The 57671-nt window shown below is 28.3% G+C and carries 55 protein-coding genes and 4 tRNA genes (2 of these 59 only partly in view); 45 read left to right on the forward strand and 14 right to left on the reverse strand.

What is annotated here, in order from left to right; genetic code table 11:
• A protein-coding gene (locus HCG70_RS17750) for a lysoplasmalogenase (RefSeq protein WP_082423953.1) crosses the window boundary here: on the reverse strand, positions 1–141 show its 5' end (the start). The gene continues 543 nt to the left of window position 1, outside the view; the window shows 141 of its 684 coding nt (coding positions 1–141); the start codon lies at positions 139–141; the stop codon falls past the left edge of the window.
• 420 nt (positions 142–561) lie between these two features.
• Between HCG70_RS17750 and HCG70_RS02080 the strand changes: the two genes are divergently transcribed.
• A complete protein-coding gene (locus HCG70_RS02080; protein WP_042399732.1) occupies positions 562–963 on the forward strand; it encodes a pyridoxamine 5'-phosphate oxidase family protein in 402 nt (133 codons plus the stop codon).
• Between the two features lie 50 nt (positions 964–1013).
• On the opposite strand, the gene HCG70_RS02085 is transcribed toward HCG70_RS02080, so the two are convergent.
• Entirely contained in the window at positions 1014–1340 is a 327-nt protein-coding gene (locus HCG70_RS02085; protein ID WP_042399729.1) for a helix-turn-helix domain-containing protein, read from the reverse strand.
• Positions 1341–1690: 350 nt separating this feature from the next.
• On the opposite strand from HCG70_RS02085, the gene HCG70_RS02090 reads away from it, so the two are divergent.
• The 18 genes from HCG70_RS02090 to HCG70_RS02175 all read left to right on the forward strand — a co-directional run bounded on the left by HCG70_RS02090 (position 1691) and on the right by HCG70_RS02175 (position 17584).
• Positions 1691–2368, forward strand: coding sequence for a flagellar brake protein (locus HCG70_RS02090; RefSeq protein WP_042399726.1), 678 nt, complete (start codon positions 1691–1693; stop codon positions 2366–2368).
• A gap of 239 nt (positions 2369–2607) precedes the next feature.
• A complete protein-coding gene (locus HCG70_RS02095; RefSeq protein WP_221697438.1) occupies positions 2608–3009 on the forward strand; it encodes a MerR family transcriptional regulator in 402 nt (133 codons plus the stop codon).
• 45 nt (positions 3010–3054) lie between these two features.
• Positions 3055–4020, forward strand: coding sequence for an alpha/beta hydrolase (locus HCG70_RS02100; RefSeq protein ID WP_042399720.1), 966 nt, complete (start codon positions 3055–3057; stop codon positions 4018–4020).
• The gene (locus HCG70_RS02105; protein WP_221697439.1) at positions 4013–5431 is read left to right on the forward strand and encodes a condensation domain-containing protein; all 1419 of its coding nucleotides are present in this window, start codon (positions 4013–4015) and stop codon (positions 5429–5431) included. Before HCG70_RS02100 ends, HCG70_RS02105 begins: the two co-directional genes overlap by 8 nt.
• Before the next feature lie 14 nt (positions 5432–5445).
• The gene (locus HCG70_RS02110) at positions 5446–5691 is read left to right on the forward strand and encodes an acyl carrier protein (protein WP_052330704.1); all 246 of its coding nucleotides are present in this window, start codon (positions 5446–5448) and stop codon (positions 5689–5691) included.
• Positions 5684–6241 carry a 4'-phosphopantetheinyl transferase superfamily protein gene (locus tag HCG70_RS02115; RefSeq protein ID WP_042399717.1) on the forward strand — a complete coding sequence of 186 codons (558 nt, stop codon included), beginning with the start codon at positions 5684–5686 and terminating at the stop codon, positions 6239–6241. The genes HCG70_RS02110 and HCG70_RS02115 overlap by 8 nt, the downstream gene beginning before the upstream one ends.
• Complete coding sequence (locus tag HCG70_RS02120) at positions 6228–7754, forward strand: AMP-binding protein (protein WP_042399714.1); 1527 nt, start codon at positions 6228–6230, stop codon at positions 7752–7754. Before HCG70_RS02115 ends, HCG70_RS02120 begins: the two co-directional genes overlap by 14 nt.
• Positions 7755–7987: 233 nt before the next feature.
• Positions 7988–10138, forward strand: a complete 2151-nt coding sequence (speC, locus tag HCG70_RS02125) for an ornithine decarboxylase (protein ID WP_042399711.1) — start codon at positions 7988–7990, stop codon at positions 10136–10138.
• 33 nt (positions 10139–10171) lie between these two features.
• Positions 10172–11206, forward strand: a complete 1035-nt coding sequence (locus HCG70_RS02130; RefSeq protein WP_042402344.1) for an XdhC/CoxI family protein — start codon at positions 10172–10174, stop codon at positions 11204–11206.
• A gap of 268 nt (positions 11207–11474) precedes the next feature.
• Positions 11475–12791, forward strand: coding sequence for a uracil-xanthine permease family protein (locus HCG70_RS02135; protein WP_042402343.1), 1317 nt, complete (start codon positions 11475–11477; stop codon positions 12789–12791).
• Positions 12792–12862: 71 nt separating this feature from the next.
• Entirely contained in the window at positions 12863–13660 is a 798-nt protein-coding gene (locus HCG70_RS02140; protein WP_042402342.1) for a xanthine dehydrogenase family protein subunit M, read from the forward strand.
• Entirely contained in the window at positions 13650–14108 is a 459-nt protein-coding gene (locus HCG70_RS02145) for a (2Fe-2S)-binding protein (protein ID WP_042402340.1), read from the forward strand. Before HCG70_RS02140 ends, HCG70_RS02145 begins: the two co-directional genes overlap by 11 nt.
• Before the next feature lie 2 nt (positions 14109–14110).
• Complete coding sequence (locus HCG70_RS02150; RefSeq protein ID WP_042402338.1) at positions 14111–16390, forward strand: xanthine dehydrogenase family protein molybdopterin-binding subunit; 2280 nt, start codon at positions 14111–14113, stop codon at positions 16388–16390.
• A 145-nt stretch (positions 16391–16535) separates the two neighbouring features.
• Positions 16536–17105 carry an NTP transferase domain-containing protein gene (locus tag HCG70_RS02155; protein WP_154821265.1) on the forward strand — a complete coding sequence of 190 codons (570 nt, stop codon included), beginning with the start codon at positions 16536–16538 and terminating at the stop codon, positions 17103–17105.
• Positions 17106–17222: 117 nt separating this feature from the next.
• Positions 17223–17297 (forward strand) — tRNA-Glu (locus HCG70_RS02160).
• A 3-nt stretch (positions 17298–17300) separates the two neighbouring features.
• Positions 17301–17374, forward strand: a tRNA-Gly gene (locus tag HCG70_RS02165).
• 52 nt (positions 17375–17426) lie between these two features.
• Positions 17427–17503 (forward strand) — tRNA-Arg (locus HCG70_RS02170).
• 5 nt (positions 17504–17508) lie between these two features.
• Positions 17509–17584: transfer RNA gene (locus HCG70_RS02175), tRNA-Lys, on the forward strand.
• 185 nt (positions 17585–17769) lie between these two features.
• Here HCG70_RS02175 and HCG70_RS02180 read toward each other — a convergent pair.
• Positions 17770–19473 (reverse strand): ammonium transporter, encoded by a 1704-nt coding sequence (locus HCG70_RS02180; RefSeq protein WP_221697440.1) that lies wholly within the window; start codon positions 19471–19473, stop codon positions 17770–17772.
• A gap of 245 nt (positions 19474–19718) precedes the next feature.
• On the reverse strand, positions 19719–21812 hold the full coding sequence (locus HCG70_RS02185) for a glutamine synthetase III (RefSeq protein WP_221697441.1): 2094 nt from the start codon (positions 21810–21812) through the stop codon (positions 19719–19721).
• A 379-nt stretch (positions 21813–22191) separates the two neighbouring features.
• On the opposite strand from HCG70_RS02185, the gene glnA reads away from it, so the two are divergent.
• The 4 genes from glnA to HCG70_RS02205 all read left to right on the forward strand — a co-directional run bounded on the left by glnA (position 22192) and on the right by HCG70_RS02205 (position 26356).
• Complete coding sequence (glnA, locus tag HCG70_RS02190) at positions 22192–23505, forward strand: type I glutamate--ammonia ligase (RefSeq protein ID WP_042402326.1); 1314 nt, start codon at positions 22192–22194, stop codon at positions 23503–23505.
• A gap of 57 nt (positions 23506–23562) precedes the next feature.
• Positions 23563–24132: an ANTAR domain-containing response regulator gene (locus tag HCG70_RS02195; protein WP_042402323.1), complete on the forward strand. Its 570-nt coding sequence runs from the start codon at positions 23563–23565 to the stop codon at positions 24130–24132.
• 190 nt (positions 24133–24322) lie between these two features.
• Positions 24323–24832, forward strand: coding sequence for a hypothetical protein (locus HCG70_RS02200; protein WP_195952442.1), 510 nt, complete (start codon positions 24323–24325; stop codon positions 24830–24832).
• Positions 24833–25156: 324 nt separating this feature from the next.
• Entirely contained in the window at positions 25157–26356 is a 1200-nt protein-coding gene (locus HCG70_RS02205) for a PAS domain-containing sensor histidine kinase (RefSeq protein ID WP_221697442.1), read from the forward strand.
• Positions 26357–26388: 32 nt separating this feature from the next.
• On the opposite strand, the gene HCG70_RS02210 is transcribed toward HCG70_RS02205, so the two are convergent.
• From HCG70_RS02210 to HCG70_RS02230, 5 genes are all read right to left on the reverse strand, one after another.
• Complete coding sequence (locus HCG70_RS02210; protein WP_154820653.1) at positions 26389–26922, reverse strand: permease; 534 nt, start codon at positions 26920–26922, stop codon at positions 26389–26391.
• Positions 26919–27404: a hypothetical protein gene (locus tag HCG70_RS02215; RefSeq protein WP_042397904.1), complete on the reverse strand. Its 486-nt coding sequence runs from the start codon at positions 27402–27404 to the stop codon at positions 26919–26921. Before HCG70_RS02215 ends, HCG70_RS02210 begins: the two co-directional genes overlap by 4 nt.
• 147 nt (positions 27405–27551) lie before the next feature.
• The gene (locus HCG70_RS02220; protein WP_042397902.1) at positions 27552–28496 is read right to left on the reverse strand and encodes a patatin-like phospholipase family protein; all 945 of its coding nucleotides are present in this window, start codon (positions 28494–28496) and stop codon (positions 27552–27554) included.
• A 65-nt stretch (positions 28497–28561) separates the two neighbouring features.
• A complete protein-coding gene (locus HCG70_RS02225; RefSeq protein ID WP_221697443.1) occupies positions 28562–29125 on the reverse strand; it encodes a chromate transporter in 564 nt (187 codons plus the stop codon).
• Positions 29122–29664, reverse strand: coding sequence for a chromate transporter (locus HCG70_RS02230; RefSeq protein WP_042397896.1), 543 nt, complete (start codon positions 29662–29664; stop codon positions 29122–29124). The genes HCG70_RS02225 and HCG70_RS02230 overlap by 4 nt, the downstream gene beginning before the upstream one ends.
• A gap of 628 nt (positions 29665–30292) precedes the next feature.
• Between HCG70_RS02230 and HCG70_RS02235 the strand changes: the two genes are divergently transcribed.
• The 7 genes from HCG70_RS02235 (at position 30293) to HCG70_RS02265 (ending at position 38476) form a co-directional block, all read left to right on the forward strand.
• Positions 30293–31099, forward strand: a complete 807-nt coding sequence (locus HCG70_RS02235) for a cation diffusion facilitator family transporter (protein WP_042397895.1) — start codon at positions 30293–30295, stop codon at positions 31097–31099.
• A gap of 253 nt (positions 31100–31352) precedes the next feature.
• Complete coding sequence (locus HCG70_RS02240; protein WP_042397892.1) at positions 31353–33854, forward strand: ABC transporter substrate-binding protein; 2502 nt, start codon at positions 31353–31355, stop codon at positions 33852–33854.
• 1 nt (position 33855) lies between these two features.
• Positions 33856–34779 (forward strand): carbohydrate ABC transporter permease, encoded by a 924-nt coding sequence (locus tag HCG70_RS02245; RefSeq protein WP_078061312.1) that lies wholly within the window; start codon positions 33856–33858, stop codon positions 34777–34779.
• An 18-nt stretch (positions 34780–34797) separates the two neighbouring features.
• Positions 34798–35640: a carbohydrate ABC transporter permease gene (locus tag HCG70_RS02250; protein ID WP_042397889.1), complete on the forward strand. Its 843-nt coding sequence runs from the start codon at positions 34798–34800 to the stop codon at positions 35638–35640.
• Positions 35641–35646: 6 nt separating this feature from the next.
• Positions 35647–36951: an efflux RND transporter periplasmic adaptor subunit gene (locus tag HCG70_RS02255; RefSeq protein WP_042397886.1), complete on the forward strand. Its 1305-nt coding sequence runs from the start codon at positions 35647–35649 to the stop codon at positions 36949–36951.
• Complete coding sequence (locus HCG70_RS02260; protein WP_195952946.1) at positions 36948–38174, forward strand: ABC transporter permease; 1227 nt, start codon at positions 36948–36950, stop codon at positions 38172–38174. Before HCG70_RS02255 ends, HCG70_RS02260 begins: the two co-directional genes overlap by 4 nt.
• Positions 38175–38227: 53 nt before the next feature.
• Positions 38228–38476, forward strand: coding sequence for a DUF1653 domain-containing protein (locus HCG70_RS02265; RefSeq protein WP_042397880.1), 249 nt, complete (start codon positions 38228–38230; stop codon positions 38474–38476).
• Positions 38477–38743: 267 nt separating this feature from the next.
• Here HCG70_RS02265 and HCG70_RS02270 read toward each other — a convergent pair whose 3' ends face one another.
• Positions 38744–40969 (reverse strand): CotH kinase family protein, encoded by a 2226-nt coding sequence (locus tag HCG70_RS02270; RefSeq protein WP_221697444.1) that lies wholly within the window; start codon positions 40967–40969, stop codon positions 38744–38746.
• A gap of 19 nt (positions 40970–40988) precedes the next feature.
• Positions 40989–41354 (reverse strand): VTC domain-containing protein, encoded by a 366-nt coding sequence (locus HCG70_RS17325; protein ID WP_260457715.1) that lies wholly within the window; start codon positions 41352–41354, stop codon positions 40989–40991.
• A gap of 190 nt (positions 41355–41544) precedes the next feature.
• Between HCG70_RS17325 and HCG70_RS02280 the strand changes: the two genes are divergently transcribed.
• The 11 genes from HCG70_RS02280 (at position 41545) to HCG70_RS02330 (ending at position 52649) form a co-directional block, all read left to right on the forward strand.
• The gene (locus HCG70_RS02280; protein WP_042397875.1) at positions 41545–42219 is read left to right on the forward strand and encodes a response regulator transcription factor; all 675 of its coding nucleotides are present in this window, start codon (positions 41545–41547) and stop codon (positions 42217–42219) included.
• Positions 42220–43473, forward strand: a complete 1254-nt coding sequence (locus HCG70_RS02285; RefSeq protein WP_055274973.1) for a cell wall metabolism sensor histidine kinase WalK — start codon at positions 42220–42222, stop codon at positions 43471–43473.
• A gap of 226 nt (positions 43474–43699) precedes the next feature.
• The gene (locus HCG70_RS02290) at positions 43700–44209 is read left to right on the forward strand and encodes a DedA family protein (protein ID WP_042397869.1); all 510 of its coding nucleotides are present in this window, start codon (positions 43700–43702) and stop codon (positions 44207–44209) included.
• A 227-nt stretch (positions 44210–44436) separates the two neighbouring features.
• Entirely contained in the window at positions 44437–45141 is a 705-nt protein-coding gene (locus HCG70_RS02295; RefSeq protein WP_154820657.1) for a response regulator transcription factor, read from the forward strand.
• On the forward strand, positions 45116–47368 hold the full coding sequence (locus tag HCG70_RS02300; RefSeq protein ID WP_042397863.1) for a sensor histidine kinase KdpD: 2253 nt from the start codon (positions 45116–45118) through the stop codon (positions 47366–47368). The genes HCG70_RS02295 and HCG70_RS02300 overlap by 26 nt, the downstream gene beginning before the upstream one ends.
• A 205-nt stretch (positions 47369–47573) precedes the next feature.
• The gene (locus tag HCG70_RS02305; RefSeq protein WP_055291866.1) at positions 47574–48758 is read left to right on the forward strand and encodes a cation:proton antiporter; all 1185 of its coding nucleotides are present in this window, start codon (positions 47574–47576) and stop codon (positions 48756–48758) included.
• 192 nt (positions 48759–48950) lie between these two features.
• Positions 48951–50624 carry a hydroxylamine reductase gene (gene hcp / locus HCG70_RS02310; RefSeq protein WP_042397857.1) on the forward strand — a complete coding sequence of 558 codons (1674 nt, stop codon included), beginning with the start codon at positions 48951–48953 and terminating at the stop codon, positions 50622–50624.
• 193 nt (positions 50625–50817) lie between these two features.
• The gene (locus HCG70_RS02315) at positions 50818–51363 is read left to right on the forward strand and encodes a hemerythrin domain-containing protein (protein ID WP_042397854.1); all 546 of its coding nucleotides are present in this window, start codon (positions 50818–50820) and stop codon (positions 51361–51363) included.
• Positions 51364–51379: 16 nt separating this feature from the next.
• Positions 51380–51565 (forward strand): DUF1858 domain-containing protein, encoded by a 186-nt coding sequence (locus tag HCG70_RS02320; RefSeq protein ID WP_221697445.1) that lies wholly within the window; start codon positions 51380–51382, stop codon positions 51563–51565.
• A gap of 148 nt (positions 51566–51713) precedes the next feature.
• The gene (locus tag HCG70_RS02325) at positions 51714–51905 is read left to right on the forward strand and encodes a ferredoxin (protein ID WP_042397849.1); all 192 of its coding nucleotides are present in this window, start codon (positions 51714–51716) and stop codon (positions 51903–51905) included.
• A 129-nt stretch (positions 51906–52034) separates the two neighbouring features.
• Positions 52035–52649, forward strand: coding sequence for a DUF488 family protein (locus tag HCG70_RS02330; RefSeq protein WP_042397846.1), 615 nt, complete (start codon positions 52035–52037; stop codon positions 52647–52649).
• A gap of 59 nt (positions 52650–52708) precedes the next feature.
• Here the strand turns inward: HCG70_RS02330 and HCG70_RS02335 are convergent, their stop codons facing one another.
• Entirely contained in the window at positions 52709–53149 is a 441-nt protein-coding gene (locus HCG70_RS02335) for a globin domain-containing protein (RefSeq protein WP_042397844.1), read from the reverse strand.
• A gap of 151 nt (positions 53150–53300) precedes the next feature.
• On the opposite strand from HCG70_RS02335, the gene HCG70_RS02340 reads away from it, so the two are divergent.
• Positions 53301–53696, forward strand: coding sequence for an Rrf2 family transcriptional regulator (locus HCG70_RS02340; RefSeq protein WP_042397842.1), 396 nt, complete (start codon positions 53301–53303; stop codon positions 53694–53696).
• Positions 53697–53900: 204 nt separating this feature from the next.
• Here the strand turns inward: HCG70_RS02340 and HCG70_RS02345 are convergent, their stop codons facing one another.
• Both HCG70_RS02345 and HCG70_RS02350 read right to left on the reverse strand, forming a co-directional pair.
• Positions 53901–55265 (reverse strand): MATE family efflux transporter, encoded by a 1365-nt coding sequence (locus HCG70_RS02345; protein WP_042397838.1) that lies wholly within the window; start codon positions 55263–55265, stop codon positions 53901–53903.
• A gap of 20 nt (positions 55266–55285) precedes the next feature.
• Positions 55286–55717, reverse strand: coding sequence for a MarR family winged helix-turn-helix transcriptional regulator (locus HCG70_RS02350; RefSeq protein ID WP_221697446.1), 432 nt, complete (start codon positions 55715–55717; stop codon positions 55286–55288).
• A 246-nt stretch (positions 55718–55963) separates the two neighbouring features.
• On the opposite strand from HCG70_RS02350, the gene HCG70_RS02355 reads away from it, so the two are divergent.
• The 3 genes in view from HCG70_RS02355 to HCG70_RS02365 are tightly spaced (at most 20 nt apart) and all read left to right on the forward strand, a layout consistent with a single transcriptional unit that may run on beyond the window.
• Positions 55964–56716, forward strand: coding sequence for a DeoR/GlpR family DNA-binding transcription regulator (locus tag HCG70_RS02355; protein ID WP_042397834.1), 753 nt, complete (start codon positions 55964–55966; stop codon positions 56714–56716).
• Positions 56716–57621: a 1-phosphofructokinase gene (pfkB, locus tag HCG70_RS02360; protein ID WP_221697447.1), complete on the forward strand. Its 906-nt coding sequence runs from the start codon at positions 56716–56718 to the stop codon at positions 57619–57621. The genes HCG70_RS02355 and pfkB overlap by 1 nt, the downstream gene beginning before the upstream one ends.
• Positions 57622–57641: 20 nt before the next feature.
• A protein-coding gene (locus HCG70_RS02365) for a fructose-specific PTS transporter subunit EIIC (RefSeq protein ID WP_221697448.1) crosses the window boundary here: on the forward strand, positions 57642–57671 show its 5' end (the start). The gene runs 1902 nt beyond the window's last position; 30 of the gene's 1932 nt are visible here — the first part of the coding sequence; its start codon is at positions 57642–57644; its stop codon lies off the right edge, out of view.

Genomic DNA, 57671 nt, shown 5'->3' on the forward strand with positions numbered 1-57671 from the left:
AGCTGTAATTGAAATAAGCAAAAAGCATAGGCTACAGAATATTTTTGAGATTAATCTAAAATTGGTGCTTTTTAAAAATGTTGAATAAATTAATATTCCAAGACAGAGAAATCCCAAAAGAATAGAAATATAGGTGATCATGGAAGGCCCTCCAGTGAAATAATTCTTATAGAATATATTATTTAGTAAAAAAGGGTTTTGATACAGGTAATTTAGTCAGAGATTAGATAGTTTTATCTAATCTTTTTTTATAAGAAAAAAGTAAATAAAGTGATGGAATATACTATATATACTTTAAATATTAAGGTAAAGGTTATAGAGATTTTAAGAAATTATAATTGAAATCTGTGTATGGACCAGATAATAATATAATTTTATAGTTGATAGAAGAAACTAGATTACTTCTAGGAAACTATATTACTGAAAGGTACTTATGCCACTTTAAAGTGCGTTCTTCTCACTGCTTGGAATAATAGATATAATACAAATATAGGAAGTGGCCACCAATAATAAAATTTCTAAATTATTAATAGTATTTTCAGTGATTAAGGAGATAAAGATATGAGAGAAGTAGTTGAATTTTTACAAGAAAACCCGGTACAATACTTAGCAACAATAGGAAGAGACGGAAAAGCAAAGTGCCGTCCATTTATGTTTTGTTTTGAAAAAGATAATAAATTATGGTTCTGCACAAATAATCAAAAGGATGTATATAAGGATATACAAGTTAATCCTAAAATTGAAATTTCGGTTTCAAGTCCTAGTTATGCTTGGATAAGATTAAATGGGGAAGCGGTATTTGAAGATAATAAGGAAGTTAAAGAAGGATGTATGTCTAATCCAATTGTCAAAGGACAATATAATAGTGCTGATAATCCAATATTCGAAGTATTTTATTTAAAAGATGCACATGCTGTTATTGCTGATTTTTCAGGAAATCCACCAAAGGAATATAACCTTTAATTAATAAAAAAACAAAGTGATGCTTTTATAAGTGTCACTTTGTTTTTTTATTATATATTTTTAGATTTATAGTTCTCACCCCAGGTATACATAGCATCTAGAATTGGCTTTAAACTATAGCCTGTTTCGGTAAGAGTATATTCAACTTTAGGAGGTATCTCAGGATAAACTTTACGCACTAAAAGACCATTAGCCTCCATATTTCTAAGGTGACTAGTAAGTACTTTTTGAGTAATTCCAGTTACTGATCTCATTAGTTCATTGAATCTTTTAGTTCCAGTTAATAAATCTCTAATAATTACAACAGTCCATTTATCACTTATAAGGGATAATGTAGTTTCTACTGGACAAGCTGGTAATGGTTTTTCGTTTGACATAATAAAGCCTCCTAAAAGTATATAAAAGGATGTATAGATATTTATATACCATAATTTATTAATTTAATTTTATAATATATTAAGTATGGATTCAATAATCCACAAGAAATAATAAAATAACATAATGAGTATTGCATTTTTAGGACTTTAATATTCACAATTTTGCTAATTGATATATTAATAAGCTATTAACATTTATTTCCTTGAATTTGAATGTACTACTACATAGATATATTATAAATAAATTATTTGATTGTATATTTAATGATAATATATAATAAAAATGGAATAAATTATAATTTAAAGGTAAAATGGGTAATTATATTAGAATAAAAGAGGTAGGGGGAATTATGTTAAGCTTATTTAATAAGAATTCGATTAAAAATATTGATAAGTCGATTAAAAAATATGAACAGCAATTAAAAAATGATTTAAATTTATCATTAAGAGTAAGATATAATGGGAGGCAATACACAACATATGTTGAAAGCTTTGATGAGAGAGAAGTAATTTTTAGATGTCCAACAGATGAATATCAAATAGTTAGATTTAAAGAAGATACTATAATTAGGATAGAATTTATATCATCAGAGTCACTATATACAACAGAATTATTAATCACAAATAAAATAGTACGAGGACAAATAGTATATTATAGGGGAGAAATAAATTCACAAATACAAGAAAAACAACGAAGAAAAAGTAATAGATTACCTTTAATATTAGATTTAAAATATACTATATTACCAGCAGAAAGTGCAAAATATAGTGCTAATACTATTGATATTAGTTCAGGTGGGATGTTGATTGAGACCGATGAAAATATAAAAAGTAAGGATATACGGGTGTTATTCAAAATAGAAGGACAATCATACTCATCAAAAGCTAAGATATTAAAAAAAAGAATTAGTTATAAAAATGATACATATCTTTATAATATTAAATTTATAGGATTAAATAATAGACATATAAATCAGATTCATAAGTATGTAGCAGATAATCTTCCAGAGTCTAAAAAAGATAAATAAGAAAATAAAATTACATATTAGCATAGAAGAGAAAATAGTTAATAAAATTATTTTCTCTTTTTTATTGAAAATATTTGATAATCAAAGTAAAGGTTTAGATGACAAAAAGTATTAAAGTATTATGGATATTTCCTAGGAAATTTATCGAAAAAATCATTAATTTGATGATTAAGGAAAGAATATATTATTTGACATAGAGTACACTCTACCACTTATAATGAACTAATGGGAGGGATAAAATGGAATATTTGATTAAAGATGCATCAAAAAAACTTAATATTTCAATATATACTCTTAGATATTATGACAAAGAAGGATTAACACCATTTGTAAAAAAAGGTGAAAATGGTGTAAGAAAATATACAGAAGAAGATTTAGAATGGATAAGACTGCTTATGAATCTTAGAGATATTGATATGCCTATTTCAAATATAAAAGAATATATTCAATTATATCTACAAGGTGATAAAACTATAGATGAGCGCAGAGATTTAATGTGTAGGTATACAGAATATATAAAAAAGAAAATCGAAAATACAATAAATAATTTAGAAATGGCAATACGAAAACTAAAGCAATATGATTCTGCAGTAGCAGATATATTGGATGATAAAGATTTATTTGAGTTTAATAAAAAATAATATAAGTAAATTTTGGCCAAAATTTCACTAATTGAGAGGTGTAATTTGATAAGGAAATTATTAATTGGTGGAGTAGTATGTTTTACAGTAGGAGAAGTTGCAATAGCCTCATACTTACTAAAAAGAACTTTAGTAAGGGGAAGGGCTGATGTTGAAAGAACAAAAAAGATGTCAGGAACTAATTGGGTTAAGTATATTCCTGAAATTAAAAAGAGGAAAGATTGGCTTATTAATCAAGAACATAAAGACGTTTATGTAAAGTCAAATGATGGCTTAAAATTACATGGTATATTATTTCCTAAAAACGATTCAAAAAAAATAGTTATTTGTTTACATGGATATTCAAGTAATGCAGGAATAAGTGACCATGCTGCTATATCAAAATTTTATTTAGATATGAATTTTAATATTTTAATGATAGATGCTAGAGCTCATGGAAGAAGTGAAGGAAAGTATATTGGTTTTGGATGTTTGGATAGATATGATTTATTATGTTGGATAAGTTATATTATAGAAAGATTTGGTGATGACTGTGAAATACTATTACATGGTATTTCAATGGGAGGAGCTACGGTATTAATGGCAAGTGGACTTGAACTTCCTAACAATGTAAAGGGCATTATATCTGATTGCGCATTTACTTCAGCTTGGGAAGTATTTGTTGATGTTTTAAAGGACATGTACCATATACCACCGTATCCAATAATTAATATAGCAAATAGTATTAGTAAAAGTATTGCTGGATATGGATTAAATGAATGTAATTCAGCTGAAGAAGTAAAGAAAGCAAAGGTTCCAATACTATTTATACATGGTGATAATGATACCTTTGTTCCATGTAGTATGAGTAAAGAAATATATAAAAATTGTGCTTCGCCAAAGGCATTACTTATAGTTAAAGATGCAGGACATGCTGAATCTTACTATAAGGACACAATAAATTATGAAAAAAAAGTTAAAGATTTTATAGAAAGATACTTATCAAATAAGGAAGTGATTATTAATGATTAACGAAATGACAGAGAAAAAATTATATCCATTAACATATGCACAAAAGCTACACTTTTTTACATTGAGATATTGTCCTAAAAAGCAAGTATTGAATATAGGTACAAGCTTAACTATAAAAGAAGATATTAACTTTGATATTTTAAAGGAATCTATATATGAAGCCTATTCAAGATGTGAATCTATGAGGCTTAGGTTTGTTACTGATTCAGAAGGAAATGTATTTCAATATGTAGCAGACAAGGAAGAACGAGATATTGAATTTTTTGATTTTTCATCATGGAGAATGGAAGATGCTGAGGCTAAAATGAGAGAGTGGACAGAAACTCCATTTGATAGAGAAGATAAGCCATTAAATAGGATAGTAATGATTATTACTCCGGATAATTATAAGGGAATATATTTATTAGTAGATCATATGACTATGGATGCTCAAAGCTTAATAGTTTTTATGAAGGATATAATTGAAATTTATTGCCATAAGAGATATGAAGGTGTAGAATATCCCCAAAATATGGCTTCATATATAAATCAGCTAGAAAAAGATTTAGAATATGAGGCAGGTTCTAAATTTAAGGAAAGAGATAGAGTGTTTTTTGAAAAGTTAATTGAAATGTCAGAACCGATTTACAATGATATTAATGGAATAGAAAGATTATTAGAAGAAAGACATAAACGTGGTGATGATAGTGTAAGAAATGTTACTAATGTAAGTGATAATGTAGATGCTAATATTACAGTATTTAGTTTAGAAGCAGAGCCATCACATAGATTAATAGAGTTTTGTGAAAATAATAAAGTACCGATGGTTTGTTTATTAATTATGGGTCTTAGAACTTATCTTCAGAAATTTAACTATCAAGATGATGTTTCAATAATGAGTACAGTAGCAAGAAGAGCTACAATATCAGAAAAGAAAAGTGGTGGAACAAGAGTGCATTGTTTCCCATGTAGAACAATTGTTAATAAAGAAGAAACATTTATGGAAGGCATAGAAAAAATACGAGAAGCTCAAAACAACCTGTTTAGACATGCTAATTATAATCCTGTTGAGTACTTAAATTATAGAACAAGCTTTTATAATAATGAACCAGGTCAAACTTATGAGCCACTTAGTTTAACTTATCAGCCTTTAACTATGAAAGACGTAAAACAAAGAACTGGCCAAACTATAGATTTTAGTGGTATTGATTATAAAACCAATTGGTATTCGAATGGAGCTTGTGCACATACTCTATATTTAACAGTAATGCATAGATCAAATGATAATGGATTGAACTTTAGTTTTGAATATAAAACCGGAAGAGTTACGCCAGAAAAATTAGAGTATATGTATTATTATATATGTAAGATTTTATTTGAAGGAATTAAAAATCCTTATAAGAGTATTGGGGAAATAATTGAAAGTGTATAAGTGTGGAGGTTATTATGATATTTAATAAAGTTAAAGATATATTAAGTGATTATATAGATATGGATAGTAATGAAATTAAGTTAGAAACAAGATTAGCTGAAGATTTAGGATTAAATTCTTATGAATTTATGAGTGTTATAGGAGAAATAGAAGAGGAATTTGATGTAGAGCTAGATGAAAGAGAAATAGTTAAACTTATTTCAATAGCAGATTTACTAGATTATATAAGTAATTTTAAAGAAGAAAATGTATTTGCATAAAGTAGTTAATTTAGATAAAAATCTTTCAAAGGTACAAAAAAACAAAGAACTTCATAAAGCTGCATTTAATTTATTAGAAGAAAATTTAATAAAAGAGTTTCGTTTAAAGAAAGAGGACCTGAAGTATATGATTGGTTTAAATGGAAAGCCATGTTTAAAAAAAGGTTCTCCTTTTTTTAGTATCAGTTATTGTGATAATATTGTTGTTTGTATTATAAGTGAAAGAAATGTAGGTATCGATATTGAGGATATTAAGGAAGCTAATAAATTTATAGTAAATAAAGCATTAACACAAAAAGAAAAAATTCAATTAAGTTCTTTAAACATGGATAGAAATGAATATTTTTTTAGAATATGGACTTTGAAGGAAGCATTGTTAAAAAATATAGGTCATGGATTATCTTATGGTATTAAAAATATTGAATTTGATATTAAAGATGATATTGATTGCAACTTAAATGGATTTAGGTTTAAACAAGAAAAGGTAAGTATAAGGGATAAAGAATATATAATATCTATAGCTTGGGGGGATATTGATGAACGATATTAAAAATATGAAAGATATAATTAATTATGCAGCAAGTAATTATGGTGATAGTGTAGCATTTAAATATAAAATTAGTAAAAAAGAGATTGAAACTAGAAGTTATAGGGATTTAAAAGAGGATAGTGAAACTGTAAGTAATGCATTAAAGTCTTTAAACATGTTAGGAAAACATGTGGCAATAATAGGTTCTACATCTTATGAATGGATTATAAGTTACTTTGGGGTTGTGAATTCTGGTGGGGTGATTGTTCCCATAGATGATAAATTACCAGTAAGTGATGTGTGTGAACTTATAGAAAGGTCTGACTCAGAAGTTTTAATATATGATAATAATAGAATAGATGTAGCTAAAGCAGTTAAGGAAAAATGCCACAAAATAAAACATATAATTTCAATGACAGAAAGTCTTAATAATGAATTTGCTTTATCATTGAATGAAATAATGGAGGATAATAGGGGTCCATTTTCAATGGATATTGATAATGAAAAACTTTGTACAATATTATTTACATCAGGTACTACAGGAAAAAGTAAGGGGGTAATGCTTAATCATAGAAATCTTTCTGATAATGCAACAGTTTGTGATATGCAACTTAAACCAGGAACCGTATCAATGACAGTATTACCTATCAATCATGTTTTTTGTTTTACTATGGATATATTAAAGGGCATATATTGTGGACTTTGTATATGTATAAATGATTCTATGATAAGATTTTCTAAAAATTTAAGTTTATTTAAACCAGAAGTAATGTGCCTTGTGCCTATGGTAATAGAAGGATTGTATAACAAACTTATGGATGCTAGTGTGATGTTACCTAAAAAGCTTATTGCAGGGGCTGCTTTAGGAGGAAAACTAAAAACTATTTATAGCGGTGGTGCATATTTGAATCCAAAGTATATTGATGGCTTTAAGGCGTTTGGAATAGATGTAATACAAGGCTATGGTATGACTGAATGTTCTCCTGTAATAAGTACTAATCTACCTGGAAAAGTAAAAAAAGAATCTGTAGGGCAACTTGTAGCAAATTGTGAAGCTATAGTTGTAGATGAAGAAATATACGTAAAAGGTTCAAGTGTCATGATGGGATATTATAAAATGCCTGAAGAGACAAAAGAAACATTAGTTAATGGATATCTTAAAACAGGGGATTTAGGTTATATAGATGAAGATAATTATCTTTATATAACTGGAAGAAGAAAAAATCTTATAATTTTAGCTAATGGTGAAAATGTATCGCCAGAAGAATTAGAAAATGGACTTTTAGAGAATAGAATGCTTAAAGAAATTGTAGTTAGTGAAGAGAAAGATGTAATTAAAGCAGAGGTATTTCCAGATTATGATTATTTAGACAAAAAGAAAGTAAAAAATGTTCAAGAGGAAATTCAAAATATTGTTGATAAATATAATAGGGAATTACCAAGCTATAAAAGAATTAATAAAGTATATATAAGAAAAGATGAGTTTGAAAAGACAACGTCTCAAAAAATTAAAAGACAATATGTGAAAAAATAATAAGTAGAAGTAAGCTAGGTGATTAATCATCTAGCTATTTTTATAAAATAATGTAAATGATTATAAATATTTGACCAAAATTAAAATTATTTTTTATATATTGAGTTTATATCATTTACTTTGAAAAATGCTAACTATATAATTATGATGATAATTAATAAACTATATTATAATATATTTTACTAATTAGGTAAATTATAAATATATAAACTAAAAAGATTGGGGGAATAGGCATGAAATCATTAAAGATTGCTTGTACCGAAAGAACTAGAAATTACTTTTTTACAGATAGGGAGACCATAGAAGTTGGTACAACTGATTATACTGATGTAGCAGCTGCTGTAGTAAATGAAAGTGATATAGAAAGTATAAATGATATATATGATACAAGATTTGGAATAGAAATATTTGTATTAGCAGAAACAGATGAATTTGATAATGAAATTAAAAATAAAGTACATAAAATAATACAGATCAATGAATTGAATGAGGAAGAATTTAGTAAAGAGTTAAATAAGGTTGCAGATAAATATGAAGAAGAGATATTGCCACCATTTTTTGATGTTTTAAGTGAATATTCAAGAAGAGGAAATTTACAGTTTGCATGTCCAGGGCATCAAGGTGGTCAATATTTCATGAAGCATCCAGCTGGAAGAGCTATGTATGAATTCTTTGGCGAAAATATATTTAAATCAGATATATGTAATGCGGATGTTGACTTAGGAGATTTATTAATACATGAAGGTCCAGCTATGTCAGCTCAAACTTATGCTGCTAAAGTATATAATGCAGACAAGACTTATTTCGTAATGAATGGAACAAGTACTTCTAATTCAGTAGTAATAAATGCAATAGTTTCTCCAGGAGATTTAGTTTTATTTGATAGAAATAATCATAAGTCTATATATAATTCAGCATTAGTTTCAAATGCTGGAAAGCCAGTATATTTAGAAACTTCACGTAATCCTTTTGGATTTATAGGAGGAATAGATGCTCACTGTTTTGATGAAAAATACTTAAGAGAAGAAGCAGCTAAAGTAGATAGTGAAAAAGCTAAGGAAAAAAGACCATTTAGATTAGCTGTTATACAACTTGGAACTTATGATGGAACTATATATAATGCAAGACAAGTTGTTGATAAAATAGGGCATCTTTGCGATTATATATTATTTGATTCTGCTTGGGTTGGATATGAGCAATTTATACCAATGATGAGAGAGTGTTCACCATTATTATTAGAGTTAAAGCCTGATGATCCAGGAATATTAGTTACTCAATCTATTCATAAGCAACAAGCAGGGTTTTCACAAACATCTCAAATTCACAAAAAGGATAGTCATCTTAGAGGACAAAAACGTTATGTAGATCATAAAAGATTTAATAATGCTTATATGCTATATGCATCAACAAGTCCATTTTATCCACTATTTGCAGCATTAGATGTTAATGCAAGAATGCAAGATGGAGAGGCAGGAAAGAAACTTTGGGCAGATTGTATAAAGGTTGGAGTTGAAGCAAGAAAAGATGTATTAGAAAGATGTGAATTATTAAAACCATTTATACCTCCTGTGGTTAATGGAAAGCCATGGCAAGATTATCCTACAGAAGAAATAGCGAATAATATAGAATTCTTTAAATTCTATCCGGGAGAAAAGTGGCATTCTTTTGAAGGATATGGAGAAAATCAATATTTTGTAGACCCTAATAAGTTTATGTTAACAACTCCGGGAATAGATGTAGAAACTGGTGAGTATGAAGAGTTTGGAATTCCAGCAACAATACTTGCTAATTATTTAAGAGATCATAGAGTTGTACCTGAAAAAAATGATTTAAATTCAATATTATTTTTATTAACACCAGCAGAAAGTACTTCAAAAATGAAAGGTCTTGTGGATCATTTAGTAAGATTTGAAAATCTTATAAAAGAAGATGCTCCATTAAATGAAGTTTTACCAAAACTTTATGCTAAATATGAAGAACGTTATAAAGGATATACAATAAGAAGATTATGTCAAGAAATGCATGATTTTTATAAGAAAAATGATGCAAAAACTTATCAAAAATTATTATTTAGAAAAGATTATTTGCCAGAATATGTAATAAATCCAAATGAAGCCAGTATTGAACTAAAAAGAAATAATGCTAAGTTAGTTCCATTAAGTGATATAGTTGGAGAAATAGCATTAGAAGGAGCTCTTCCTTATCCACCAGGAGTATTTTGTGTAGTTCCAGGTGAAAGATGGAATAATGTTGCTCAAAAATATTTTTCAATTTTAGAGGAAGGAATTAATAGATTCCCAGGATTTGCGCCAGAAATTCAAGGTGTTTATCTTGAAAAAGAAGATGGAAAAATAAGAGCATATGGATATGTTTTAGATAAATAATAATTTAAATATAATAACTTCCGGGGGGCAGGTATGAAAAGGAAATTTTACAAAGTAGTAAAAGAAAATTTATTGAGTAAAAAAGATTTATTTATATTTACAATTTTAGAATCCGTTAATGATTTAGATATAGGTAAGAAAATATTAAAAGTTGATAATGAATTTATATTTGAGGATGAAAGAGATAGAGAAAAATATAAAGAGATTATTGAGAATTTAGATTTAAAAGAAACTAACAAAGTATTTGATATTAATAACTCTTATAAAATAATGCTAGAACAGATTGCATCTAAGCCTAAATTAGTTATTTGTGGTGGTGGACATATATCTTTAGAGTTATATAAAGTCGCAAAAATGTTAGATTTTAATGTTATAGTAATAGATGATAGAGAGGAATTTGCAAATACTGAAAGATTTCCATCAGCAGATAAGGTAATATGTAAGAAATTTAATGAAGCTCTTGAAGAGATAAACTATGATAATAATTCCTATTTTGTGGTTGTAACAAGGGGACATAGAGCAGACCAAATATGTATTGAATCAATTTTAAATAAAGAATATAAATATTTAGGTATGATAGGTAGTAAAGCAAAGGTAGCTAATTCAGTAAGACAGTTAGTGGAAAAAGGATATAGTTCAAAAGAAATTGAAAAAATTCATGCACCTATTGGATTAAATATAGGAGCTCAAACGCCTGCTGAAATTGCAATAAGTATAGCAGCGCAAATTATAGAAATAAAAAATAAAAGTAATTTATCAAATGTAGATGAAAAAATATTAAATACTATTAATGAAAGCAATAAAAAGATGGTATTGGTAAGCATTTTAGATAAAGTAGGTTCATCTCCTAGAGGAGTAGGTGCAAAAATGCTAGTTACAGATGATAAGAAATTGATCGGAAGCATTGGTGGTGGAAGTGTAGAAAATGCTGCATACGAAAAAGCTTTAGAATTAATAAAGCAAGAAAAATCATATATTGAAAGTTATGATTTATCTAATTCAGTAGCAGCAAAGTTAGGGATGGCTTGTGGTGGAACCATAAAGGTACTTTTAGAATATATAAAGTAAAAAACGAAAAATAATCTTAAAAATTAAATTTTTTCTGAAAAAGCAAAAGACAAACTATTAAAGGTAGTTTGTCTTTTAATTTTTGTGTTTTTGCCGTTAAAATATATTTTTTAACCTAAAAATTTCAAAAAAAGCTAAAAATAAATATATTTTTATACACAAATTAGAAAAAGTATGATAGAATCATGAAGTAGGATTTACGTACATTAAATGCACGAAAAATAAAAAATATTCGCGATTTATATTAATACTTATAGGGGGATTTAGGATGAAAACAGGAAGTATTTATGAATTAGAAGGAAGGGTACCTTTAAAACAAGCTATTCCATTAGGTATTCAACATGTATTAGCAATGTTCTTAGGAAATGTATCACCACTTATTATAGTATGTGGGCTTTTAGATATTCCATTAGAAACAAAATCAATGTTAATCCAAAATTCAATGTTTGTTGCAGGGATTGCAACATTAATTCAATTATATCCATTTTTTAGAGTAGGAAGTGGATTACCTGTAGTTATGGGAACAAGTTCAGGATTTATAGGAACACAAAATGCTATAGGTGCAACGTATGGATATTCCGCTATAATGGGAGCTTCATTAGTTGGGGCAGTATTAGAAATGGTTTTGGGATTCTTCATTAAGCCATTAAGAAAATTATTTCCACCTATAGTAACAAGCTTGGTTGTTATTTCAATAGGACTTTCATTACTTCCGGTAGGTATTAAATATTTTGCTGGTGGAGCTGGTTCAGCTGATTTTGGATCACCAAAACATTTAATAGTTGGAACAGTGGTAATTTTAGTAATAATAGTATTACAAAACTTTACTAAAGGGTTTATAAAAACATCAGCTATTTTAATAGGAATAATAGTTGGATACATATTATCAATAGTAATGGGAATGGTTGACTTTACAGCTGTAAAAGAAGCTTCATGGATAAGTTTACCTAAACCATTTGCTATGGGATTTGAATTTAGGTTAGATGCAATTATTTCAATGGCAATAATGTATATTGCAACTACAGTAGAAACAATTGGGGATATTTCTGCAATAGCAGTAGGTGGACTTGATAGAGAAGCAACTGACAAAGAATTATCAGGTGGTGTAGTTGCTGATGGAGTTTCAAGTTTTATAGCAGCTATCTTTGGAGTTGCTCCAAATACTTCATTTAGCCAAAATGTTGGACTAGTTGCTGTAACTAAAGTTGTAAATAAATTTGTTATTATGACTGGGGCAGTATTTTTAATATTAGCTGGATTTTTCCCAAAATTGAGTGCAGTACTTTCAGTAATGCCACAATCAGTTCTAGGAGGAGCAGCAGTTATAATGTTTGCTATGATATTTGTAAGTGGATTACAGTCATTATTTAGAGAAAAGTTAGATGGTAGAAACGGCTTAATAGTTGCATTAGCAATAGGAATTGGTGTTGGAATAGGTAATGTTCCAGAAGCCTTAGCACAATTACCAACTTGGGTTAGCAACATATTTGCACAAAATGGTATAATAATGACATTCGTTATAGCAACAATATTAAATTTAGTATTACCAAAAGATAAGGTAGAAAATAAAGCAGTAAGTGTATAAAAAATATAAAAAGGGCTTATATCGAATAATTTGATATGGCCCATTTGTTATGTCTATAGGAGGAGAAAAAATTGTTTACGATTAGGAATTATGTAGTAGCAAAAAGTTTAGAAGAAGCTTATGAACTAAATCAAAAAAAGAACAATGTTATTTTAGGGGGAATAGGCTGGTTAAAGATGGGTGGAAGAAACATTCAAACTGCCATTGATTTATCAGAATTAGGATTAGACAAAATAGAGGAAGACGAAGAATATTTTAAAATAGGCTGTATGTGCACATTAAGACAGTTAGAAGTTAATGAATCTTTAAATTCTTATTTTAATGGGATAATAGCAAAATCAGTTATACATATAGTTGGAGTTCAATTTAGGAATTGCGCTACTATTGGTGGAAGTATTTATTCAAGATTTGGATTTTCAGATATATTAACAGCACTTTTATCATTAGATACATATGTAGAATTATTTAATGGTGGAATTATTCCTCTTACTAAATATAGAGACATGCCTTATGATAATGATATTTTAGTAAGAATTATAATAAAGAAAGATAATAGAAAGGCTGTTTATTTAACTCATAGAAACAGTGCAACTGATATTCCTACTTTAGCAGTTGCTATATCTAGATTAGATAATAAGTGGAATATTGTAATTGGAGCTAGACCTCAAAAAGCTATGAATGTAAATGCAACAGAAATTTTAAGTGAAGTTCCAACACAAAAAGAAATTGATGACGTAGTTAAATATGTTATAGAAAATGTTAAATTTGATAGTAACATGAGAGGAAGTAAAGAGTATAGACAAATATTAGCTAAGGTATTTATAAACAGAGGAATTTCTGAAATTACAGGAGGAAGTTATGGAAATTAAACTATGGATAAATAATAAACTTTTTCAAGACAATGTAGAAGCAGATATGTTATTAATTGATTATGTAAGAAGTAAGGGCTTCTTTAGTGTAAAAAGAGGATGTGAAACTGCAAATTGTGGTTTATGTACAGTTCATTTAGAGGGAAAACCTGTTTTATCATGCAGCACTCTTGTTATGAAGGCAAATGGAAAGAAAGTGACTACTCTTGAAGGATTAAGAGAGGAAGCAGAAGAATTTGGTGCTTTTATGGCAGATCAAGGAGCAGAGCAATGTGGATTCTGTAGCCCAGGATTTGTGATGAATGTATTAGCGATGAAAAATGAATTGGTTAATCCAACGGAAGATGAAATTAAGCATTATTTAGCTGGGAATCTTTGCAGATGTACAGGATATATGAGCCAATTAAGAGCAATTAAGAATTTCTTAGAAGCTAAAAAGGAGGACTAATAATGAAATATGTTAATAAAGGTATAAGAAAAAAGGATGCTATGTCATTACTTACTGGTAAGCCGGTTTATACAGATGATATAGCTCCAAGTAATTGTTTAATAGTTAAAGTACTTAGAAGTCCTCATGCTCATGCTTTAATAGAGGATATAAATGTAAGCATAGCAAGTAAAGTTCCAGGTATAGAATGTATTTTAACTTATAAGGACGTTCCACAAAAAAGATTTACAACAGCCGGTCAATCTTATCCTGAACCAAGTCCATATGATAGATTGATTTTAGATAAGAGACTTAGATGTGTAGGAGATCCTGTTGCAATAGTTGCTGGGGAAAATGAAAAGGCAGTAAATAAAGCATTAAATTTAATTAAAGTTAAATATGAGGTTTTAGATGCAGTATTAGATTTTAGGGAAGCTATAGATAATGATATTATAGTTCATCCAGAAGATGATTTTATTGCATTAAATGACTGGATTAATGTAGATAAAGATAGAAATATATGTTCAAAGGGTGACTTTGCTTATGGAGATGTAGAAGAAGAGTTAAATAAATGTGCTCATATAATAGAACAAACTTATCATACAAAAGCAAATAGCCAAGCTATGATGGAAACTTTCAGAGCATTTACAGAACTTGATACATATGGAAGATTAAATATAACAAGTGCAACTCAAGTTCCTTTCCATGTAAGACGTATATTATCAAATGCATTAGATATTCCAAAGTCTAAAATAAGAGTAATTAAACCGAGAATAGGTGGAGGATTTGGTGCAAAGCAAAGTGTTGTTGCTGAAATATTCCCAGCGATAGTTACAATGAAAACTGGAAAACCAGCAAAGATAGTCTATACAAGAGAAGAAAGTATGACTAATGGTAGTCCAAGACATGAAATGGAGATAAAGGTTAGATTAGGAGCAGATGAAAATGGTATAATAAAGGCCATTTATATGTATACTTTATCTAATGCAGGAGCATATGGTGATCATGGACCGACTACTGTAGGATTATCAGGTCATAAATCAATGCCTCTTTATAATGGAGCAAAGGCTTATAAATTTGAATATGATGTTGTTTATTCAAATACTATGGGAGCTGGTGCTTATAGAGGTTATGGCGCAACTCAAGGATTGTTTGCTTTAGAGTCAGCTGTAAATGAACTTGCAGATAAGCTTAATATCGATCCTATTAAACTGAGAGAAATGAATATGGTTGCTGAGGGGCAAATAATGCCTGCATATTATAATGAACCGGCCAATAGTTGTGCATTAGATAGATGCTTATCAAGAGCTAAAGAAATGATAGATTGGGATAATAAATATCCTTGTAGAGATATGGGGAATGGCAAGGTTAGATCTGTTGGGGTTGCTATGGCTATGCAAGGGTCAGGGATATCGTCAGTAGATACTGCGGCTGTTGAAATAAAGCTTAATGATGATGGATTCTATACATTAATGATTGGTGCAGCTGATATGGGAACAGGATGTGATACAATATTAGCTCAAATGGCAGCTGACTGCTTAGAATGTGATATAGATAATATAATTGTACATGGTGTTGATACAGACCAAAGTCCATATGATACTGGTTCTTATGCATCTAGTACTACATATATAACAGGTGGAGCTGTTATTAAAACTTGTGAAAAGATGAGAAAAAGAATTATTGAAGAAGCATCAAAGGCACTTGGATGCTCAATTGATAATTTAGAGTTTGATGGGAAAAAAGTATTTTCACTAGTAGATGAAAAGGAAATAAGTTTAATTGATATAGCAAATAATACTTTAGTTGGCGGATTTAATACTATAAGTGAAAGTGAATCACATTATTCAGAAGTTTCACCACCTCCATTCATGGTTGGAATAGTTGAAACTGAAGTAGATAAGCTAACAGGAAAAGTTGATATAATTGATTATGTAGCAGTAGTGGATTGTGGAACTGTTGTAAATCCTAATTTAGCTAGAATCCAAGCAGAAGGAGGAATAGCGCAAGGAATAGGTATGGCACTTTATGAAGATATTACTTACACTGAAAAGGGTAAGATGAGAAATGATTCATTCCTTCAATATAAAATACCTACAAGACTTGATGTTGGAAACATTAGAGTTGAATTTGAATCAAGCTATGAACAAACAGGGCCATTTGGAGCTAAGTCTATTGGAGAGATAGTTATTAATACGCCATCTCCAGCTTTAGCACATGCAGTATACAATGCAACAAAAGTTAATATAAGAACACTACCAATAACATCTGAAAAAATAGTTATGGGAATGATTAATAAATAGTTAAGAGTTAAGAGTTTTGAGTTAATAGTTTAGGAATAAATTTAGATTGAGCTGAATTTGAAAATATATATTTTTAGAAATTCCGATAGGAGTTTCATCCCTAACTATTAACTCTTAACTATTAACTAAATTAAAGGTTGGTTTTATGAAGATAAATTTAATTTTATTGGCTGCTGGTAATAGTAGGAGATTTAATGGAAATAAGTTGCTTGCTTTATATAAGGGTAAACCTATTTATATGCATGTAGTCGAAAAGGCACTTAATCTTGAAGTTAATAAAATAATATGTGTAACTCAATATGAAGAAATAAGAAAAAATTTAAAAAATACTAAAATTAATGTTGTAATGAATGATAATAGTGATTTAGGAATTTCTAGTTCTATAAAGCTAGGAATAAGTTTTGATAAAAATGCTGATGGATATATGTTTATGGTATGTGATCAGCCTTTCATGTCTTTAAAAACATTAAATTTAGTTAAAGATACATTTATTAATAGCGATAAAGGTATAGTTTGCGTGGGAAGTGGAAATAATAAAGGTAATCCAGTTATCTTTTCTAAAAAGTATATTAATGAATTATTATCACTTGAAGGGGATATTGGTGGTAAAAAAATAATAAAGGGGCATTTAAATGATTTTCAACTTGTAAATATTAATGATGAAATTGAGTTAGTTGATATAGATACTCAGGAAGAATATGTTAAAATTCTTTGATAAAAATGTTTACATTAAAATCTTTTAAATTTTTTATAAAAATTTTTGAAAATAGTGTTGACTTTTGTCTAAAAACACTGTAATATACAAAAAGTAGTCAGCAGTACATGTTGATCTGGCCCCTTGGTCAAGCGGTCAAGACACCACCCTTTCACGGTGGTAACAGGGGTTCGATTCCCCTAGGGGTCACCATATGCGGGTATCGTATATCGGTAATACTCCAGCCTTCCAAGCTGGAAAGGTGGGTTCGATTCCCACTACCCGCTCCATTTTAAAGTATTATAAACTAATAGAAATATGGAGTTAATAATATCTTAATTTGCGTGTTTAGCTCAGCTGGATAGAGCAACGCCCTTCTAAGGCGTGGGCCAGGAGTTCGAATCTCTTAACACGCACCAGTTTTGGTTTACTAGCTCAGTCGGTAGAGCACTTGACTTTTAATCAAGGTGTCCGGGGTTCGATTCCCCGGTAAGCCACCAAAAAAGAAACTCAATTGAGTTTCTTTTTTTATTCTGTAGATTATTAACATACAAATGTTAATTGTTAAATTAAGCTTGTGGATTATATTTAATGGCATGTGGATAAAATGCAATATTATATGTAAAAAAATAGTAGTAGATAAATAAAAAAAGAACTGTATCAAAATTGATACAGTTCTATATTTTTACTTTTCATCATCATCTTGTAGTGCATCATAACCTTCTTCGTTGGTTCTAATTTTAATAACATTCTCAACATCTTGAACGAAGATTTTACCATCACCAATTTTGCCTGTGTATAAAGCTTTCTTAATAACTTTAACTAAAGTATCAACTGGAATTTTACATACAACAATTTCTACTTTTAATTGAGGTAATAAAGTAACTTCGTCTAAAGGAACACCTCTGTAGTAATCAGTAGATCCTTTTTGCATACCATATCCTAAAACGTTGGTAACAGTCATACCAGTAATTCCTAATTTATCTAAAGCAACTTTTAATCTATCAAATCTATCTTGTTTTGTTAAGATGACAACCTTAGTGAATTTAGCATCAGTTTTAGATGTATTATAAACAACTGGAATTGTGTCTGTATTATCAATAGTAGTATTTTCAGGAACGGTAGAAGCTGATAATTGATTTAAGGTAATACCTGAATATGAAGCTCCTACAGCCATAAAGTCAGGATAACAGCTTTCAAGACCATGTTCCTTCTTATCAAGACCTTCAATTTCTTCTTCTTCTGATACTCGAAGACCAATGGTTTTCTTGATTACTGTAAATACAATAGTCATAGTGATAGCAACCCAAGCAATAACACAAATAACACCTAAGATTTGAGTACCTAAGAATTTGAATCCACCACCATAGAATAATCCGCCATCAGTTGCAAAGAAACCAGTTAAAATAGTACCAAGAGCACCGCAGACACCATGTACAGATACTGCACCAACAGGATCATCGACTTTTAATTTTTTTTCAATAAATTCAACTGCAAATACAACAGCAAATCCAGCGAAAATACCTATGAAACATGCACCAACTGGACTAACTAAGTCACAACCAGCAGTTATTGCAACAAGACCTGCTAATGAACCATTTAATGTCATTGATACATCAGGTTTTTTATATCTGATCCATGTTATTATTAAAACTATACATGTTGAAACTGCAGCAGCTATATTTGTTGTCATGAATATTTTACTTGCAGTAACTATTGCTTCATCTCCAGTCATTGAAACTGTAGAACAACCATTGAATCCAAACCATGCAAACCAAAGTATGAACACACCTAAAGCACCAACTGTTAAATTATGACCAGGGATAGCATGAGCTTTTCCATCCTTAGAATATTTACCTATACGAGGGCCAAGTATTGTTGCTCCAATTAAAGCAGCAACCCCACCTACCATATGAACAGCTGTAGAACCAGCAAAGTCATGGAAGCCAAGTTGTGATAAGAATCCACCACCCCAGATCCAGTGTCCAGAAATAGGATAAATAATAGCACTAATTATTAAACTATATATACAATAAGAAGAGAATTTAGTTCTTTCTGCCATAGCTCCTGATACTATAGTAGCAGCAGTTGCACAGAAAACTGTTTGGAATATAACAAATGCAAAAGTTGGAATTGAAGAACTATAATCACCTTGTATAAAAAAGTCAAGGCCTCCTATTAAAGCACCATCTCCACCAAACATAAGCCCAAATCCTATAAGCCAAAATACTACTGTACCTATACAAAAGTCCATTAAGTTTTTCATTATAATATTACCTGCGTTCTTGGCTCTAGTGAATCCTGTTTCTACCATAGCAAAACCTGCTTGCATAAAGAATACTAGTGCAGCTCCTAATAAAGTCCAAATCGTGTCTAATGCTGAATACATTAATAATACCCCCTTTTATTTAAAGTTAATAGTTTAATAGACAGAGATGATGATTATTTAAATCTCATAAAAGTAATATTTTCAAATATATAATAGCTAGATTTTATAATGGTATCATCCGTAAGTATAATTTAAACTATAACTATTTTTAACTTTTTTATAAATAAGAAAATAAAATATGGCGTGCATCTTACTATAGGGGATATCCCTAAAGTAAAATACACGCCATTGTGCATTTATATTATTTAATCAACGCTAAATAGTAATTTTCCGTAGCTTGGGAGAGTCCAATACTTTTTACTTACTAAAGTTTCAAGCTCATCAACTACACCACGTAAGTGTTGCATATTAATAAATACTGATTCTCTATAGTATTTAGCTGTATCAAGTGGATCTGTATGAGTTTTAGCTTCTAATACAGATTTTTCTAAATCATCAAGTTTGCTATATAGAGAGTTTCCTAATTTTGAAATTTTATTAAGAAGTTCTTCTTCTAAATAGCATTGAATATTAGGCATTAATTGTTTTTTACCATTAGCTATTCTAGCAATTTCACCTTGATATTCAAGTACAGCTGGAATAATATCTTTTTTAGTCATATCAATCATAGTTAATGCTTCAATATGAAGTGTTTTACTATAGTTTTCTAGTAGTATTTCATATCTTGAATATAATTCGCTTTCAGAGAATACATGATGTTTAGTAAATAAATCAACATTTTTACTGCTTACAAAGTAAGGAAGAGCATCTGGAGTAGTCTTTAAGTTTAAAAGACCTCTTGATTCAGCTTCTTTAATCCAATCATCAGAGTAGTTATTTCCATTAAATACAATTCTATTATGATCTTTTATTGTATTTTTAATTAGTGTATTTAAATCTTCATCAAAGTTAGAACTCTTTTCAAGTGTATCAGCAAATTGTCTTAATTCTTCAGCTACTATTGTATTTAATATAATGTTAGGGCCTGCAATTGAGAAAGTAGAACCAAGCATTCTAAACTCAAATTTATTACCTGTGAATGCAAATGGTGAAGTTCTATTTCTGTCTGTAGTATCTCTAAAGAATTTAGGTAATACACGTACACCAATTTCCATTGGGCTCTTTTCCTTTGCTATATAAGTAGTCCCATTTTCAATTGACTTTAATATTTCAGTTAATTCATCGCCTAAGAACATTGATACTATAGCAGGTGGAGCCTCGTTTGCACCTAATCTATGGTCATTTCCTGCACTTGCAACAGAAACACGTAGTAAATCTTGATAATCGTCAACTGCCTTAATTACTGCCGTTAAGAATAATAAGAATTGTGCATTTTCTGCTGGAGTATCACCAGGTTCTAATAAATTAACACCTGTATCAGTAGAAATTGACCAGTTGTTGTGTTTACCACTACCATTTACACCAGCAAAAGGTTTTTCGTGAAGTAAGCAAGCTAGTCCATGTTTGTTAGCTATAGATTTCATAAGTTCCATAGTTAATTGGTTATGATCAGTTGCTATATTAGTAGTAGTAAATATAGGAGCTAATTCATGTTGAGCTGGGGCAACTTCGTTATGTTTAGTTTTAGCTAAAACACCTAATTTCCAAAGCTCTTCATCAAGTTCTTTCATATATGCAGAAACTCTTGGTTTGATAGTTCCAAAGTAGTGATCTTCCATTTCTTGTCCCTTTGGAGGTCTTGAACCAAATAAAGTTCTACCACAAAATACTAGGTCAGGTCTTTTTTCATACATTTCCTTATCAACTAAGAAGTATTCTTGTTCAGGACCAACAGTAGTAATTACTTTTTTTACATCATCTTTTCCAAATAATTTTAATATACGTAAAGCTTGCTTATTTAAAGCTTGCATTGATCTTAATACTGGAGTTTTCTTATCTAAAGCTTCACCGCTATATGAGCAGAATGCTGTAGGGATGCATAAAGTTCCATCTTTAATAAATGCATATGATGTAGGATCCCATGCAGTGTATCCTCTTGCTTCAAATGTAGCTCTAAGGCCTCCTGATGGAAAGCTTGAAGCATCTGGTTCACCTTGGATAAGTTCTTTTCCTGAGAATTCCATTATAATATTTCCGTTTTTATCTGGTGAAATAAAGCTATCATGTTTTTCAGCTGTAATGCCAGTCATTGGTTGGAACCAGTGAGTAAAATGTGTTGCACCTTTTTCTATAGCCCAATCTTTCATTGCATTAGCAACAACATTAGCAACTGCTAAGTCAAGTGGTTTACCAGCTTGAATAGTATTTTTAAGTGATTTGTAAGTTTCTTTTGGTAACCTTGCTTTCATAACACTATCATTAAAAACTAAGCTTCCAAATAAATTTGGTATATCTTTCATAATTATAACCCCCTTCAAATAAAAAAAGGCACCGTGGACAATCATTTGTCCACAGCGCCTTTGCTGTTTATGTAAGTATTATATGTCCAAAATAATGAAATGTAAATACTTTTTTAGAAAAAAATTGAAAATATTTTTTGAGTGGAAGTTTATTGATAAAAAATAGCTTATATTGTATAATATTAGAAATGGACAAAGGCGTTCATCAAATGTTTTTTAGAAGTACTTTTTTAAATCATAAGATGTAATCAAAGTTAAATTTGCAAAAACTACTAAAGATTAATTATTACTTATGAATAAGTTTGTAGACACTAAAAATATTTGATGGATGCTTTTTTGCGTAAAAAAATATAGGATTATTATAACTGGAGGAAGAGATATGTCATATACAGTTAGAGAGGTTTTGGAGTTTGTTAAACAAAATGATGTTAAATTTATTAGATTAGCTTTTTGCGATATGTTTGGAACACAAAAAAATATTTCTATAATGCCTGATGAATTAGAAAGAGCATTTAAAGAAGGAGTTTCATTTGATGCTTCAGCAATTAGAGGATTTGGTGATGTTGCAAAATCAGATTTATTATTATTTCCTGATGCAGATACTCTTAATGTTCTTCCATGGAGGCCACAACAAGGTAGAGTAGTAAGATTTTTCTGTGATATAAAAACTCCAGATAAAGAAGAGTTTTTATATGATAGTAGAAACATCTTAAAAAAAGTTGTTAGGATATGTCAAGAGAAGGGGTATACACCATACATAGGAACAGAGTGTGAATTCTATTTATTTAAAACAGATGAAGATGGTGAAGCAACTTATATTACTCATGATAAAGGTGGATATTTTGATATGGCACCAATTGACAAAGGAGAAAATATTAGAAGGGAAATTTGCCTTTGCTTAGAAGAGATGGGGATTAAACCAGAAAGTTCACATCATGAACAAGGCCCAGGACAAAATGAAATAGATTTTAAATACAGTGACTCACTTAATGCTGCAGATAATTTCTTAACTTTCAAATCTGTAGTAAAAGCCATTGCTGCTAGATCAGGACTTTATGCATCTTTTATGCCAAAGCCTATAAGTAATAAGAGTGGAAATGGATTGCATATAAATATATCATTAAACAAAAATGGTACTAATATATTTAAAGAGGAAAATGGACAACAGGCAGAAGTTGAAAGTTTTATAGCGGGAATATTAAGTAAGACAAGAGAAATTACAGCCTTTTTGAACCCTATCGTTAATTCTTATGAAAGATTTGGTAAATTTGAAGCGCCTAAATATGTTTCATGGTCACATCAGAATCGTTCACAGTTAGTTAGAATACCAGCAGCGACTGGTGAAAAAACAAGAATGGAATTAAGATCACCTGATTCAGCTATAAATCCTTATTTAGCATTTTCATTAATACTTGGAGCAGGATTATATGGAATAGAGAATTCACTTAAGTTACCAAAGGAAATAAATGAAAATCTATATACATTAGATGAAGAGAAATTAAAGGATATAGAAGTATTGCCAGAAACACTAGAAGAAGCATTAGATATTGCAAAGAATAGTGAATTTATTAGAAGTATAATAGGTAGTGATGTTTTAGACAGATATATAGAGTTAAAGGAAATTGAAGCTGATCAATATAATAAGTCAATAGAAAAGGAAAAAATGAAAAGGCTATATTTTGAATACATTTAACATTATTTTAACAATTAGTAGGCCATGAAATATAGATAATGCAAGGGGGCGTAATTTTTGGATAGTATTCTAATAGTATCGAGCAGTAAAAAGGGAATGTCATTTTTTACTGAAGTGCTCTCTCAAAATTCCTATGGGGAAATTGTTACAGTAACAAATGGTGGGGAAGCAAGGAGACTTTTAGTTGAAAGAGATTTTGATTTATGTATTATAAATGCACCATTAATAGATGAATTTGGGGATGAATTTGCAAAAGATATAGTTTCTAACGGAATTGGACAAGTAATTCTTGTTGTTAGAACAGATATTTATGATGAGGTAAGTGAAAAAGTAGAAGAGCTTGGAGTAATTACAATAGCTAAGCCTATGAATAGAACTATATTTTGGAGTGCATTGAAAATAGCAAATGCTACATATAATAAAATGTGCAGATTGAAGAAGGAAAATAATAAGCTTTTGCAAAAAATTGAGGATATTAGGATGATTGATAGAGCCAAATGTATATTGATTCAATATTTAAATATGACTGAAGCTGAAGCTCATCGATATATAGAAAAACAAGCAATGGATATGCGATCAACTAGAAAAGTTGTTGCAGAAGGGATTTTAAGAACTTATGAAAATTAAACAAATATAACTTTTTATAATAATATAGTTTTTATAAAATCGGCATTTTGAACTTTAGTGTAATAATATTATATAGTTCATTATGACCGATTTTATAATTATATGATAAAAAAAGTTTTTAATAATGTATATATGTAAAATTATAAATATAATATTAATATAAATATTAGAAAATATAAGGTGATGAAAAATGCTTATTTCAGTTAAAGAAAATGTTTTTAAAAAAGAAGTTGAAATTAAATTTAATAATATTACTGAGGGGTTTAATAGATATAAGAATAAAACAATAAGTGCAATAAATGAGGAAAATTTTGAAAGGGGAATGATTTGCTTTTTACAAGAAGCTGTAAAGTTAAATGGACTTAATAGTTCTTATGTTGACTTTTATTATAATTCTTTGTCTGAAGAAGACAAGGTTAAACTAGTAGAGATGGTAAGTGTAGATGATAGGAAATTTATAGAGTCATTTAAAGAGAAGAATACAACTGGTGGAATTTATTATTACTTGACTCTAGACAGTGTTCCTTTTATAAGTAGATTGAATTCAAATGAAATATTATTTTCAAGTATATATTTTACTAAAGAAGAGTGCACTATATGGGGTAACTACAATAAGAGGTTTCCTATATTTTATAAAGAGGAGCATGTATTAATGAAATATGTTGATATAGCTAACAAATATGGATTAATAATAGATTAATAAAGTAAATATGTATAAGAAACATGAAAAGTGGGAAATTGCGCAGGAGTTATAAGAACAATAAAATAAAATAAAATAAAATAAAATAGTATTAATTTTATTCAATTAAATAAAATATTTAATTATTAAAAAATATGGAAATTAAATTTTAATTATTATTTATATTAATAAAAATACATAAAAAAAGAAAAAAATAAGCTAATTGGTAAAAAAAGGTTGAAGAAAAAAGTAAATATATGTATAATGTATTTAGAAAGTTTTAAAGAGGGTATATTAGTAAATATTAAGAAGTATTGAGGATGGTACGGGGGGTATCGAGAGATTATGCAAGATCTTTTAGGATTAGATAGAAATGACCAACTAGAATATTTTTTTGAAATATCAGTTGATCTTATGGCTATTATAGGTACTGACAAGAAAGTTAAAAAAGTAAGTAAGTGTTGCAAAGAACTTTTAGGATGGAGTGAAGAAGAACTTACTTTATCAGAGTGGAGCAATTTTGTTCATGAAGATGATGTATTTAAAGTTTTAGCATATATAAGAAATTCAAATATTAAAAACGGAATTAAGGGATTAGAGCTTAGATTTAAATGCAAGGATGAAAGTTATAGATGGATAGAAAGTAATTGTAGATATGTTGAAGAAAGTGAAGTATATATACTTACAGCTAGGGATATAACTGAAAAAAAGCAAATTATGGAAGAAAAAATAGCTTATGAAAAAGCAATTGAATTAGAAAGTATAAAAAGTCAATTCTTTTCAAATATATCACATGAATTTAAGACACCATTAAATATTATTTTAGCTACAATGCAAGTAATAAATAAAAATATTGAAAATAAAAGTATAATTTCAATTGAAGGTGCCAATTTAGATAGATATATGAATTCAATTAAACAAAACTGTTATAGACTTCTTAGATTAGTTAATAATATTATTGATATAAGTAAAATCGACTATGGGTATTATGATATTGAGCTAGGAAACTATAATATTGTTAGTGTGGTAGAAGATATAACGATGTCCGTTTTAGAATATGTTAATAATAAAGGAATTGAACTTGTATTTGATACTGAAGTTGAAGAAGAGATAATAGCATGTGATCCGGATAAAATTGAAAGAATAATATTGAATTTATTATCTAATGCAATTAAATATACGGAAGCTGATGGAAAAATATCAGTTAATATTTATTCAGATAAAGAAAATGTATATATAACGGTTTCAGATACTGGAATAGGGATTCCAGAGGAAAAAATTAATAAGATTTTTGAAAGATATGAACAAATTGACAATAAACTTACAAGAAACTTTAATGGAAGTGGAATAGGATTATCATTAGTAAGATCACTTGCAGAAATGCATGAAGGTAGAGTGTGGGTAGAAAGTAAGGTAAATGAGGGGAGTAAATTTATAATTAGTCTTCCAAAGAAAACCGTAGCTACTGAGAATGTAAAAAGTGTAGATTTAACAAAATCAAAAGTAGAAAAATGTTCTATAGAGTTTTCGGATATATATAAATAAATGTAGGCACATAGATAAGTTAATCTATGTGCTTATTTTTCGTTATATATTTTTTCAAGCTCATTTTTAGGGGTTAATAAACTAACGAAGTAGCTCATAATCAGAACTCCAGGGATATCTATAATTAATCGAACTAAGGTAAATTTTAAACCTAATGCAGAAAACTCAAATAGTAATGTTGAGATTTTAGTCAAACACCAAGCATTCATAAAAATTATTACATTTGAGAACTTTGCACCTTTCTTTATTAAGACAGCTGTAAATGGAAATGAAGCATACATTGGACCTGCTGCTACAGAGCCAATTAGCATTGCTAGAATTATTCCAATAACTCCAGATTTATTGCCCATATATTTCATAAGTTTTTCTCTTGGAACCCATACATCCATTAATCCAAGCATTAGCATTATAGGAGGTAGTACTGATAGCATTTGTAGTATGTTTGATGTTACACTATTAATTACCTTTAAAAATACGTTATAACTAAAAAATGAAATTATAATGAGAAAAATTAAAGAAATAAAAAATGATCTGTATCGTTTTATAAATTTAATTAAAACTTTCATATAATCATCATAATCCTTCCTAATAAAAGTCCTACTATTATTGAAAAAATAAATCCTATGAAATTTCTAAGAAAAGCAGCTCTCTTGCCTATATATTTCGATTCAAGTGGATACGTCATTAAACCAACAAGAACAAGTGTTGATACTAAAGTACCAACTTGTGCATATCCAGCACCGCTTGACAGTAAGGTATTACCAAGTGAAAAAGCCACGAAAGTTGGCATCATTGTAATTGAACCTAGAATTGCTGAAAGAATTATACCTAAAAATCCAGAATTCGCACCTATGATTTTTGAAATTGTATCAGCACTAAGAAAAGCCAGTAATATACCAACAGTAACTACAATAAAAAGAAATTGAGGCATAATATTTTCAAAGGATTTTAATGCACTAATTAATGCCTTCTTTGTTTTAGGTTTATCTTTTATAAAGGATAAAACTAATAAAAAAATGGATAATCCATATAGGATAATAGAGGTCATATTAATCTCCTGATAAGTAATTTTATTTATATAATATGATCATTTAGTAGAGGAGGTTATAAAAAATATTTTCTCTATATATAAATATTGAGAAATAAACTACAACAATTAACTAAATTATTGTAGTTTATTAGATAAATATAAATTTTAATAATAATAGTGACCTCTATTGTCGCTTCTGTATCTAGAGATATAAGAGTCAAAGTTCCATTTGGCAAGGAATTCTTTAGCACATTTATATCCAGAATTAAATAGTGTTAAGTATTGATCTTTTGATATAGCAAAATCAATTGTGCCTATGTTATAGGTTCGTATTTTTATTGTTCTAACAGAATCCTTATTATTTAAAAATGCTTCATCGCTATTGGCTAATATAGTGTCAATAAGATCACAAGAGTAAGTTATTAAATTACTATTATTAGGATGATTTTTCTTTAAATCATTATCACTAAGAAGTTTTAATCCAAATGTAGGCCATTTAGGAGTGCCTTCAACATCAAAAAGCCATATAGGAAAATTGCTTAGTATTCCACCATCCACAATATAACTTGCTTCTTTTCCATTTTTTAATATAACTGGATTGAAGTAAAAAGGAAGGCTAATACTCATTCTTACAGCTTTAGCAATATTAAATTCCATTGGGTCTATATTATAATCCTTTAAATCATCAGGTAATACTATAAGTCTTTTATTTGTAATATCTGAAGCTATAACTTTAAGAGGACTTTCACCATTTTTGGCTATATCCTTAAATTTTGTTTTTCCTTTTGCTTTGTATAGATTATTGAGATATTCTTCTATGTTATTTCCTGAGAAGAGTCCTTTGTTTTTAAATAGACTAACTGTAGGACCTATGAAGGGAAGAAGAGTAAGTTTGTTTTTTTCATAGAAGTCTGTAAAATTTATGTTTAGTAACATGTTTTTTAAGTCTTTTCCTGTGTAGCCAACTGCTAATAATGAACTTACTATAGCACCAGCTGAAGTACCAGCAAAATGTTCAAATGTATATCCTTTTTCCTCTAAATAATAAATTGCCCCTAATAAGGCAATTCCTTTTACTCCACCACCTTCACATACGATATCGGCTTTCATAAATTCACCACCATACTATATTAAAATTAATATAGTATATGTTTTATTAGGGACAATGTTATTTTTTAAAATTTAAAAATTATTCCAATTACTGCTGCGCTAGCAATATAAACAATAGGATGTTTTTTGAATTTTGTAATTGCGAATAATAATATAATTAATAAAATTGTAGATTTAATATTGATTATATCTATTATTTTATGTGTTATGTTAAACTTATCAAAAGCTAAAATTGATACTTTAAATACTTCGTAACCAGCAGCCGCAATTAGTGCTGCAACAGCAGGTCTTAACCCGTAAAATATAGATTCAACAGTTCGGCTTTCTTTAAATTTATTTAAGAAATGAGCGACTATGATGATTACTATTACAGATGGTGTAACAAGACCTAATGTAGCAATTATACCTCCAAATATTCCAGAAGCCTTAAATCCTGCAAATGTTGCCATGTTAACTCCAATAGCACCAGGAGTTGATTGTGATACTGCAATCATATCCATAAGAGTTTTTTGATCAAACCAATTGTATTTTGTAGCAAGTTCTGATAGAAATGGAATTGTTGCAAGTCCACCACCTACAGAAAATAAACCAACTTTAAAGAATTCTAAAAATAAAGTTAAATATATCATTTCTTTTCACCTCTTAAACCTTTAGCAATAAATCCTGTTAACCCAGCAGCTATTACTACATAAACAGGAGATAGACCTAAAAATGCAGAAATGATAAAAGCTAAAATTGCTACGATTGCACATAAATAATCTTTAATTGATGATTTTAGTAGTTTTACTACTGTGGTTATAATTAATGCTACAACAGCAACTCTAATGCCAGCAAAAGCACTTTGTACTATGGCTAAGTCAGCAAAGTTTTGAAGAAAGGCTGCAATTATAAGTATTATTATTAATGATGGAAATACAACACCTAATGTAGCTATAATGCCACCTATAATTCCTTTCAGTTTATATCCTATAAAAGTTGCAGTATTAACTGCAATTACGCCTGGAGTGCATTGCCCAACAGCGTAGTAATCAAGAATTTCTTTTTCAGTGGACCATTTTTTATTTTCGACGATTTCTCTTTGGATTAAAGGGAGCATAGCATATCCTCCACCAAAGGTTAATGCTCCAATTTTACAAAAGGTCCAGAATAAATCAAATAATTCTTTCATTATAAATGAGCTCCTTTATTAAATTAATGTTATTTTTGGTACTTTGATATAGAAAAAAATAATTAGCTATAAGTTCCAATTGATATTATATACTTAATTTGTACAATGTAACAGATTAATATTATATATAAATATAATATTAATCTAGGTAGTAATATTAGAAAGCGGAATGTAATAATCAACTACTAATTTGAAGAGGCTAATAAAAATAGTTACGTGGTAGTAATAATGATTAAAATATCTTGAATCATAATAAAAAATATATGAAGTAAAAATACCAAAATATAAAACAAATTAGATTTAAAATAACTAAAAATAATAATAAAATGTTAAAAAAATATTAAAATAGGTACATTTTAATAATAAAATAGGTACATTTAAGCTATTTACCAAAAATGTAATGAAGTAAAATGCATATATTAGTTGCAATTTTATAGCATTTTAATCATTTCAAAATTGACATGATTGCTGTATTATAATAGTATCTAGTTTTTTAAATTTAGAATTTTATATATGAATAGAGGTGAGAATAATGAAACTAGAGAATAAAATATTAAAAATATCAGTAGTAGGTGCGTTATTCTTTGCACTATTTGGTATTGCTTGGGGATGAGCGATAGATTCTGATATGATTATATTCGATGGATTATATTCATTTATCAGCGTAATTTTATCAATGATATCCTTATATATTAATAAATATATGGCTAAAAGAGATTTTGAAAAATTTCCTTTTGGTAAACATATTTTAGAACCAATAGTTATTTCTATAAAATCATTAATAATTGCAATTATGTGTTTATATTCATTAATTGAAGCTGTAAAAACAATAGCTAGTGGTGGTAATAGTTTAGAATTTGGATTAGCACTTATATATTCGATTGTATCGGTTGTAGGATGTGTGGGAATTTCTTACTATATGAAAGTAAAAGCAAAAGCATTATCTTCAGAACTTATCAAAGCAGAATGTACTCAATGGTTTATGGATACAGCATTAAGTGCAGCTGTATTAGTAGCGTTTTTAGTTGCAATGGTATTAGCAAATACTAAATTAAATTTCTTAAATCCATATATAGATCCAGGAATGACAATAATTGTTTCATTAATTTGTATTAGAATTCCATTAAAAGGATTTATAGAGAGTTTTAAAGAAGTAATATGCGTAAAAGCAGATGATGAAATAAATGATGATATTTATGTATTAGTTAAAGAAATTGAAGAAGAGTACAATTTTGAAGAATCTATAACAAGAGTTTCTAAAATTGGACGTGAACTTAGAATTGAAATAGATTTTATTTATAATAAAGATAGTAAGCTTAAAACTTTAGATCAAATGGATAATGTAAGAGAAGAAATAAATGATGCTATAAAGCATATTGATTATAATAAATGGTTAAATGTTTCATTTACAGGTAATAAAAAATGGGCAATATAAAAGTTAGCGAAAGCTGGCTTTTTTTGTTTTCATAAATTGTTGAAAATAATTGTAAGAAAAAATTAAGTTTTAATTAACTTAATATTAATTATTATATTATAAGATTTATATGGGACTTTTTGGTAAATGTGGAAGTCTAATAATAAAGAGAAATTTATTAGCATGTTAAAAATAAAGAATAATATGTTAAAATATATTAAAAAGTGTTATTATAGAATAAAATGTAAAATAATAAAATTTACTGGAGGCAAATATGGGGAAAAATTTAAAAAAAATAATGGCTATTACCTTATCGTTTACATTAGCTGTTGGTATCACAGGGTGTTCAAAGGGGAGCGGAAAATCTTCAATGGGAAGATATGTTGAAGAAAGATATGAATCGCCAACAAATGGATATGCTCAGAATCTAACAACATTAGAAGATGGAAGAATAGCAATGTTTGGTTATTCAGAAGAAACTTCTAAAGAAAGTGCTTTTATATCAGAAGATGGGGGACAAACTTGGACAAATGAATCTATAGAATTGCCGAAACAAGAAGGCAAGGAAACATATACAAATAATATTGGATATTTAAATGATGGAAGAATTTTAGTGTCTTATTATTTTGCTGATCCATATGTTGAACCATCAGAAGATGAAGGAGCGGTTGATGATTCATTATCTACTGAAGGTGAAGATAGTGAAATTATGAATGAGGGAGATTATAGCTATGAAGAGCCAGAATTTAAGTATGCAGTTATTGAAACTGATGGAACTATAACTGATATTGATTTAGATCTTGAATCATATAATGATGGTGAAGAGTCATGGGGATATAATACTTTTAAATGTGCACCTAATGGAGATGTATTTTTCTCAGCTGGTAGTAACAATGAGTTAGTTGTTCAATTTGATGGAGAAACATTTGAAGAAAAATATGTTTATGAAGGTAGCGATTATATAGATAATTTTGTATTTGTAGGAGATTCATTAATTACAACTTCATATGATGCAATTATTGAATATGATATTACAAATGGTAAAGAAAAAGGAAATTTAAAAGCTTTAGAAAAAGAGGCTTTAGGAGAAAATTCTAATTATTATCCGACTTTTGTTAATTCAGGAAGCAAAGATACACTTTACTATTATACGACTTTAGGCTTATATGCTTATGATATGAAAAGTGAAAAAGCAGATATGATTATAGATGGTGCAATTTCTACTTTTGGGGATAATGAAAGTCAATTAATGGGCTTTGTTGAAAAAGGTGAAAAAAATTTCTTAGCTGTATTTAGTGATTGGTCAAATAGTGGATTATCAGTTATTAATTATACTTATGATCCAGATATTCCTTCAGTTCCTGAAAATCAATTAGTTGTTTACTCATTATTAGAAAATTATACAATAAGACAAGCTATTTCAAGCTATGCTAAAGAACATCCAGATACATATGTTAAATATGAAATTGGATTAAATTATGGTGATGGGACAACTCAATCAGATGCACTTAAAACTTTAAATACAGAAATAATGGCTGGAAATGGTCCAGATGTCGTAATTTTAGATGGATTAACTGCAGAATCATATATAGAAAAAGGTTTATTAGAAGATATGAGTGATATAATAAATCCTTTAGTTGAAGATGGAACAATCTTTAAGAATATTGCTGATGCATATACTAATGATGGAAAGATATATCAAATACCAACATCTTTTAAATATCCAATATTACTAGGTAATAAGGAAGATATAGATTCGGTTTCAGATTTGAATTCATTAGTTGAATTAACTAAAAAACTATCTACACAAACAGATAAAAGGATATTTGAGAATTATTTTAGTCCGAGATCTTTAGTTTATTTATTATATTATTTATACGGTAATGATTGGTTAAATGATGATAATACAATAAATGAAGAAGCATTAAATAATTTCTTTACAAAAGCTAATGAAATGTATGGCTATCTTCAAACTAATGAAGAAGCATATATGAAAACTATGGAAGATAAGTATTCACAATTAGAGGAATATAGTGAAGATTTTGATATGAGTGTTGATAGTGAAGAGTACATTGATGAAGATGTTGATGGAGAATATAGTGAAGAAGATTATGAGGATCTATATGCAGTATATGATTTACAGTATTATTTAAATCCAACTATTTATGCAGATTCATTCTTATTTGATAGATCATCATCATTAGCTATGGGTGGGCTTTCTGGAACTTATGATTATGGAACAATGGTTACTGTATTAAATAACTCTCCGGAAATTAGTTATAAAGTTTTAACTAGAGGAGAAGAAAATATATTTATTCCTTCTAACATAGTTGGAATTAATGCAAAAGGAAAAAATAAAGACCAAGCAAAAGAAATAGTAACTTCATTACTTAATGGTAACTCTAATGATAGATATTCTAGTGATGGATTTAGTATAAATGTAAATAAATTTAATGATGCCTTTTCTATCGAAAAGATGAAGGAAGAAGGATATGAATTAGAGCTTGATGAAGCAACAAATCATTATACTCAAGGTACATGGGGATGGTCTGATGAATTTGGAAATTCAAAAGAAGTAAATATATTATTACCTAATGATGAAGATGTAAGTAAGTTAAAAGGTGAAATAGAAAGCTTAAATGTTGGAACTACAGTAAATACGGTTTTATTAACAGAAGTTGCAAAACAATTTGATTCATATGCACAAGGGGAAATATCTTTAGAGGATGCTATAAATACAGTTGTAGATAACTTGGATTTATACTTATCGGAGTAATATGGAAGAGTTAAAAGAAAATAAAATAAAGCAATTAAAAAAAATAGGAAAAGCAAAGACAAAAAAAGTTGAACAAGAAGAGATTAAGAGAAAGACAAAATATACAGGGTTGTATTTTGTATTACCAAGTTTAATAGGGGTAGCAATTTTTACATTGCTTCCCTTCTTAGATGTATTTATTAGATCTTTCCAAAGTGCAATTTCAAGGGAATTCACAGGAGTACAAAACTATGTTGAAGTGTTCAATAATGCAGCTTTTAAGTTAGCCGCAAGTAATACAATAAGATTTGTACTTATATGTATACCGTTATTATTAACATTATCATTATTATTAGCAGTTGCATTAAATAAATTTACAGAAGCATCAAAGGTACTTAGAACAGCATTTTTAATACCAATGGCAGTACCAATTGCATCAGTAGTGTTAATATGGAATATTGTTTTTAACCAAAATGGATTCTTAAGTGGATTTTTAGATAAGTTTAATATTGCTGGCCAAGATTGGATGAGTACAGGATGGGCTTTTTGGATATTAGTATTTAGTTATATATGGAAGAATCTTGGCTATAATATAATTTTATGGCTAGCAGGATTAAATTCTATATCTAAGGAAATATATGAATCTGCTAAAGTTGATGGTGCTAATAACATACAATGTTTCACGAAGATTACATTGCCTTGTTTAAAGCCTACTTTATATACAGTTTCGGTTTTATCACTTCTTAATTCTTTTAAAGTATTTAGAGAAGCATACTTGGTTGCTGGTGATTATCCAGATAAGAGTATGTACTTATTACAACATTTGTTTAATAATTGGTTTAGAGAATTATCGTTTGATAAAATGGCAGCAGCTTCAGTTCTTATGGCCATTGTGATATTTGTTTTAATTATGCTATTACAAAGAGCTTGGGAAAAGCAAGATTAGAGTGAGGTGATTTATACAATGAAGAAAAAGATATTATTTATTATATTAGTTGCTATATCTATATTTATGTGTTTCCCAGTTATATTTTTATTAGCAGGATCATTTATGGGAGTAGATGAATTAACAGCTTATTTAGGGCCAGTTTTATCTGAAAAAGGAAAAGGATTTGTAAGCTGGGGGTTATTGCCTAGCTATCCAACACTAAAATCATATATAGAGTTATTATTAGATACTCCAGAGTTTTTCGTAATGTTCTGGAATTCAGTAAAAATAGTATTTTTCTCTGTAGCTGGACAACTTTTGTTTGGAATTCCAGCAGCTTGGGGATTTGCTAGATATAAATTCCCATTTAAGAAAATATTATTTACTATTTATATAGTTGTAATGTTAATGCCATTCCAAGTAACTATGCTATCAAGTTATTTAGTATTAGATACAATGCATTTACTTGACAGTCATGCAAGTATTATATTACCAGCTATATTTTCTACATTTTCAGTATTTATAATGTATCGATTCTTCTGTAATATACCAGAGTCAATTATTGAATCTGCAAGAATAGACGGGGCTAGTGAACTTGTTATTTTTGCAAAGATAGGTGTTCCTTTAGGAATGCCAGGCATAATGTCTGCAGTAGTATTACAATTTTTAGAATACTGGAATTTAATAGAACAACCACTTACATTCTTAAAAGATAAGGCATTATGGCCATTATCGATTTATTTACCCAATATTACTTTAGAAAATGCTGATATAGCATTTACAGCATCTGCTGTAACATTAATAGCTGCTATAATAGTATTTTTTGCAGGACAAAGCTATTTAGAGCAAGGTATTGCAGCATCAGCAGTAAAGGAATGATAATTTATGAGTAAAAATGAAAAGATTAAAAAGATTATAAATTTTAAATATATAAAAAAAGGAAAAGATACTTTGCAAAAAAAAGCAGTAAAAGCTTTATTTGCTTTTTTGGTATTGATGATAGGATGCACTATGTTATCTAGAGCTGCAGATTCTATGACTATACCAAGAATTAAAGTTGATACTCCTAAGTCAAAAACAATAGTAGATGAAGTTAAGGCTAAAGGAGTAGTAGCTAAAAATAGAGAAGAAAAGATTTCAGTCGTTGAGGGACTTAAGATTGATTATGTAAATATAAGTGTTGGGTCAAGTATTAAGGTTGGAGATACTTTAGTTGAACTTGATAAGGATGATTTACAAGCTAAAGTTGATGAAATTAAAAAGAATATTGAACAAGAACAAAAGACTTTATCACGTGCAACGGAAGATTACAACAAGGCTATAAACACTAAAAAGAAGGCTGTACAAACTGCTTTAAATGAAATGAATACAGCAAAGCAAGCATTAGATAATTATAATAATTTAAGTGAAGAAGAAAAAGATTCAATGATGGAAGAAAGTTTAAAGGCTGACTATGAATCAAAGAAAGAACTATATAATTCAGCAGTAGCAGATTCTAATGATACCGTTGATTTAGATAGGTCACTTCAAGATACAAAAGATTCTCTTAAAATTGAAGAATATAATAAGGAACTTGCAAAACTTCAGCCTTTACTAGATGCTAGTGGAAAGATTGTTTCTGAAAAAGAAGGAATAGTTACTAGTGTTGTAGCTGAAAATGGAGGAGTTACTACTGATACTATAGCATCAATTGCAGATAAGAACGAGGGATATAAATTTGTTGGAGAAATTGATAAAAGTAATAGAACATTAGTAAAACAAGGACAAACAGTTGCTTTAAATTTGGGCTCATCAGGAATTATTGAAAATTTAACTATTGATTCTATTTCAAAAAATGATGATAATCCAGATACCTTAAAAGTTACAGTTGTTTTACCAGTTGGAATAGGCGAAATTGATGAAAGTGGAGAAATAATAGTTTCAAGTAAATCAAAAAAATATGGTACATGTGTTCCGTTAGCAGCATTAAGACAAGGTGATGGGGATAGTTATTATATTTTAGTTGTTACTGAAAAGGAAACTGTACTTGGTGAAGAATTAACTGCCAAGAAGGTTGATGTTAAAGTTGAAAAGAGAGACGGAGAATATGCAGCAGTATCTGATGGATCATTAGGAAGAAATGATAAAATAATAATTGATAGTAATAAAACAGTAGAAGATGGCGATAGAGTTCGCCTGGAGACTGAATGATAAGGTACTTAAAGCACATAGTTAGAATAATTCTTATGTTTGCTTTAATTATGTGCTGGGGAATATCTTTAGGTTATGCAAATAATATAGAAAGTAACAATAAAACTTTAAACTTTTATTTTGAAAATGATAAGTATAATTTAGAATTAGTCAATAGTATAAAAGAATCAGAAAAGGAATTAGCTGTAGTAGGATGGGCAGAAGAATCACTACAATCTGCCACTAACCCAGATTTAGGGAAAAGTGCAAGTGAATTAAATGTGTTAGCTATAAAAGGTTCATCTAATTTATTAGTTAAGGGATCTAATTTATTTGCTGATGATTTGGAAGGTTGTTTAATAGATAATGATACATCTTATAAGCTATTTGGAAGTAGTAACTGTATAGGTAGAGAAATTGTTTATAATGATAGAACATTAGTTGTAAGAGGAATTTTAAAGGGGTCTAAATCAAATATGATTATTCAGATTCCAGATGATTCGATGAAAGCGTTAGATGGTTTAACAATAGATGGTACTGATTTTACTTTAAATAAAATAGAAGATTTCAAAATGAGATTTGGAATTTCAGAGTTAGCTATTAATGGTAATGTATATTATATGTTAGCTAAGTTTATATCAATGATATTTCCAATAATTGCTTTAGTATTAATTTTAATTAAAGTAATAAGTAGCTTATTTAAATCAAGAAATAAACCAGTTTTAGTAGGTATATATATTATTATGGCACTGACTTTTGTATTTATATTTTTTAAAGTTACAAATATTAAAATTTCAATTCCATTGGATATGATACCAAATAAGTGGTCTGACTTTGATTTTTGGAGTAAGATGGGAAAAGAATATAAGGAAAAGATTGAATATGTGCTTTATATGAAAAAGTATGGAGTTGATATTTATAATATAGAAAACTTATTAAAATCAGCATTATATTCAATTTTTACAATTATATTATTTGTGATTAATTTAAGGGTTATAAAAATTAATGATATAAAACAATTAATTATTAATAATGGAGTTTTAGTTGTTAGTTCATTTGTAGCTGTTTTAATTATTTGGGCCAAATATAAATTTGATGTAAATGTGGCTATGATATGGCTTATATATCCATTGTATCTTTGTGGAGATTATTTTATTAAGGTTCATGGAAAGTATTTAATTTACGAAGATGAAGTAAATACTGAAATAAAAAATAGTGATATAATAGAGGAAGCAGTTTGTTAATAGCAGACTGTTTCTTTTAATTTTAATAAAAGTTTACTTACGGAGGAAAAAATATGAGAGATATATCTAATTTAAAAGGAAAAATATTTAGACATTTTAAAGGCGATTTATATTTAGTTGAGGATTTTGTGAAACATTCAGAAACTCAAGAAACTATGGTTTTATATAGAGCATTATATGGAGAGTGTGGGCTTTTTGTAAGACCTTACGATATGTTTGTTGAAGAGGTTCCAGAAGGAAAAGTTAATCCAACAGGACAAAAATACAGATTTCAAGAATACGAAGTTAAGAGCGTTAAATAGTTTACACATAAAATAACGAAAAAATAAAATATTATCTTTCCGGGAATCAGTGAAATCTCGCTTTGAATTTATATAATTGATTTCAGATAATTTGCTAAAGATTATAAACTTGCCTATCGGCTTCAAACATATAATCTTCTTAACGCAAATTATCTTCCATCAATTATTAAATTCTATGGCTCAATTTTAATATTCCCTTCAATATAATATTTCAATTTTTCTGTATTAATGTAGTAAACTAAATTATTTTCTTCGTTACTATAACTATTAACTAATGTATTTTCTTTTCTTGAAGAATGATACAAAAACTAATGCTATTACTAATAATACAATTGATGAAAGAGTTATTATTAAATTAGTATTATCAGTAGATATATTACCTGGCCCCATTGCTAAATTATTATTTTTTATATCATGCATACCGTTATTATCTTGATTAGGTATTTGAATAGATGAAAGTTGTGTTATTTCTTCATTAGTCAAACCTAAATTTAATAATTCGGTTTTAATTGAATCTGTAATACTACCATCTTCGGAACTTTGAATAATTTGCATTGCTTGCATCATAATTGAAGGATCTAAATCCGAAGTATTACTACTAATATTTCCTGGGAAATTACTTGTAGTATTACTATTAGGTATATTCATACTACTTTCAGTTGTATTATCTGATTGTGGAGTAGAACTATCAGCATTGGGAGGAGTAGTATCAGATGAACCTCTCATATTATTCATTTCACCTTTTTCATTTCCGCCACCTTGTTGTCCCATAGCACTTAAATCTACTGTAGTTTCTATAGTCCCAGTATTTGTTGAAGGTTGAGAACCATCAAGTTGAGCTGCAATACTAGTTGCTCTATCATAACCAAAGTTAATTAAGTTAGATAGTGAAGCTTTATATTCATCGTAAGTATAAAATGCAGTAGCATCATTTTGAATATAGCTACTTATTAATGAATCAGTTTTAGTTATTAGTGTTTCTAAAGTGCCGTTATTAACGAAGTTTTCAACTATTTCATTTAAATAGTGATGGTAAATATCTTTATATTCATCAACTTCTAAAAGTTTACCTATTAGAGGGCTTTCTTCTAAGCTATCAGAAACAGGTGAATCAATTGGAAAATTAATTGCATTTGAAGCTGAACCAGCTTGGAATCCTGCAAATGATAAGTTATAATCCCAAGGTAAAATACTTACTATACCATCATTTTCATATAAGTAGTAATTATGATTCATATTAGAAACATAACTATCTAAATTAACTAAGAATGTATTTGCAGCAAAGTATTTAAGCACTTCATCAACATCTAAGTATGACTCTATATCATCAAGGCTATCAAGATGTTCGATCATATCTAATATTTTAGTATAATCATCGCTATCTGTAGTTTTGAAAATAGCATTGTCAAAAATAGCAGAGTAGTTTGAAATATCATCTCCATTCCATACAAGGTTAGCACCATTAGAATTTCTACCAATTCCACCACCAATACCATTAGGTATTTGAGGTTGATTTGTAGAGTCATTAGTGGATTGCTTATTCATATCAGGAGGTGTCTGCATTTGTCCGCTAGAATCTCCATTGTTCATATCAGGAGGTGTCTGCATTTCTCTAGAAGGATTTCCATTATTCATATCAGGAGGTGCCTGCATTTCTCCAGTAGAATTTCCAGTGTTCATATCAGGAGGCATCTGCATTTGTCCGCTAGAATCTCCATTATTCATATTAGATTGATTTTGCATATCTATAGGATTATCTATTGTAGTTTTGTTATTATTTTCTGATGTTGTATTTTCTGAAGGAGAAAAATTATTATTATCCATAATTTTATTTTCATTATTGTCTTTATCACCCATAGCTACGTTATCACTTTCGGGTTTATATAAATTACCATCAATAGAGCCATAATTTCTTTCAATAAATTCTTCTTCAATAGGCTCAACAGCAAGATATAACCCCCATTCCTCACCATTAACTGTTATATGAGCATATGAGCAGGCTGGGGTTGGTATGCCTAATGAATCAAGTAGTTTATAAGATAAATATTCCTTCATAGAAGTTGTATCAGACATATTGTTATTTAATACTAACTTGCTAAGTCCATCTAAGGTTTGACCATCAACATATTTATCAAGTTTAATTTTAAAACTATATCTTTCGGTCGAATCATCAGTAACAAGTTGAGATAGACTAGAATTTCCTTTAGGTCTGATGGCTACATTATTATAGGTAGTTCCATTAACAGTTATATTAGCAGCGGTATATTCTTCGGAAGCAGCATTATCTAACATTTCTTGCCAAGAATCTTCATCCATTTCAATATTTATTTCTATTACAGAATCATCATTAAAGATTGTAGTAATATAATCTGGTTGTTCTATTGAAGTAGATGAAGTGCTGCTTTTGGGTAATAGCATAATAAGTGATGAGAAACAAAGAGCTATTACCATAAATAAAGCAACAATTATATTAAAATGTTTATTTGAAATCATTTTTTCACCACCTATTAGCTTAGCTCATATATTCGCCATTATAGCTAACTAAAACAACGTTATTTACTCCTGAAATATGGCTTAATTCATTTACAAATTGTGTAGACATTTCTTTTAATCTAATTTCTATAGTTAATTCAATTCCTGAATTTGCAGAAACAGTTTTAGATTTAACTACATGTTTTTTTACTGAGTTATTTATAAATTTAATAGCATCATTTTCACTTTTATCATTAAAATTATCAAAATAAAGGCTTCTAATATGATATGTTCCAGAGGAACTAGCATTTATGTCTAATGAAGCAATATATTTAATTCTATTTTTAATAGCTAGATAGTCAGCTGTATTAATAAAATATTTCAATTCGTGTTTAGGTTTACTCATAAAAAAATCACATCCATTTTATAGTAAAGTTTTTTGGTTGGCTTTATAATTTGGTTAAATTTAGGTTAGCTTACAAGTTTTATAGTAGTAGCATAACCTTAAAATAGTCTTAAAAATTAACTAAAAATTATGTTTGTGTGGTAGACTTTTAGTAAAGAATTATAAAGGGAATATAAGGAGAGAAAAATTAATGAGATTATTACTTGTTGAAGATGAAATACAGCTTTCAGAAGCTCTTAATCAAATATTAATTAAAAATAAATATGTAGTTGATGCAGTATATAATGGTGAAGATGGATTAGATTATGGATTAACAGATATATATGATGTAATAGTATTAGATATTATGCTTCCTAAACTTAATGGATTAGAAGTACTTAAAAGGTTAAGAAAAGGTAATATAAAAACACCAGTTATTTTATTAACTGCAAAAGGAGAAATTGAAGATAGAGTAAAGGGATTGGATAGTGGAGCAGATGATTATCTAGCTAAACCATTTGCAACGGAGGAATTATTAGCAAGGCTAAGAGCACTTACTAGAAGACAGGGAGAAATTATAAATGATAATATTTTAGAAGTTGGAGATATTAAATTAAATATTTCAAGTTATGAATTAGAAGGACCTTGTAATAGTATAAAGCTTTCACTAAAAGAATTTGAAATAATAAGATGTTTTATGCAAAGACCAAAGACGATTGTTACAAAGGATGAGCTTATAAGTAAGATATGGGGATATGACTCAGATGCAGAATATAACAATATAGAAGTATATATTTCATTTCTAAGAAAGAAACTTAATTATGTTAACTCAAATACTGGTATCACAACTGTAAGAGGTGTCGGATATAAGTTGGAGGAAAATTAAATGTTCAAAAAACTGAAAAGTAAATTTATATTTATGAATATGGTTCTTTTAACTACTGTTTTTGTAGGTATATTTGGGACAATATATGTATCTACCGCTTATAGTTTAAATAATGATATGAAAATGCAACTTTGGAATAATATAATGTCACCACAACAGCAGCAAAAGCCTTCACCAAAAGATAATAAGATGGATATGTCAATAAAAATAGATTTAGATACAAAAAATGAAATTGTTAATGTTACTTCTAGGTTAAATACTGACGATTTAGATATTCATGCAATGGTTGAAAAGGTTGTTAATAACTCTAAAAAGATGGATAGTATTAAGATTGATGGAGAAAGCTATGCTTATTTAAAAGAGAGTATTAGTAGTGGAACCATAATAGTACTAATAAGTAAGTCATTCCAGCAAGATGTACTAGGAAATTTATTAAAAATATTTCTTGGAGTAGGATCATTAAGTTTAATTGTATTATTTATAATAAGTATTTATTTTACTAATAAAGCTATTAAGCCATTAGAAGAGACTTTTATAAAGCAAAAGCAATTTATAGCAGATGCATCTCATGAACTTAGGACACCACTAACTATTATTAAAACTAATGTATCTATATTAAAGGAAAATAAGCAACAAACTATAGAAAGTCAAGGAAAATGGGTTAATTATATTGATTCTCAAGCAAGTAGAATGTCTACTTTGATTAATGAAATGTTATCATTAGCTAACCTTGATGCTAATAAGAAAAAGGGTGAAGTAACTAAGTTTGAATTAAGTAAGATTTTAAGCGATGCTTTACTAGTTTTTGAAGTAGTAATTTTTGAAAAAGGATTAGTTTTAGAAGAGAATATAAATGATAATATATTTATTAATGGTGAAAAGGATCAAATTAAAAAGCTCATAAGTATATTAATGGATAACGCAATTAAATATACAAATAAAAATGGAAAAATTATGGTGTCTCTTAATATAGAAAAGAATAAGGCTCGATTAGAAGTTAAAAATACTGGTGAAGGTATAGAAAAAGAGCATTTAGAAAAGATTTTTGAAAGGTTTTATAGGGTTGATAATTCTAGAGATAGAGGAACAGGTGGATATGGCTTGGGACTTTCTATAGCTAAAGCCATAGTTGAAGAGCATAAAGGAAAAATATATGCTGAAAGTGTTGTTGGAGAATACACATCATTTATTGTGGAGTTACCAGTATATTTTGAAAAACAAAAATTAATCAATGATCTAAAAATAGGTAATTAATATTATTTATAAAAATGGATTTTCGATTATATAATATTATAAGTTTTAACTTGAATAAGAAGTTATTACATTATTAATGTAATGACTTCTTATTTTATATATTTTATTATGAAAGAAGTTAAATTCTTAAGAATTTCTTTAGATTATTATAATTATCTTCTTTATTTTTAAATAGTATTATAAAATTAATATAATGGTTAAAGGATAAAATTGGAGGAATTAACAGATGGATGTGAATAGTATATTGGATTATTTAGCTCAGTATGGAGTAATATTTATATTTGTAATTGTATTTTTAGAGTATTTAAATTTACCAGGGCTTCCTGCAGGAATAATAATGCCATTAGCTGGTTTATGGATATCAAGAGGAAATATGAATTTTCCATTTGTTTTATTTCTTTCAGTTATTGCAGGAGTAATAGGAAGCTGGTGTTTATATTTCTTAGGGTTTTACGGTGGAAACTTTCTTTTAAAAAAATATACTAATAAATTTCCAAAACAGAAGGATTACATAGATGAAAAGTTAAAGTATTTAAAGGATAAAGGCCATATGGGGGTATTTATAAGTAGATTAATACCGGTAGCAAGAACAATTATAGCTATTCCAGCTGGTGTACTGAAAATGGATTTCTTAAAATATACTATATATTCAGCATGTGGGATATTTATATGGAATGGAGTATTTATTTCTGCTGGTTATATTTTGGGTGAGGGGATTTTTAAGTATATTGGATAATTAAGTGGATTTGATAGAGGTTATAAATTTATAGCCTCTATTATTTCGTGCATTATAATAAAATATAATAGGTAAGCTAAATTTATATGAGGAAAGTGTTTAAACTTAGTTAAGGAATTCTTTAGAAATATATATAGTTATTATTTAGTTTTAAAAAGTACTATTTAATTATAGTAAATGAACGTTCATAAAAAATTTGAAAAGTGGGGTAAATAGAAATGAATAATTTGAGCTCATACAATATTTTAGTAGTGGAAGATGAAAATGATATAGCAATTGCAATAGAAGCATACTTAAATAATCAAGGATATAATGTATTTATAGCTAATAATGGTATAGAGGGATTAGAATTATTAAAAAAAGAAACTATTCACTTAGCAATAGTTGATGTAATGATGCCTAAAATGGATGGTATAACTTTTGTTATGAGGCTTAGAGAAAATAATGATTTTCCTGTAATAATGCTATCTGCAAAATCTGAAGAGGTTGATAAGATAATGGGACTTAATATAGGAGCTGATGATTATGTGACTAAGCCTTTTAGACCACTTGAATTGTTAGCAAGAGTTAATTCTCAATTAAGAAGATATTCAAGGTTTTTAAATATGGTAAAAGAACCAGAAGTTAAAGATAATATTTATGTTGTTGGAGGATTAGAATTAAACTTTGATACAAAAGAGGTTACTGTTGATGAAAAACCTGTAAAGCTAACTCCAATTGAGTTTAAGATATTAGCTTTGCTTATAAAAAATCCAGGAAGAGTATTTGCTGCGGATGAAATATATGAAAGGGTATGGAATGAACAAGCAATAAATACAGATACAATAATGGTACATGTAAGAAAGATAAGAGAAAAAATTGAAATTAATCCGAAAAATCCGAAATATTTGAAGGTGGTGTGGGGAGTTGGATATAAAATTGAAAAGCAGTAATGATAATAAAGAATTTAATGACTCTAGAAACAATATTAATGGAATAAAAAAATCAAACTACAAGGGAAAAGTGGTTATAGCAACTTTATTAGTTATAGCAATTATAGCAACAGCAGCATTGGGAATGTGTGCAGCATATCCATTAATAGAAGAAAATGCAAAGAACGTTTCATATAACAATTATTTTGAGGAATATGCCTTTTCAGAAAATTTAGCAGGTGCTTTATATTGTTCATATTATAATTCTTTAAATGAAAAAGCTGGAGGAACATTAGATCCAGCATCAACATTATTAAATATACCCCAAAATATATATGATAATGATGAAGATTATGAAGAAAGTGAATTTATAAATGGGTTTAATTCTAATTTTAATAATTGGAATCGTATATTAGATAATCAGCTCGCAAATTTGAAGTATTATTCTTATGATAAAACTAATAATATAACAAAAACAAATATAAATTATGAAGTTGGTATTATAGAAAATAATATAGATTTGTCATCAATAAAGAAAGATGAATATCAATTTTATGTAGCTATTAATTTTGATGAAAATGGTAATCTAACAATTAATGATATTAAGGGGGCTAATATTCAAAATTTTGAATACTATTTGAACAGTGCTTTAAGTGATTTTTTAAGTGATAATTACTACGATAGTGGTTATTATAATGCTACTATGAATCCGATTAAAAATATGGAATTTGTTTATGCAGTGCCTAATAATTTGGTGTTTAATGATTCAATATCATGGGGAATCAGAAATGCAGAGGCATATGGATATGAACTTGTAGGAGGAGTGGCAGTAATGATAATTGCTACATTAGTAGCGATAGCTGCATTAATATTCCCTATTAAGAGAGCAAATGAAATGCCTTTATTTAAATGGATATCAAAAATACCATTTGAAATTTGGATAGTTATAGTATCACTTACAGTAGCACTTTTCATTGTATCTTCTAGCTATATGATTCATCCTGCATTAAATGGACAATTAGAACATTTTGTTGGATTTAATGTTGATTGGTTTACTGCATCAGAAAAAGTTATATGGGTATTAAACTTTATTAATTGGTTTATAGGATTTGCAATTGTGTTCTTTGCTGTATTAATAATAAAGTATATATTTAATTTAGGAATTAAAGAGTACTTTAAGAGAAGAACAATATTTGGAATAATATTAATGTTCTTTGTTACAATTATCAAAAAAACATTAGATGAAGTTACAAAAGTAGATTTAAGAGAAAAAAATAATAAATTAATAATAAAATTATTATTAATAAATGCACTTATATTACTAATAATAACTTCAATTTGGTTTTTTGGAATTCCTGTAGTCATACTGTATTCAATTGTTTTATTTTTCGTAATAAGAAAATATGTAGATAAAATAAGCGAAAAATATAGTAAGTTAAGAGAAGCTACAAGTAAAATTGCACAAGGAAAATTAGATGTTAATATAGAAGAAGACTTAGGACTTTTTGAACCTTTTAAAGAGGATTTAAAAGAGATTCAGAAGGGATTTAAAAAAGCTGTAGATGAAGAAGTTAAGAGTCAAAAGATGAAAACAGACTTGATATCAAATGTGTCGCATGATTTAAAGACTCCTTTAACAGCTATAATAACTTATGCAGATCTATTGAAGGGTGAAAATTTATCGGAAGAAAAGCGTAAACAGTATGTTGATACATTAGATAGAAAAGCTCAAAGACTTCAAGTTTTAATAGAAGATTTATTTGAAATGAGTAAGGCAACGAGTGGAAATATAACTTTAAATATAGAAAATATAGATGTTGTAGCTTTAATGAAGCAAACATTACTTGAATTAGAAGATAAGCTTGAAGAAGCAAAATTATCTGTTAGAAAGAATATGCCAGAAGGTAAGGTAATATTACCGTTAGATAGTCAACGTACATTTAGAGTGTTTGAAAACTTAGTAATTAATATGACTAAGTATGCTATGCCTAATTCAAGAGTGTTTATAGATATTTTTGAAAATGAAAATGATGTTCAAATTGTAATGAAAAACATGGCTGCAGAAGAAATAACGTTTAATGTAGATACGATAGCAGAAAGGTTTGTACGTGGTGATGAATCGAGAAATACAGAAGGTTCAGGATTAGGTCTTGCAATAGCAAAGAGTTTTGTTGAACTTCAAAATGGAAAGTTTAATATAAGTGTAGATGGAGATTTATTTAAAGTTACTATTATTTTTGAAAAATAAAGTAATAAACTAGAGTGAAAAATCATATATCATAAGATAAAGGGAGTATAGTTAAGTGTAATTTACTATACTCCCTTTATAGTTGTATAAATAAAATGTTTTTTGAAATTATACATATAAAATATTATTAATATGTATAAATTTAAAATAATATAAATATATTACTTCATAAGGAATAAAAACATTTACTAGTGGGGTGGGGTTAATGTCATACAAATATTTATTAGATATTGCATTAATTTTATTAAGTACGAAATTATTAGGATTAATAACAAGAAAATTTAATTTACCACAAGTTGTCGGTGCATTGCTTGCGGGAGTTATACTAGGACCATCAGTGTTAAATGTTTTAAAAGAAACTGATTTTATAAGTATGCTAGCAGAGCTTGGAGTGATTGTATTAATGTTTACTGCAGGTTTAGAAAGTGATATAAGTCAGTTAAAAAGTGTAGGCAAATCAGCATTTATTGTTGCTAGCATGGGGGTGTTAATACCACTAATTGGAGGTACAGCTGTTGCATACATTTTTAATGATGGAAGTTTAACAACTGTTAGTGCCTTTTTACAAAATGTATTTATAGGAGCTATATTAACTGCAACTTCTGTTAGTATAACTGTTGAGGCACTTAGAGAATTAGGTAAAATGAGCGAAAAATCGGCAAACGTAATTTTAGGTGCTGCAATTATAGATGATATTTTAGGAATTTTAGTTTTAACAGTAATAACAAGTATGGCTGATCAATCTATAAATATTGGAGTAGTATTATTAAAAATTATAGGATTTTTAGTTTTTACACTTGTTATTGGTTATTTGGTATATGTGTTTTTTGGAAAGTGGATAGAAAAATATGATGTAGATAAAAGAAGGTTTGTTATTGGAGCATTTGTTATTTGTTTATTAATGGCATTTATAGCTGAAGAGTTCTTTGGAGTAGCTGATATTACAGGTGCATTTGCCGCAGGATTAGTATTATCAAGAAACAGGGAAACTGCATATATTTCAAGAAGATTTGATATAATTTCATATATGCTATTATCACCTATCTTCTTTGCAAGTATAGGAATAAATATGAAAATACCTAAAATGAGTTTTGAAATTATAATAATGACAATAGTACTAGTAGTAGTTGCAATGCTAACTAAAGTAATAGGATGTGGGATTGGAGCAAAAATTTGTAGATTTAATAAAAGTGAAGCTATACAAATTGGAACTGGTATGATGGCTAGGGGAGAGGTAGCACTTATAATAGCTAACAAAGGAATGAAAATGGGAATTATGAATACTTATTTTTTACCTGCTGTTATAATAATGGTAATAGTATGTGCAATAATCACACCTATTTTATTAAAGAAAGCATATGAACTTAAAGGAATAAATGAAAGTGTATAATTATTATATTTAGTAAGAAGTAATGTTCAAAATAAACTAAAAATAAATATTAATACAATTAAAGTAGTTGAATTAGGAATTATATATTAATTTCTATTTAGCTACTTTTTTATTTTAATTATAATTTTTACATTTTAGTGGAATTATATAAATGAAATTATAGAAAATGATTAAAATGTAGGAGGAAGATTAATGGAAAATAATATGGCAATGGAATATCCAATGTTTTGTTATCAATGTGAACAAACAGCTGGTGGTAAAGGGTGTACTAAAATGGGGGTATGTGGTAAGACACCAGAAGTTGCAGCACTTCAAGATTTACTTATATATCAAATAAAAGGTATAAGTTGTTACGCAAAAGAAATAGTTGAAAAAGGGGAGAATGTAGATAAGAATATTGTAATATTTATTGAAAATTCATTATTTACAACTTTAACAAACGTAAATTTTGATGCAGATGTACATGTTGAAATGCTTAAAGAGTCTCAAAAAATAAAAGAAAAATTAAGAAAACAAGTAGGAAAAATTAAAAATGATACAGATCATGCTACGTATAACTTAAGTGAAACAAAGGCTGATATGTTAAAAGATGCAAAAAAAGCTGGAATAATGTATGATCAAAATCTTGATCCAGATATACGTTCACTAAGACAAACAATAGTTTATGGATTGAAAGGTATAAGTGCATATGGTCATCAAGCAAGGGAACTTGGATATTATGATGATCAAGTTGATAATTTTTATGTAAGAGCATTAGAAGCAACCACTGATGATAGTTTATCAGTAGAAGAATTAATAAGATGGACCATGAGAACTGGTGATATGAGTGTTGCAGTAATGAAAAAGCTAGATGAGGCTAATACTACAGTTTATGAAAATCCAACACCACATAAAGTAAATGTTCATATTAAAAAAGGACCATTTATTATAGTATCTGGTCATGATTTAAAAGACCTTGAAATGTTGTTAGAACAAACCGAGGGAAAGGGAATAAATATATATACTCATGGAGAAATGATACCTAGTCATGGATATCCTGGACTAAAGAAATACCCTCATCTTGTAGGAAATTTTGGTGGTGCTTGGCAAGATCAACAAAAAGAATTTGATAATATTCCAGGATGCATTTTAATGACAACTAATTGTCTTATGAGACCAAGGGAAACTTATAAAGATAGAATATTTACAACTAGTGTTGTTGGATGGGATGGAGTAAAGCATATAGGTAAAGATAAGGATGGTAAAAAGGACTTTACTGAAATAATAAATAAAGCTTTAGAACTTGGAGGATATGATAAAGATCAAGAACCACATGAAATATTAGTTGGGTTTGGCCATCATGCAACTTTAAGTAATGCAGAAACTATAGTTAATGCCGTTAAAGAAGGGAAGATAAGACACTTTTTCTTAATTGGAGGATGTGACGGGGCTAGACCAGGCAGAAATTATTATACTGAATTTGCAAAGATGGTGCCAGATGATTGTATAATACTTACTTTAGCTTGTGGTAAATATAGATTTAATAAATTGGAGTTTGGAGAAGTGGCAGGGCTTCCAAGACTTTTAGATGTAGGGCAATGTAATGATGCGTATTCTGCAGTTAGAATTGCAACAGCACTTGCAGATGCTTTTGGAACTGACGTTAATGGTTTACCATTGTCATTAATTATTTCTTGGTATGAACAAAAGGCTGTAGCTGATTTGTTAGCATTATTATCACTTGGAATTAAAGGAATATTCTTAGGACCTACACTTCCAGCATTTTTAAGTCCAAATGTTCTTCAATATTTAGTTGATACTTTTGATTTAAGGAGTATAAGTACACCTGAAGATGATTTAAAGACTTGTTTGAAACAAGAAATATAATAGTGAAATAGCATAAAGGTATTTAAATGATAGATAATTATTTAAGTACCTTTATTAGATAAATAAGATAATATATGAAATTAAATTATTTTTTGAAAATGTAACGTTTGTTACGAAATAAAATAGCAATTTACTGTATAGTAATAATATAAGTTAAAGCAATATTGAGAAAGATATAAAGGGAGTACAGTGAATGAAGGCTATAGAAATAATGAATGAAGAACATAAGTATATTCTTAGGATGTTACAAGTAATAAGAAAATGTTGTTTTAAAATATTAAATAACGAAGAAATTATATATGAGGATTTTTATAAGATAATAGATTTCATTAGAAATTATGCTGATAATCATCATCACAAAAAGGAAGAAAAAATACTTTTTATTAAAATGGTAGAAGAGTTAGGAGAGCCTGCAAAGAAAGCAGTTAATCAAGGGATGCTTGTAGAACATGATTTAGGAAGATTACATGTGAGAGAGTTAGTAGCTGCATTAGAAAAAGTAAAAGCTGGAGAGGAAGAGGCAAAGCTAGATGTTATAGCAAATGCAATTTCATATACACATTTATTAATACGTCACATAGATAAAGAAGATAGGGTAATTTATAAGTTCGCAGAGAGAAACTTAAATGATGAAGTAATAAAGCTTATAGATGATGAATGTGAAAATTATGAAATTAATAATGAAGAGATAAAGAACAAATATATATCAATTTTAGAAGAGTTAGAAAAAAGATATTAATTGGAGGTATAACGAAATGATAAATAAATATAATACAATTGGTGAAATATTAGAAATTAATCCAAAGGCAGCTGATATTTTAAGTGGATTTGGAATGGGATGTTTAGGATGTCCATCGGCAACAATGGAGACTTTAGAGCAGGCTTGTTATATTCATGGATTAGATTTAAATGAAGTAATGAATAAATTAAATGAAAAATAATGTATAGAGATGAAATATAGCTATAAATATAGTGGATATAATTGCCATTGAATTTATAGCTATTTTTTAGACTAAAAATTACAGGTAAGGGAAACCTATAAAAGTATTAAATAAAAGATATTTTATATAGAAAGGAAAGTGTTATTTTATGAAAGCTTGGGTAAATGAAGATACTTGTATTGGATGCGAAGTATGTGTTTCAGTCTGTTCAGATGTATTTAGTATGAACGATAATGGAAAATCAGTTGCTATAACAGGAGATATTCCAAGTGATTTACAAGACGATGCAATAGAAGCAAGAGATGCTTGTCCAGTTTCTGCTATTGATATTGATGAATAAGATGATAAAATAATACCATTGAAAAATACTTAAATGATAATAATGTATCATTTAAGTATTTTTTTTATAATTACAAAGAATATTAGTTAAAAATAAGATAGATATAAAATATAGAGGAAGGATGAGCATATGGAAATATATACTATAGGACATTCGAATTATACAGTAGAAAGGCTTATTGATATGTTAAGGCACTATAATATTAATTGTGTTGTTGATATTAGAGGTACACCTTATTCTAAGTATAATATTCAATTTGATAAGGATACTATTAAGTATACATTAACTAAGGCTGGATTTGTTTATATTTATATGGGAGAGGAATTAGCAGCTAAAAGAGTAAGAAAGGTTTCATATAATAGTGAAGGTTATTCAGATTTTAAAGAAGTAATAAATGAAGAGGAGTTTATAAGAGGAATTGAAAGGTTAAAGACAGGATATAGTAAGGGATATAAAATAGCATTATTAGGGGCAATGCAAGATCCAATAAGATGTCATAGAAGTATATTAGTTGGTAGATATTTGAGAGATAATAATATTAATGTAAAACATATATTGGATGATTATTCTATCGCAAGTCAAGAAGAGATAGAGGAAATGCTTTTAAATAAGTATTTTAGCAATAGAAATCAATTAACAATAGATGATTTAATAGGAAATAGTTTAAGTAATGAAGAAATGATTGAAGAAGGCTATGAGCTGGCCAATAAGGAAATTGGATATAGAATTGAAAATTTAAAATAATAAATTTAATAATCCCATCAGTAATAATTATTACTGATGGGATTATTATAAGTTAAGCTTTAGTTTTTTCTTGAATCATAAACTTCTTTTTCTACATCAATGAAAATTTTAGCAATAACTTCATAGGCATTGCCCCAAGCTTCAAGGACTTCATCAGTTGCTGCATCTCCTAAAACTTCTTTAATAGAAATTAAAAGATTTGAACCAACTATTGGATAATGTCCTTCAGTAACTTGACGATCACAATGCACTTCAGCAATTCTTTTAACTACTGGTAAAATTGCTGGTAGATTATCTATATTTTGAGCAGCAGCTAAAATAGTCATCGCTAATGCTTTAGGTTGTTCACCAGAAGATTGTTTATCCATATTGAATAATGGTTTTACTTCGGGATTGTTTTTAAACATATTCTTATAGAAAGTTGTTGTTATTTCTAATCCATGCTCCTTTAAAACAGGTACTGTGCTTTTTATTATATCTATAGTTTTTTGATCTAACATATTTATCTCTCCTTTAAAATCATTATCTATTAATAATTATTATTCATGTCTGTGATATTAATATACCATATAAAAATTAAATGTGCAAATAAAATGCACATTTAAATTTGTGGTATAATTATCTTACCTTATATAAGAGGAGGAATTGTTTATGCAATTATCAAAGTTTACAGATTATGCATTTAGAGCATTAATATATTTAGCTAAAAACTCTGAGGAAAATGCAACAGTAGATATATTGGCAGAAAGATTAGAAATATCTTCACATCATTTAAAAAAAGTAATAAATAAATTAGCAAAGACAGAATATATAATATCTTCAAAAGGAAGAAATGGTGGATTAAAATTGGGAATGGATCCAGCTGAAATTAATTTAGGTAAGGTATTATTATTAACAGAAGAAAATTTAAGTTTAGTGGAATGTATGGGTGAATCAGGAACATGCCCACTATTAAGCAAAGAGTGTAAACTTAAGGGTATTATCTGCAAGTCATTAAATGTATTTGTAAATGAAATGGCTCAATATACGTTAAAGGATATAATGTAATAGATAATATATTGCAACAAAGTATTATATAAATATAATTATTTATAAACATATTGATAATACTAAATATTGATTAGTATTGTACAAAGTAAATAGGTTCATAATTTAAATTTACGTAAAAAGGTGGATTATATATAATCCACCTTTTCCTTTATCAGATATTTTATTTGGTAATAGTTTTTTTTATTTATATGTTTAGTTTTATTATGCTACTAATTGAATTTCATGTAATTTGTTTAATGATTTAAATTCCTTAAATATTAAAACTGCTGTGATGACAACAGATAAGAAATCAGCACAAGCTCCAGCAGCCCAAACCCCATCTAATCCTATAAATAAAGGTAGAATTAGCGTAAATGGAATTAATAAAATTACTTGTCTAAGTAAACTAACAAACATAGACATTTTAGCTTTACCAATAGATTGGAAATAACTAGTAGCAACAATGTTAATTCCAACTATAGGCATCATTAATAAATACATTCTAACTCCTTTTATAGCAACAGCTGTAAGTTCAGGATCATTATTAAATAAACTTATTGCAAATTCAGGGAATAGTTGTATTAACATACCTCCTATTGTACAAATAACAGTAGCTGCAATAGTAGCAATTATAAATGTCTTTTTAGCTCTATCATATTTTTTAGCACCATAATTAAAACCTATAATTGGTTGACAACCTTGATTAATACCAAAGATAGGCATCATAAATACCATATTAATTGAGCCTATTATAGTCATGGCACCTATAGATAAATCATTACCATAAGCTTTTAAAGAATTATTAGCGACAACTTGTACTAAGCTGTTAGCAATTTGGGTTGCAAAAGGGGCTATACCAATTGCAAAAGTCATCATGACTAAGTTTTTCTTTAGTTTCATATTTTCAACTTTTAATTTTAGATTAGAATTTCCTTTAGTATAGTAATAAAGTATTATAAAGAATGTAAGTGCTTGAGAAATAACAGTTGCAAAAGCAGCACCTTTAATTCCAATATTTAATACAAAAACAAATAAATAATCTAAAACGATATTGGTCCCGCATCCAATAATCATAGTTAATGAAGCTAGCTTAGGGTTACCATCAGCTCTTACAGTACTATTTAATGCAAAAGAAAGAATATTAAAAGTACAACCACATAAAATTACAGTAATATATTCTTTGGCATAAAATAAAGTATTTTCACTTGCTCCAAAGATATTTAATATTGGATTTAAGAAAATAAGACCAATGATAGTAATTATAACACCAACTATTAAACTTAATGTAATAGCGCTACCAATTAGTTTTTCGGCTTCATCTCGTTTACCACGACCAAGATTTAATGAAATATTTGCAGTTGATCCAATTCCTATAAGCATGCCAAAAGCTAAAAGAATTGACATTATAGGCATAGTTATTCCTACTCCTGTTAATGCAAGGGAGCCAACATCAGGAATACGTCCTATAAACATTCTATCTACAATATTATATAAAGCATTAACCATCATTCCTATTATTGCTGGAATAGAATATTTTAATAATAATTTTCCGATAGATTCCTCACCTAAGTGATTTTGATGTGCCATTTTTTTTGTCCTCCTAATAATTAATTATTTCTTGTTACATTTTTAGAAAGCTTATTTAGTATAGTTAAGCTTTCAGATATTTCTTCAGGACTTAATTCATTAGTAAGCATGTTTTCCCATTTGGTTAAAACAGAAAAAAAGTCATTTTTAATATTAAAGGCTTTTGAAGTTAAGTAAATTCTATTTATTCTTTTATCAGTTGAATCTTTAAAACGAGTTACAAACCCAAGTTCTTCTAATTTTTTTACTGATTTAGCAGTAGTGCCTTTATCTATGTTAAGCAATTCAGAAAGTTTTTCTTGACTGATTCCATCATTTTTATATAAATGAATCATGAACATATATTGTCCACTACCAAATCCAAATTTACTAAATTCTTTTGTGAAAAATACATTAGCTTGTCTATGAATTAAAGAAATATATTTACCTAAATATTCATTATTGCAGCTCATTTAAATAAGTCCTTTCTAATTAAATTTAAAAAATTAATAAGGTTATATATTACTTAATATATTATAAGAGCAATATAGTTGCAAATGCAACTAAAATTTTTACATATAAAAAATAGTACTTTTGGAAAAAATGAAATAAAATGGAGGAAATGATGAACGAAGTTGAAAGAAAATGAATGAATGTGAAAGAAAATGATTGACTTATTAAAAAAAAGAAGCTATTATTGAGATAAGGAAGTGATGTAAATGTTATCAGAAGAAAGACATAAATTAATTTTAGATAAATTAGAAAAAGAATCGGTAGTTTATTTAAATGATTTAGTTGAATATTTAAATACATCCGAATCAACTATAAGAAGAGATTTGATAGCTTTAGATAAGGCCGGATTATTAAAGAAGGTTCATGGGGGAGCTACATCAATAAAAGAAATAAGCATAACAACTATAGATGATAGAGTTGAAAATAGACAAAATTTAAATATAAATGAAAAAATAAAAATAGCAGAATATGCAGCATCACTAATTAAAGATAATGATTTTGTATATATTGATGCAGGAACTACTACTGAACTAATGATAAATTTCATTAACAATACAAAGGCTGTTTTTGTAACAAATGGAATTGTACATGCTAGAAAACTTATTCAAAAAAAATGTACAACTTATATTTTAGGTGGAGAGCTTAAGCTTGCAACAGAAGCTATAGTAGGAGCTGAAACAGTTAATGCATTAAGAAAATATAATTTCACTAAAGGCTTTTTTGGTGTAAATGGAGTAGATATTGAAAGAGGATTTACTACACCTGATATAAAAGAAGCGATGGTAAAAAGCGAAGCATTGCATAGAAGTAAAAAAAGATATATATTATGCGATAATTCTAAATTTGACGAAATAAGTTCTGTAACTTTTGCAGATATTAAAGAAGCTAAAATAATAACTACAGTTTTGGAGAATAATAGATATAGACAAGAAGCTGAAATTTTGGAGGTAGAAAAATAATGATATATACTATTACATTTAACCCAGCATTAGATTATATAGTAAAAATGGATGATTTTAATTTAGGTCATGTTAATAGAAGTACTTGTGAGAATGTTTATGCAGGTGGTAAAGGAATTAATGTTTCTATTGTCTTAAATAATTTAGGAGTTAAAAGTAAAGCCTTAGGATTTATTGCTGGATTTACAGGTGAAGAAATCGAAAGAGAAGTAAGAGAATTTGGCTGTGATACAGATTTTATTAAATTAAAAAATGGAATGTCTAGAATAAATGTTAAGATAAAGGCTGATGTTGAAAGTGAAATAAATGGTGGAGGACCAGAAATTTCAGATGAAGCATTACATGAGCTTTATGGAAAGTTAGATAAATTATCTGAAGGGGATATTTTAGTATTAGCTGGGAGTATCCCAAAAACAATGCCAGTAGATATTTATGAAAGAATTATGGAGTCTCTTCAAGATAAGAGAGTCAAATATATTGTAGATACAACTGGGGAATCGTTATTAAAGGTTTTAAAATATAAACCATTTTTAATAAAACCAAATCATCATGAACTTGGAGATTTATTTAATGTAAAACTTAAAGGAAATGATGAAATTATAGAATATGCTAAGAAGCTTAAAGATATGGGGGCAAGAAATGTACTTATATCTATGGCTGGTGATGGAGCAATTCTAATTAAAGAAAATGGGGATGTTATTACATGTAATGTTCCAAAAGGTGAGGTTAAAAATTCTGTTGGAGCCGGTGATTCAATGGTAGCAGGATTTATTGCAGGATATTTAGAAGCAAACGAAGTAGAAAAAGGATTTAAATTAGGAGTAGCAACAGGAAGTGCTTCTGCTTTTTCAGAAGGTTTAGCAACAAAAGATTATGTTTATGAATTATTAAATCAAATCAATTAAATTTAAAGGAGGACTAAAAAGTGAAAATAACAGATTTATTAAAAAAGAAT

Source organism: Clostridium sp. K04 (assembly GCF_019734375.1).
GTDB classification, from domain to species: domain Bacteria; phylum Bacillota; class Clostridia; order Clostridiales; family Clostridiaceae; genus Clostridium; species Clostridium saudiense.

Coding starts and splice junctions, on each gene's coding strand:
- HCG70_RS02350 (WP_221697446.1), bottom strand. CDS start 55,717: ATGAGCTGCAATAATGAATATTTAGGTAAATATATTTCTTTAATTCAT.
- HCG70_RS02260 (WP_195952946.1), top strand. CDS start 36,948: ATGATAAGGTACTTAAAGCACATAGTTAGAATAATTCTTATGTTTGCT.
- HCG70_RS02225 (WP_221697443.1), bottom strand. CDS start 29,125: ATGATATATTTAACTTTATTTTTAGAATTCTTTAAAGTTGGTTTATTT.
- pfkB (WP_221697447.1), top strand. CDS start 56,716: ATGATATATACTATTACATTTAACCCAGCATTAGATTATATAGTAAAA.
- HCG70_RS02110 (WP_052330704.1), top strand. CDS start 5,446: ATGATATTTAATAAAGTTAAAGATATATTAAGTGATTATATAGATATG.
- HCG70_RS02220 (WP_042397902.1), bottom strand. CDS start 28,496: ATGAAAGCCGATATCGTATGTGAAGGTGGTGGAGTAAAAGGAATTGCC.
- speC (WP_042399711.1), top strand. CDS start 7,988: ATGAAATCATTAAAGATTGCTTGTACCGAAAGAACTAGAAATTACTTT.
- HCG70_RS02325 (WP_042397849.1), top strand. CDS start 51,714: ATGAAAGCTTGGGTAAATGAAGATACTTGTATTGGATGCGAAGTATGT.
- hcp (WP_042397857.1), top strand. CDS start 48,951: ATGGAAAATAATATGGCAATGGAATATCCAATGTTTTGTTATCAATGT.
- HCG70_RS02255 (WP_042397886.1), top strand. CDS start 35,647: ATGAGTAAAAATGAAAAGATTAAAAAGATTATAAATTTTAAATATATA.
- HCG70_RS02085 (WP_042399729.1), bottom strand. CDS start 1,340: ATGTCAAACGAAAAACCATTACCAGCTTGTCCAGTAGAAACTACATTA.
- HCG70_RS02215 (WP_042397904.1), bottom strand. CDS start 27,404: ATGACCTCTATTATCCTATATGGATTATCCATTTTTTTATTAGTTTTA.
- HCG70_RS02245 (WP_078061312.1), top strand. CDS start 33,856: ATGGAAGAGTTAAAAGAAAATAAAATAAAGCAATTAAAAAAAATAGGA.
- HCG70_RS02090 (WP_042399726.1), top strand. CDS start 1,691: ATGTTAAGCTTATTTAATAAGAATTCGATTAAAAATATTGATAAGTCG.
- HCG70_RS02205 (WP_221697442.1), top strand. CDS start 25,157: ATGCAAGATCTTTTAGGATTAGATAGAAATGACCAACTAGAATATTTT.
- HCG70_RS02305 (WP_055291866.1), top strand. CDS start 47,574: ATGTCATACAAATATTTATTAGATATTGCATTAATTTTATTAAGTACG.
- HCG70_RS02105 (WP_221697439.1), top strand. CDS start 4,013: ATGATTAACGAAATGACAGAGAAAAAATTATATCCATTAACATATGCA.
- HCG70_RS02320 (WP_221697445.1), top strand. CDS start 51,380: ATGATAAATAAATATAATACAATTGGTGAAATATTAGAAATTAATCCA.
- HCG70_RS02355 (WP_042397834.1), top strand. CDS start 55,964: ATGTTATCAGAAGAAAGACATAAATTAATTTTAGATAAATTAGAAAAA.
- HCG70_RS02290 (WP_042397869.1), top strand. CDS start 43,700: ATGGATGTGAATAGTATATTGGATTATTTAGCTCAGTATGGAGTAATA.
- HCG70_RS02270 (WP_221697444.1), bottom strand. CDS start 40,969: ATGATTTCAAATAAACATTTTAATATAATTGTTGCTTTATTTATGGTA.
- HCG70_RS02155 (WP_154821265.1), top strand. CDS start 16,536: ATGAAGATAAATTTAATTTTATTGGCTGCTGGTAATAGTAGGAGATTT.
- HCG70_RS02345 (WP_042397838.1), bottom strand. CDS start 55,265: ATGGCACATCAAAATCACTTAGGTGAGGAATCTATCGGAAAATTATTA.
- HCG70_RS02180 (WP_221697440.1), bottom strand. CDS start 19,473: ATGTATTCAGCATTAGACACGATTTGGACTTTATTAGGAGCTGCACTA.
- HCG70_RS02120 (WP_042399714.1), top strand. CDS start 6,228: ATGAACGATATTAAAAATATGAAAGATATAATTAATTATGCAGCAAGT.
- HCG70_RS02240 (WP_042397892.1), top strand. CDS start 31,353: ATGGGGAAAAATTTAAAAAAAATAATGGCTATTACCTTATCGTTTACA.
- HCG70_RS02285 (WP_055274973.1), top strand. CDS start 42,220: ATGTTCAAAAAACTGAAAAGTAAATTTATATTTATGAATATGGTTCTT.
- HCG70_RS02200 (WP_195952442.1), top strand. CDS start 24,323: ATGCTTATTTCAGTTAAAGAAAATGTTTTTAAAAAAGAAGTTGAAATT.
- HCG70_RS17325 (WP_260457715.1), bottom strand. CDS start 41,354: ATGAGTAAACCTAAACACGAATTGAAATATTTTATTAATACAGCTGAC.
- HCG70_RS02335 (WP_042397844.1), bottom strand. CDS start 53,149: ATGTTAGATCAAAAAACTATAGATATAATAAAAAGCACAGTACCTGTT.
- glnA (WP_042402326.1), top strand. CDS start 22,192: ATGTCATATACAGTTAGAGAGGTTTTGGAGTTTGTTAAACAAAATGAT.
- HCG70_RS02145 (WP_042402340.1), top strand. CDS start 13,650: ATGGAAATTAAACTATGGATAAATAATAAACTTTTTCAAGACAATGTA.
- HCG70_RS02150 (WP_042402338.1), top strand. CDS start 14,111: ATGAAATATGTTAATAAAGGTATAAGAAAAAAGGATGCTATGTCATTA.
- HCG70_RS02265 (WP_042397880.1), top strand. CDS start 38,228: ATGAGAGATATATCTAATTTAAAAGGAAAAATATTTAGACATTTTAAA.
- HCG70_RS02330 (WP_042397846.1), top strand. CDS start 52,035: ATGGAAATATATACTATAGGACATTCGAATTATACAGTAGAAAGGCTT.
- HCG70_RS02315 (WP_042397854.1), top strand. CDS start 50,818: ATGAAGGCTATAGAAATAATGAATGAAGAACATAAGTATATTCTTAGG.
- HCG70_RS02230 (WP_042397896.1), bottom strand. CDS start 29,664: ATGAAAGAATTATTTGATTTATTCTGGACCTTTTGTAAAATTGGAGCA.
- HCG70_RS02185 (WP_221697441.1), bottom strand. CDS start 21,812: ATGAAAGATATACCAAATTTATTTGGAAGCTTAGTTTTTAATGATAGT.
- HCG70_RS02135 (WP_042402343.1), top strand. CDS start 11,475: ATGAAAACAGGAAGTATTTATGAATTAGAAGGAAGGGTACCTTTAAAA.
- HCG70_RS02280 (WP_042397875.1), top strand. CDS start 41,545: ATGAGATTATTACTTGTTGAAGATGAAATACAGCTTTCAGAAGCTCTT.
- HCG70_RS02095 (WP_221697438.1), top strand. CDS start 2,608: ATGGAATATTTGATTAAAGATGCATCAAAAAAACTTAATATTTCAATA.
- HCG70_RS02130 (WP_042402344.1), top strand. CDS start 10,172: ATGAAAAGGAAATTTTACAAAGTAGTAAAAGAAAATTTATTGAGTAAA.
- HCG70_RS02235 (WP_042397895.1), top strand. CDS start 30,293: ATGATTATATTCGATGGATTATATTCATTTATCAGCGTAATTTTATCA.
- HCG70_RS02080 (WP_042399732.1), top strand. CDS start 562: ATGAGAGAAGTAGTTGAATTTTTACAAGAAAACCCGGTACAATACTTA.
- HCG70_RS02340 (WP_042397842.1), top strand. CDS start 53,301: ATGCAATTATCAAAGTTTACAGATTATGCATTTAGAGCATTAATATAT.
- HCG70_RS02250 (WP_042397889.1), top strand. CDS start 34,798: ATGAAGAAAAAGATATTATTTATTATATTAGTTGCTATATCTATATTT.
- HCG70_RS02210 (WP_154820653.1), bottom strand. CDS start 26,922: ATGAAAGTTTTAATTAAATTTATAAAACGATACAGATCATTTTTTATT.